We start from the raw sequence: 57,671 nt of genomic DNA on the forward strand, positions 1-57,671 counted from the left end.
GGGGGGGGCGGTGTGGCGGGTTTGACCTGGGTGAGCTTGATGGAGATGTCTTCGAGGAGTCCAAACTTGGCGGTCTGATTCTCCATGAGCTTTTCCATGAGAGGGGCCAGGGACTCGCAGGCGGTGTTGCCTTCCACCTCCATGGACAGGCGGGCGAGAAGTTCATGGTTGAGGCTCTGGGATTCGAGAATGTGGGCCGTGAGCAGGGCCTGATCCGAGAGGCGCTGATCCACCCTCGTAAGATCTGCTTCACGCACCAGAAGAAGGTTGTGCGCGCAGCCGGAAAGAAGAAAGAGGGGCAGACACCATGCAAAGAGGTTTTGCCTGAGAGATAAGAAGAATTTGTGTAAGTACGCAAGGGATCGGGTCATGGGGGCTGTCTTGGCCAGGTAATGGGGGATCATGGGTGTGGGTTCGGACTTTCCTGAAAGAAAAGCAGGGTTGGGTTTTTGCGGATCAGGGCACATTTTCAGCACTTCAGGGGATTTCCAGGACCAGGCCCACAGGGCAGTGGTCGGAACCCATGAGTTCGTTTTCAATGAAGGCATCCCGGAGCCAGCCCCTTTCTACGATATTTCGGGAAACAAGGCAAAGGTCAATGCGCCAGCCTGCGTTGTTTTTACGGGCATTGGACCGGTAAGACCACCAGGAGTAGCGGATGGTATCCGGATAAAGATAGCGGAAGGTATCCACCCAGCCCTCGCTCATGAGGCGATCCAGCCAGTCCCTTTCAATGCGCAGGAAGCCTGAGGTGTTGGCATTGGCTTTGGGATGCTTCAGGTCCACCTCATTGTGGGCCGTATTAAAGTCTCCGCAGACAATGACAGGTCTTCCGTTTTGACGCATGGCGTCGGCATGGCGGAAAAAAGTCTCATAGAAGCGGAGTTTATAGTCAAGGCGCTCTTCGCCCATCTGGCCATTGGGAAAATAGACATTGAACAGGGTGAAGTGTTCAAAATCCAGCTGATTGACCCGGCCTTCGTCATCAAATTCCGCAATCCCCAGATCCGTTCCCATGGAAAGGGCCTGAACACGGCTGTAGGTCATGACACCGGAATATCCCTTCTTGTTTCGGCTGTAGCCCCAGACCTGATGGGGATAACCCGCAAGGGTGAGCATTTCCGGGCTGCGCTGAGCTTCCTGGAGCTTGGTTTCCTGAAGCATGAGAATATCTGCGTCCAGGGTTTTAACCGAAGATGCAAAATCCTTTTGCCATATGGCCCGGAGGCCATTGACATTCCAGGAAACAATACGGAGCGTTTTTCCCACCGTTTCTCCCTTGTGTCCTCAGGTCTTCAGAATGAAAGGGGGAGTGCCTGCGCACTCCCCTCAATCGGTTTTCAGTAAAGAATGGCTTCGTCCACGTCCGCGAGACTGGCGCATCCTGTCATGACCATGGCCTGCTTGAGCTCCATGCGGAGCTGCCGGATATAGGTGGTCACCCCTTCTTCCAGGCCACCGCAGGCGGCAATGGCAAAGGGTCGGCCGATGAGTACGGCGTCAGCGCCCAGAGCCAGCATCTTCAGGATATCCACGCCGCTGCGCACCCCCCCATCAACGAGGATTTTGAGGCGGCCTTTGACGGATTCGGCAATTTCCGGCAGCACATCGGCGGAGCCGGGCGTCATGTCCAGCACCCGGCCGCCATGATTGGAAACCACGATGGCATCAGCTCCGGCGTCCAGGGCCAGCTCCGCCTGATCCGGGGTCATGATGCCTTTGAGTATGAAGGGTCTTCCGATATATTTTTTGATTTCCCGGAGTTTTGTCACGGATTTTGCGGATACGGGGCGGCCCATGAGCCTCAGGGTGATGAGACCTGCGGCGTCAATGTCCATTCCGATGGCAAAGGCCTGGGTGCTGAGGGCTTTGTCCAGCTTTTCATAGAGTTCGGCATCTTCCCAGGGTTTGATAAAGGGAATGGCCTGACCAGCGGCATCCCGGATGGCTTCAAAGCCGCACTGGGAAATTTCCGGAGGAACGCCGTCTCCCGTACAGCCGATGATGCCTTCCTTGCGGCATCCATTGACAATGGCATGGATATAATCGGCCTCGGGAACCGCACCGCCCATATTATAGGAAATACCACCAATGGGAGCAGCCAGCAGGGGCATGTCCAGAGGAATACCGAAAAGCTCCGTGCGGGTGTCAGGCTCGGTCACCCCATGAATGAGGCGCATATTGAGGCGGAGATCCGAAAGGGCTTCGCTGTTGGCTCGAAAGGCTTCACCGGTTCCGATGCCCCCCATGCCGGGCACGCCGGATGCGCAGTTTTTGCCATTACAGATGGGGCAGACGCGGCAGTAGCCGGTCATCCTTTCCCTTGCGTTATCCTTTATGGTTTTCATGGAAGGCCTCCTGAATACGGATGGGGTTGGATCGGAAAACGCGGGCAGGCCGGATATCCCCCGACCTCCCATGGCTTTTTCAGGACTATCTGCTAGCACTCCCATGAATAAAAAGCAAATCCTCCCATCATGATCCTTTACTTGAGGCGGAAAGACTTTTGGGCTAAAGAAGGAATGCGCTTATTCTTTAAACCCGGATGTGCGGGAGCCTTAATTCTCATGAAGACGCCCGGGCAGGGGGCTGGTTCTGCTGCCGGGACGGATGGAACTTTTTTAGCATATGGGGCGGGAACGTGTTCATTTTTACGAAAAAACAGCTTTACAAAGGCATGGATAAGGCCTTTGACCAGATTAAGCATGGGGTATACCGCAGGCTTGAGGCGCGATACTCCAAGGAAATGCAGATGGAAAAGGAAAAGGCGGGTTTGCTGGCTGCGGCCGTGACCAACCGACTTTTTTCCCTGCCCCCGGCCAGTGAGGAAGGGCGTCGTTTTCTTTCCGAGCATGAGGGCCGGGTGCGCAAGGCCACGGAAGCGCTCAAGGGAGATGGGGAAATTCTCCATGCCGTGACCCTGTCCCTGCGGCATCGTCAGAAGCTGCTTTTTACTCTGGTGGATGAGGGCAGGGCTTCGGGTGCGGCCATCAACAGGCCCCTTGATAATCTGATGAAAATGGGGCTCATGGGGGATGTTCGTGAGCTTTCGGAGCCCAAGGCTTTTTTGAAGTTTGCGCGTAAGTTTCTTCAGAATAGCCCGGAATGACAACAAAGGGATTTTCCATGGCGGCTCCGGAAACGGTTTACCACTACACCACAGGCAAAGCCCTTGGTGCCATTTTACGCTCAGGATTCCTTGAACCTTCTCCTTCCTTTTCAAGGGCCACGGAAAAACCTGTGGTCTGGTGTTCCATACGCAAAGATTGGGAACCCAGTGCGGCCTGCATCCAGACCTTGCCGGATGGCCGCGTGATCCGCAGGACAAAGGAGGAGATCCGGAAGCAGGAGGGGGGGCTTGTGCGCATCGCTCTTCTTGCCGATGCACGGATGTTCCATTGGGAGCAGTACAAACGCATCAGCCGTATTTCTCCCAAGCATCTGCGCATCTTAACCCTGTTTGCCCAGGGATGTGGTGCAGATCCCCAGGATTGGCGGGTGTCATTTCATCCCCTGCCCGCAAGGTTCTGGGCCTGTGTGGAAATGGAGGATGCCCGGACCGGGGTCTGGCAGCCCCTCTCCCTGAGAACAGGAGCGGACCTGGCTTCCTTGCTGCGTGAGATCCGAAGCTGTCTGCCCGCCATGGGAGAAGGGCAAAGAGTACGCCTGCATACGCAACTGGAGAGGCTGGGGGCCTTCTGGGCCAGGGGCGCATGAAAAATGAAGGATTTCTCTTGGCTGGCGGCTTAAAAAAATGCTGACAGGATGAAAAGAAACGGGGCGGATCTCCTTGAAGGGGATCCGCCCCGTTCTCATTGGGGCTTGGGCCGAGAGGGCCGTCTATCGGCCATGGTGGGTTGCAAGATAGTCAATGAGCAGGATCTTTTCCGCTTCCGTCAGTGTGGCGCCTTTGCCCATCATGCGGTTGACGGTTCGTTCCCATTGGCGTTTGTCTTTTTGGGTGCGTGTCACTTTGTCGACCCCGTGGCAGACGGCGCATCGGTTTTCGAGAATCGCCAGTCCCTCTGCTGGGGTTGCATCCACGGTTGGTGATGCGCTGGCAGGTCCCATGGAAAGGAGCAAGAGGGCGGATCCCAATGCGGGAAGGGCAAAAGTCAGGACGTTTTTTCTGAGCATGATCCATCTCCTTATTCTGGAAGGATTTTTGGGGAAAACCAAAACAACTCAGACACGATTCAGGTGGCGCGCCAGCCGGGAAAGGCCTTCTTCCCTGGAAATGAGGGGAGTATAACCCGTATCCCGGATAAGGTTTTCAATATCAAACCAGTGGGCGGTGGTCATTTCCTTCACGGTGAAGGTGGTGAGTATGGGTTCTCCCGGAAGATGAAGAACACGATAGATCGTTTCGAGAAAAAGTGCCAGCCCAAGGGCCAGTTTCAGGGGAATCCGTCGGGTTACGGGAGGTTTGCCTCCGGCTTGTAAAATGGCATCCACCATGTCCCAGAGGGGAGTGGGGCTGTTGTCGGAAACAAAATAAATGCTGCCGGAAAGGTGTGCTTTTTCAGCGAGGGCCTGGTCCGCAAGAAGATGAGCCTGGGCTGCATTGTCGATATAAACGGTGTCAATGAGGGGGTTGCGGGGGCCGATGCGCGCAAGGCGCTTGGCCCTGGCAAGAATCCTTGGGACAAGATGGTTGTCGCCCGGCCCCCAGATGAGGTGGGGCCTTAAAATCATGCAAGCGAGGCCTTTTTCCGCAGCTTCCCTTACTTTTTTTTCCGCCTCTGCCTTGGTTCTGGGGTAGGCTGCGCTGTAGCTTGCCGGGTAGGGGCAGGCGGCATCGACACCTTCCATATCCTTGCCGTTGAAGACCACCGAAGGCGAGCTTGTGTGGATGAGGCGAGCGCCCGCAGATCGGCATGCGGCGATGACATTTTCCGTACCGTCCACATGGATGCTGCGATAGACCTCTTCAGGTCCCCATACCCCGGCAAGGGCTGCGGTGTGAAAAACCGTATCCACGCCTTCGGCGGCCCGCATTACTTTTTCTGGGTCGCGGATATCGGCCTGTATCCAGGCAAGATTTTCTTTTGTTTCAGGAATTGCTGTTTTTCCCCTGGCGAGTATGCGGACTTCCCAGCCCTTTTCCAGCAGTTTTTTCGTAATGGCGAAACCAAGAAAGCCATTGCCGCCTGTGACCAGCGCTTTTGGGATTTTCATCCTGCCTCCTGACGGCCCTTTGCCTGGCCCAAGTGTTTTTCCGCCCAGAGGGCGAGGGTTTCTCTGTGAATTTTGGCATTGTGACGGATATCCACGGGAAAGTCCGGGTGAAAGAGGAGATGGCGGATACCGGAGGTATGATCAAAGGCGCCTGCCAGTTGGAGAAGTTCGCTGCGGAGCTCCTCTTGTTTTTTGCGGCTCAGCTTTTGATTCTGAAGTTCAATGACGATGATGGGCGTTTGTTTTCCTCTGGGACCGATACCCACCAGAGCACTGCGGCGGACTTCCTTGTGGGTATTAAAAATGGCCTCACAGGGTAGGGTATAGGCTTCTCCCTGCGGAGTGCAGACTCTGTGGGATTTGCGTCCGCAGAACCAGAATCTGCCGGAATTGTCCTTCCAGGCCAGATCGCCCATGCGGTGCCAGAATCCCTTGACATCCCTGATTTTGGCAAGGCGGTCCGCCTGGGAATTTTCAAAATAGGCGGCGGTGACCATGGGGCCTCTGGCGATGATTTCTCCGATTTCGCCCTCGGGAAGTTCTGTGGCCTGGTCGAGGGTTTCAATGGCCTCGTCGGTGATGGCAATGATGCGGATTTCAACGCCTCTGAAGGGTCTTCCCACGCAGATGCCCATGCCCTGATCTGTGAAAGAACGTGTTTCCGAGAGAATTTCTGCGGCGGTGATGCCCATGAGGGGCACCGCTTCCGTTGCGCCATAGGGTGTATGGAGCAGGGCCGGATTTCCGATCACAGGCACAAAGGACTGAAGAATGTCCGATCGCACAGGCGCGCCTGCGCAGACCACCCGTTTGAGGCTGGGAAGGCGTATGCCTTCCCGGCTTCCATAACGCCCCAGGCGGTCGAGGAGGGCCGGAGAGCAGAACATGGTGGTAATGCCATGGTGACGGATGGCTTCAAGCAGCGGCCTTGGGTCGGCTTTTCCCGGTTTTGTGGGGTCCATTTCCGGTATAAAGGCCGTTATGCCCAATGCGGGATCGAAAAGGGCAAACAGGGGGAAGGTGGGGAGATCCCGATCTTCATCGGTAATTTCAAACTGCTGGCGCAGGGTCTGGATCTGGGCCCGGAAGTTGCCGTGGGTATAGCAGACCCCCTTGGCAGGCCCCGTACTGCCCGTGGTGAAAAGAATGGCAGCCAGGGTTTCCGGTTCACAAGGGGCCATTTCAAAGCCTGTGGCTTCGGAGGTGAGAAGGCCGTCGAGACTCTGGATACCGGAAAAAGGCAAGGAAAGGGTACTCACCCGATGGCGTACATGGGAAAAGGCTCTGGGAAAAAGCCTGCTGAAAAGGTGGGCCTTGGGAATACCCACCAGGGCCGTGGCCTGGGTGGAGGCCAGGCAATCCGCCATGCGGCGGAGACCCATGCCGGGATCCACCACCACAGGCACGAGTCCTGCCTTGAAAAGAGCGAAGGTAAGGATGAAAAAATCCCTGCCCGGCGGTACCATGAGCACGGTGCGGGTGCCGGGTGCCAGGCCCATGGCCTGAAAACCTGCGGCGGCTTTGGTGCTTAAGGTATCAAGCTGGGAAAAGGTGAGCTGGGTGGTGCGCAGATGGCCTCTGACACTTTTACCCGCAGGCATGACCAGGGCGCGTTTATGGGGCATGCGTGCGGCATTTTCCGTAAGCATGCGGGCGATGTTGGCGTTTGCCATTTGAAAAGACCTCTGGAAAAGGGGTTGGGGTGAAGCCGCGCACTCAGGAAGGGTTCCATGGCAGCCATTGGAAGAGACGATCCAGCCTGCCGGGCTGGGTTTCAAAGGGGTCTGCGCTGAGGCGCAGGGTTTTTTCCCGTGAAAGGGTGTGGGTGGTGCGGAGTTCCGAAGCCAGGGTAGCGGCTTCAAGTCGGATGGCTTCCTCGCCCTTGGCCGCATTGACAAGGTGGGTGACATACAGGGCCTGCAGGGCGCTCTGAATCCTTGTGATGGTGGTTTCCACCTCCCGCTTCAGGCTTTCCCACTCCCGAATTTCTGTCTGGGGAATGCGTCTTTGCTCGGGGAATCGGGTGGCGATGGCTTCAATGCGCAGAATTTCCTCCTTGATGAGGCGAAGTTCCGCGTTAAGTCCCCTCAGGGCCTGATAGCTTTCGGGAAGATACTGCCAGGTAAAGGCCAGAAGCGCATCATCCATGGTAAGATGTTCAAAGACTTCAGCGGGGTAGATGGCGGGTTTTTCTTCGTTGCTGGGGAGAAGAAATAAAATGGCAAAGGCGCCGACCACAGCCAAGAGAAAAAGAAGAAGGGAAACCAGGAAGATCTTTTTTTTCGATCTTCTGGGTGGCGGAGGCGGTGGGGGCGGGGGTTCCGGCGTGTTTTTCCTGCCCTTTACTTTCTGGGGTTCCTTGGTCTTGGCGCTGCTGTCTTTTTGCAAGGGTAAACCTTTCAGGATCCTTGGTGGCTCAGAAAATCTTTCAGTATGGTCATGCAGGCCTGGGTCTCATCCTCAAAAAGATAATGACCGGCCTGGGGAAAACTGTGACAGACCGCTTCCGGAAAATGTTGTTTCCAGAGATCCCGGTATTCTGTGTCAAAGACAAAATCCTTTTCTCCCCAGAGAAGGCATTTGGGGATGGGGGCGAGCAGAGGCAGGTTCTTTTCCGCCCAGGCCACAGCCGCATAGGCGGAATCTTCCGGTTTCAGGGGGATGTCCTGTACAAAGGCCAGGTGAGCCCTTCTGTGGGCGGGTCTGCCATAGGGGAAAAGGTAGGCTTTGCGAATGACTGGATCCAGGCCTTTTTTAGAGCAGAACCAAAGTGCTGCCCTTGCAAAGAGATTGAGACCAAGGATGGCTGGGGCGGCGATGGGAAGAACATCCCGGCCCAGCCGAATGCGCAGGGGCAGTTTTTTGTGCGCGGGTTTTAAAAAACCTGCGGTGTTGGTGATGGTGAGGCTTAAGATCCGATGCGGTTGCCGCAGGGCCAGAAGCGTGCCGATCATTCCCCCCCAATCGTGTACAAGGAGGTGAAGGGGTGTGCCCGGTGCAACGGCTTCAAGAAAGGCTTCCATATCTGAAACCCGCTGCATGAGGGTGTGGGGATGTTTTCCGGGATGGGGTTTGTCCGAAAGCCCCATGCCGATGTGGTCCGGAGCCAGCACACGGTATTGGGGACTCAGGGTCTTTACCACCTCCCTGAAGTAAAAGCTCCAGGTGGGATTGCCATGGAGACAGAGTACCAGGGGACCCGTACCCTCATCGACATAGTGCATGGCAAAGCCGTGGACCTGGGTGAAGTGGGAGGAAAAAGGGTACAGATTCTGGAGAAAGGGAGGAGCGACTTGCATGGGAAGATCCTTACCAGTCAAGGGCCAGGAGCAGGCAGTTGAGTCCGGAGCCAATGCCCAGAAACCCGGTTCTGTGGCCGGGCTGAAGAAAGCCCTGTTCTGCGGCGACGGCCGCTGTGATGGGCAGGGATACGGTGCCCATATTACCGAGAAAGGGGAAGGTGGGGTAGTCTTTTTCCAGAGGAATGCCAATGGCCTTTAGTACGGTTTCCCGGTGGGCTGCGCCCACCTGATGGCAGATGATGCGATGGAGGTCTTCCCGATCCAGGTTCAGGGTTTCAAGAAAGGCCCTGAAGGTCTGAACCCCGAGGTCCACACCCTGACGGAGTACGGCTGCGGCGTCCGTGCGCATGCGCATGGGCGCGGAGGCGGGAATGCCCGTGTCCGGTCCCCAGATGCATAAGTCATAGCAGGCGCTTCTGTTCCGGACTACGCCGCCGAGAAGGGCATGGCCCGAAGGTCCGCAGTCTTTTTTTCCGAGAACGATGGCCGCAGCCCCGGAACCGCCGGTGAGCGTGGCCAACCCCTGGGTGAAGGTTTCCATGGTGGGACGGGCCAGCATGGCTTCCATGGTAAGGTCCATGATCTGGCGGGAGGACTCGCAGGCCACCACCATGCCGCTACGGATGCGGCCTGCTTCAATGGCATCGGCCACAAGGAGTGTGGCATTGATCATGCCGAGGCAGGCATTGGAAAGGTCAAAAAGGTGGACATGGTCGGATAGGCCCAGGCCCTGAGCCACGGCGCAGGCTGTGGCGGGTTCCAGATTTTCCCGGCACACGGCGGCGTAAATGAGCATATCTATGTCTTTAGCCCGCATTCCGGCCTGTTCCAGGGCGGATCTGCCTGCGGCAATGGCCCCATGGGACAGGGGCATGCCCGGATCCCATTGCCTGCGTTCCTGAACGCCGGTGAGAGCTTCGAGCTGTCCCGGCCTCAGCCGGAGTTTTTCATATAAGGGGGCAAGGCGCACTTCAATCTCTTCGGAGGTGAGAACATGGGAGGGAAGTTCATAGCCGATGGCCTTGATGTCAACGCAGGTGTAATGCAAGGAAGCCTCATCAATCCTGGCCTGGATTCAGGCAGAAAGGTGCGCGGTCAGCAGGTCAGGAGGGAGCCTGCGCTGGGTTCGGAGCGCGGTTGGGTTTGGGCAGCACGCTGAATATGGGGAGTTTATAGCTTGAGTCTCGTTTTTTGGCAAGGCAGGGTGAAAGGGAAAAGGCAGGGTATATTTTTTTGGAGAAACAAAAAATATTTGACAAATAAACTATGGTTAGGCAAAAAGCTTCAGGTTGATAAATTTTAGCACCGGAGGAATAACATGCGAGCCCGCGCCGTACAGACTGCCATTGAAACCCTTGTCACCGCAGGACAGCCCCTTTACATCTGGGGCCCTCCGGGTATCGGAAAAAGTGATGTGGTCCGGGAGGCTGCCCGGGCCCTCGGCCGTGAACTGGTGGATATCCGCGCCCTGCTTCTCGATCCCGTGGACCTGAGGGGGCTTCCCCGCATCGACGGAGAAGGCCGGACTTCCTGGTCTCCGCCGGATTTTCTTCCGGAATCGGGCCGGGGCATTCTGTTTCTCGATGAGCTGAACGCAGCCCCTCCCCTGGTGCAGGCGGCCTGCTACCAGCTGGTACTGGATCGCCGCATCGGCGACTATCGCCTGCCGGAGGGCTGGTCTGTGGTGGCCGCAGGCAACCGGGAGACCGACCGTTCCGTGACCCACCGCATGCCCTCGGCCCTGGCCAACCGCTTCACCCATGTGGATTTTGAGGTGCGCCTTGAGGACTGGGTGGACTGGGCCCTGAAAGAGGGAATGGCACCGGAGGTCATTGCCTTTCTCCGGTTCAGGCCGAGGCTTCTCCATGATTTCGATCCTGGGCGCAATGAAAAGGCCTTTCCCACGCCAAGATCCTGGGCCTTTGTCTCCCGCATTCTCGATGCCACGGATGATGGAGAAATCCTGAAACCCCTTGTGGCGGGAACGGTGGGGGCAGGTGCGGCTGCGGAATTTTCGGGTTTTCTTGAGGTGTGCCGGGAGCTTCCCTCTGCGGAAAGCCTTCTTGCCGATCCCAGAGGCTGGCGTCTGCCCCAGGATAACCCCGCCCTTCTCTATGCCCTCTGCGAACTTCTGGCCAGCCATGCCAGCCCCGAAAGTTTTGTCGCCATCACGGAAATTGCCGCAGGCCTTCCCGTGGAATTTGCCGTACTCCTGATCCGGGATTCCCTGCGTAAGGATGCCTCCCTGGTGGATACGGGGGCCTTTGTGGACTGGGCCGAAGCCCATGCGGAGATCCTTGTCTGATGTCTTTTCAGGAAAGCCCGGAAGGGGCGGCCTTTCTTATCCGCAAGGCGAGAACCCGGCTCCTTCTCGATCATCCCTTTTTCGGAACCATTGCCATGGGCCTTAAGCCCATGCCCGATCCGGACTGCCCCACAGCCTGGACCGATGGCCGCATTCTCGGCTACAGGCCCGACTATATCCGCCTTCTTCCCTTTGAGACCCTGAAAGGGCTTGTGGCCCATCTTGTGCTGCATACGGCCCTTGGCCATCCTGGCCGGAGAAAGGGCAGGGACCCTGCCCTCTGGAACATGGCCTGTGACCACACCATGAACTGGATGCTGGTGGAAGCGGGGTTCAGGCTTCCCGAAGGCTATCTTGATGACCCGGAACTGCGTCACCTTTCTGCGGAGCGGGCCTATGATCTGCTTGTCAGCCGCATGGAAAAGGAGGCGGGGCAGGGCAGGGCGGAGCCCGGTTCCGGGAAAAACGGGGACGGGGAGGAAATGGAAGGCGAGGGGCCTCAGGGCGAAAGGCTTGGCGGCAGCAGTGATACGGAAGGAAGCAGCAGTGAGGGTGTTTCGGATTCCGAAGACGGCGACAGCACAGGCCACGCGGATGAAAAAAAGGAGGCTTTGGATACGGAAAAAAACGGAGGGGGTGATCCCGGTGGCAGCGGCGAGGTCCGGGACAGCGACAGCCCCGGTGAGGGCCGGGACGGAGACGCTGCGGAAAGCGCTGCCGACTCTCTGGTGGCCAAGGCCCTGATGACGGAGCGGGACTGCGGGGATCTTCCGGCCAGTCTTCTGCGCGAGGTGCGTCAGGCCCTGGAGCCGGGTATGGACTGGCGTATGCTCCTCAGCCGTTTTATCGATCAGAGTGCACGCAGCGATTATGCCTGGTCTCCGCCCAACCGCAGGTATCTGCATCAGGGCATCTATCTGCCTTCGGTGCGGAGCGAGGAAGCGGATCGCATTGTTCTTGTGGTGGATACTTCCGGCAGCATATCCGATGGGGAACTGGATCTGTTCTGTGCGGAAGTATCCGCCATCCTGACCTCCTTTGCCGGAGAGATTCTGGTGATGGGCTGCGATCAGGCCGTGGCCGGGGTTTTTTCCCTCTCCCGTTCGGATCTGCCCTTAGAACCCCTTTTTACGGGCGGGGGCGGTACGGATTTCCGGGCCCCTTTTCGCTGGCTGGAAAAGGAGGGGATTGCTCCCCGCTGCTTTGTCTATCTGACGGATCTTGCCTGTTCCCATTATCCTGAAGAGCCGGATTTTCCCGTGCTCTGGGCGGTGTGCGGGGAAGGGAGGCGTGAGGCCCCCCCGTTCGGAGAGCTTGTGTATCTGGGAGGCGTTTCATAGCGGAAAAACCCTGGGACATGTGAAAGAACGACCCTGGAACATAAGGGGCATATCATAGGGAGGAGAAGGGATGGACATTAGCTGGAAGATTCAGAAAAAACGCGGCAACTATCGCCCGGTTCTGAACTGGGTCATCACACTGGAACCTGCGGAAATGGGGCTTGGCATGGCACCTCTGGCCGTGGATACGGGCATTCCCATGCCGCCTGCGTACTGGGAAGCCCACTGCTATCCCGGCCAGAACGAGAGGGCAGGGGCGGGGCGGCAGGGAAGCTGGGAGGTGATCACCCCTTCCCACAGGTCGGGAAAGGCCGAAGGCCGCATGATTCTCCCCTGGCGGGAGGACAATCTTTATCCTGAGGTGAGTGCGGGGTTTGAGCGGGTGCGCAGCGCCATGGAAAAGGCCCTGAGTCTTGCCGTAAAAAGCCTTCCCATGGATGAAGAGGGAAAAATGACCCTGGCCGAGATGGCCCGGAAACGCCTGGCTCCGGGTCTTGTGGCCGATCGCATGCTGGCCTCTGCTATGAAAAAGGTGGCATGACGGTTCTCTAAGATGGAAGGGAGACGGTGGTAACCGGATTATTGCCTGGCAGACGATGGATGAAAGACCGGGTGACAGGATAAAAAAGCCTCTTTCAGGGAGGCTTTTTTGCGATCCAGTAGCAAAAAAGGGGTGTCCTTTTCATGCTATGCTTTCAGGCCAAGTGAAGGTGAAACAGGGGCTGGCCCCAGAATACGGTCTGTGAACCGGACATACCAGGCAGCAGACTGCACCTGGACGATATAGGCCATGGCCACGACCAAGGCAGCCTGGGCACCCTGAGGGCCAAAGGCGTTGATGGCAATGGCAAGGGCAATGGATAAGTTGCGCATAACAGAGCCGTAAATCAGGGCAATGGCGTCATTACGGGGTAGAAAATACCTGCCGACCAGGGTGCTGATGCCAAAATTGATGCCATAAATCAGTACCAGGGGCATCAGGATCAGTCCCAGCATTTCCGGGGCTTCGGCAAGGGTTCGGGCTTTCAGAGCAATGGCAACAAAAACGATACCCAGCACACCGATGGTGGAAAGCCCAGGAAATTTCGGTGCGATATCTTTTTGAAATCGTGGCTGACCACAGGCCCGGATGAGGGCGGTCTGGGTGAGAAAGCCTGCGACCATGGGCAGGAAAACGATGAAGGCGATTTGCCGGACGACCAGCGCGAAATCCACGGAAATGGACGCGCCCATGAGGGCCTGAACATAAAAAGGGGTGGCAAAGGAGCCTAAGGTCAGGCCGATGACGGTCATCTTGACAGCGGCTTCCACATTGCCCCTGGCAAAACCTGTCCAGGAAATAGTCATGCCGCTGGTGGGCACCAGTCCCGCAAGCAGCAATCCCAGGGCCATGTAGGGATGATCCGCAAAGAAAATGCGGCCCATCCCCCAGGCGAGAAAGGGGACGATGCCAAAATTCAAAAGCTGCGTGAGAATCTGGGCTTTGCTGTCGCCTCCTTCGAGAACTTTGCGGATTTTGAGGGTTACCATCATGGGATAGACCATGAGAAAGGTGAGGGGCACAATGGCCATTTTCAGTCCGTCTGCGGGAAAAAAAATTCCATAGACAAAGCCTGCCCCCATCATGACCGGAATGGCCAGAGTGAGGTGTTTGTTGATGCCAAGAACGATCCGCCACATGAGAAACTCCTGAAAAAAAGTGTATGAAGAGAGCCCGTTGGGGTAGAAGAGTGAGCGGGGGAAAAATCGTTACACAAAAAAGAGAGACAGGTTCCTTTTGGCAAAGAACCAATGAAGGGGGGAATGTGATGAAAAATCGGGTGGTGGCATTTCTGGTCACAGGTTTTTTGGTATGTGCGGCCCTTGTTTCGTACACATACGGAACAGGCAGGAGTACGGTACAGCCTGCAAGTTTTGAGTTTGTAGTGGATTGGGATGCGTCCGAAGTTTCCTTTGAGCGGCACCATGGCACAGACTGGCTGACCCTGAAATGGAGGGAGTCTGGCGACGGGGGGTGCAGTTTCTGGATCGATGAATCGGGTGTGGCTGCCAGGGCGTCAGATTTGAAAGGTCACAGATTTCGCATTCATGTGAAGGTGACATCGGAGAAAATGGAGCTTGAATCCCTAGGAGGCACAGGCTGGAAAAAGCTGAGTTGCACCCCGCTTGCAGGGGGGGAACGACGGGCGGTCGTCAATGAGTACGGAATTCGGAGCGAGGTCGTCGTGCGCTAGATTAAGACGCGCTTTTGGAAAAATGCATTTGCAGCAGTATGGGGCGGATTCATTCGAGAAAGCATAACTTTTTCAAACTTTTTTCTTTTTTTGATCCTGATAAACTGTAAAATCACGGTCAATGGTTGCAATGGTATTGATGTTCAGTTGTTCAGCCATATATACAAGGGATGAATCGGAAAAATTCATTGGTGAGTCACAATATTTTTCTGTCAGCTCTTTTAGCCTGAGAAAAACTTTATTCTGGATATCATGAATCTCAACGGCTCCTCTGCCAATCCACTCTAAAAAATCTATCTGAGCATTTCGGTTGAAACCCAATAAATAAAGTGTCTCTGTGATGGAGGCGAAGGTTCTGATAAGAGGGTCTTTATTTTGCTTGATAAAATTAACCGATTCTTGATGGTATCTGTCAGATGAAGGGAGCACCCCCCACTTGGCTGATGGCTGGTCTCTTGTTTTCGATCTTTGCTGATATTCTGCTCCCAAGGCCCCATATACTTAACAGCAGGAGCGTAGCGCCCAGCCACTGTAATGTTCCGAAGTGCTGATCAAGAAGGAAAGCCGAAAGCACCACAGCCGTGAGAGGCTCAAGCAAGGTGGCCACAGTGAGTGCCGTGGGCTTCAGTCGCGCAGCTCCCCAGCTGAAGGCAAGTAATGCGAGGGCTGCGGTGACAATGCCAAGATAGAGCAGCCATGCTTGCGGTGGAATTTCTGTCGGCCAGGTGAATGGTCGGCAAAGGGCGTATAAACTCATTACGGCGGCTGCAACCACGGTCAGACACGCTGTGGCCGGTCCAGCTCCGAGGGCGATGGAAATACGGCCACTGATCATGGAGAAGCCAGCATACAGGAGCGCCGAACCAATGGAGAAGGCAACCCCGAGCAAAGTGTTGTGCGGCCCGACACCTGCCGTAATGGTACCGTGCTGGGTGATGACCAAAACGGTACCGAGGATCGCGGCTGAAAGCACAAAAACGAGTTGCAGATCTGCTGTTTCCTGACCCCGCGCGACTGCAATGATGGCGACGATGACAGGTGGCAGGCAGAGCGCAATCAGTGTGGGAACAGCGGCACCCAATTGTTCGATTCCAAGAAACCAGAGCAATACATAGCCAGCCATTGTCACGCCCGCAAGAAGGACCGTTGTCAGCAACGGCCGCAGTCGGCTCCACGAAATGGCACGGCCAAAGACCCCAACGAGAACAACCGCGCCAATGACGAAACGCCAGAAGGAAACGTTTTCAGGGGTGAAGCCATGCCGGGCGACAAGTATATTGACAACCAGCGCGCCGGTTCCCCACATGATTCCTGCTCCACAGGCAGCCGTCAGTGCCAGTTTCGGAGACGAAGAATGGAGATGCGATGAGAGCGTTGAAGTGTCCATGGATGATATCAAGTCCTATCCTTGTATAATGCATGAAAAGGAGAACCTGCCCCGTATGGGCATGGATCCCGTGAAAAGCGAGAAAAGGGGGGGATCTCTTTTTTTGTTTATATAAGGCAGCATTTTTTATATTTTTTTCCGCTGCCGCAAGGGCATGGTTCGTTTCTGCCGGTCTTTTTGCTGGCGGATCTGCCTGCGGGTTCAGATGCCCTGCCGGGATTGTATTTCTCCTTGTCAAAAACAAAGTAGGGCTCCCGTTTTTTTGTTCTCTTCTCCTTCAGGCCAAAAGCGATTTCAATATCTTCAAAATCACCGACGATGGAATCGTCCACGCAGTTTTTTTCAAAGGCTTTTTTAATAATCCTGATGGATTCAAGGGCTTTCAGGCGAATGAGAGCATCAATGATATATCCGTTCAGTTCGGCATCATCCTCACAATGGTCCGCAAGCTGCTCCGTCAGTTTTCTGATACACACTTCTTTTTTTTCAGGATGCATTTCAGCAATACGGTGCAGACTACTGGCCGCAATACTTCTTGCATAGATGCCGTTATGTCTGTCTTTCATATACTGGGTGAGACGGGATATGGCTTCAGGCCCTATCATCCCCATGATAAGGAGCATTTCTTCAGTCACCCAGTCATCTTCTGCATCGTCCGCCATCCAGAAGATGCTTATGAGAGGTGTAATGGCCTCTTCTGCCTTAAGCTGGCCCAAGGCCCGCCATGCATGCACGGGCGCCCATACTTCAGTGGATTCCGAAGAAGAAAGGTGAAGCGCTTGGTCCGTGACCATTGCGATCAGTTCCTGAACATGATTTTTATTCAGACCCAGTTGAAGGTAATCAGGCCAATTCCTGAAATCTTGCCCCATGAGACAGGCACCGTAGGTCAGCAGCTGGCGCACAGGGTCTTTATAATCATGCAGGGCTGTTTGTTCTTTTTCCGGCGTGCCGGTGGTCATTGTATCTCCTCCATATTTTTCACCCTTCACAATTCAGAGGTCTTCCAGCAAACGGGCGATGTCCTTCGGTGTGTGAATTCAGATGTCAGAGCAAATTGATAATTTCCGCCGTACTCAAGACGGAGGCGTATTCACCGTCCAGGTTGGCCAGGGACATCGCGTGTACCTCATCCGCAGACCGCAGGACACCCCTGTAGTCCTTTTTTGCAAAAGTAAACGTAGCGTCTGATACCACAATCGTCTTAAAGCCGAGATTGCCTGCGGTGCGTGCCGTGGACTCGACCGAGTTGCTCGTACTGACACCCGCGATGACGACGTGCTTAACGCCGCGGACATGGAGCCATCGCTCCAGACCGCTTTGGATGAAGGCATCGGGTACGTTTTTTTCAATGATGTGTTCGCCTGTGATCGGGGAGAGCTCAGACTGAAATTCAACACCAGACTGACCGGGCCAGAATGGCGAGCCTGGGATCCGGGAAATATGACGAACATGGATAATCGGCCAGCCCGTCTTTCTCCATGCACTGAGCAGACAGTGGATGTTTCCCTCGGCATCTGGATTATTCCGCTCGCCTGCGTCCGGGCCACGCATGCTTCGCTGCATGTCGATCACGATCAAAGCTGTTTTGTTGTTTTTCATTCTCTGCGCTCCAAAAATGCAACAAGAGGAAATTTTCCATGTTTTCTATCAGATATTCAAGGGGAAAAAATTGAAAAGGGATCCAGATGCTTCTTCACGGGCCGCAGCAGTTCCATGCTTTCTCCCCCGAGCTGTTTTTCCATGAAAGGCCCCATCTGTTCAGAAACGTAGCTTTTTGCATGGTGTGTAGCCGCTTATCTGCCAGTTTGTGCATTGGCCTTTGCGCTCTCTTGGTAGGTCACCCCAAAGATGGTGTCGCCCAGCCATTTCTTGAACGACGGATTGTCGCTGAACTGCTTGAACAGTTCTGTGTGGTCGGACAGGAGGTCGATCATGATCCGCTGGAGCGCGGCATCGTGCTCGATTCGGGCGGTTTTCTTGTCATTGTTCTTCATGGCATTCTGGTAGGCTGCGTCCGCTGCCACCTTGACCGGGATCTCCTCGGCGATGATCTTGCGGATCTTGTCGCCGTCCTTCCAGTCGATATTGCCGAACTGGTCATTGAATGCCCTGATGATGTTGCTCAGTTGATCCAGCTCCGGTTCCGGCTTGCGGCCACCGCCGCTGGTCGGTGTCAATGGCCAAAATTTTTGACCCACTTTTGGCCAATAAAATTGACCCATTTTGATAAATTAAATTTTCATTTTCTCCTTAATTCGATAACTTTCACCTCCCATCATAAAAATATGTGAATGGTGTATGATGCGATCGACAATGGGTATAGCGACATTGTCATTATGAAAAAAATCACCCCAGCTGGTAAAATCTTTGTTGGTTGTCAGAACGATAGACCTGAACTCGTATAAGGCATTGATAAGTTGAAATAAATTATATCTTGCCTGCTGAAGCATAGGAAGATATCCAAGCTCATCAATAATAATCAGATCATATTTTGAAATTTGGCTGATTCTTTTTTTTAATTCCCCTTTCATTTCAAACATTTCAAGGTCTTCGACAAGATCAAGGGCATTACGGAATAAAATCTTGTATCCGGCTTCTATAGCCTTTATTCCTATTCCAATAGCAAGATGTGTTTTGCCTACTCCAGGCGGGCCAATAAAAATAAGATTGTTTCTATCGTCAATAAAATTAAAGTCTAAAAGACTGTTTATCTGGCGTTTTGTAATGGTTGTCTGATGCCTATAGTCAAAATCTTCCAAAAACTTTCTTGCCGGGAATCCTGCTTGCCTGAAGTTACGCTGCACTCTTGTATGCAAACGATGATTCAACTCATTTGAGACCAGTTGATCAGCGAAACTCAAATAGGATATTTCATTTGCTTCTGCCTGTGCAATAAGGTCCGCAAGCTGAGAGGCAGTGGTAGTAAGTTTCAGGCTACGGTAACGGGAAGCTGTTTGTTCAAGCATGCTCATGGGTCACCTCCTGGCCACCGACAGGTTGGCCAATGATGGCTGCATAAGCTCTAAGATCAAGTTTTTCTGAAGAAATATCAAATTGCATGGAGGAAGATCGGCCCTTCATTTTTGCCTTCTGGTCAGCTTCAAGATAGTTTTTCAGACGGGATGCTGTCATTAAAGGTTTTTGGCATAGATGCTGCAGCAAATCATCGTCTATAGGATTGAAATCAAATAAAATCTTTTCAACAGCCACAAGCTGATCTTTATAAATTCGAGGTTCTGTATCCTTCAAATGCCTGCAAAGGGCCGCACCGTTTTCTTCTCCTGCAATGGATACAATCTTTTGCTCAAGATCCTTAATCCTTTGTTCATGATCTCTGTAATGATTGTTGTTTTTGATTATCTTGCCTTTTTCCCTGCAAAGGGAATGTTGAGCAATAATATTATTTGTTTCAATATCTTTGATGTAAATGTTTTCTGTATCTTCCTGAACTCTTACCCGCCTTCTCTGATATGCCATGGGTACAGAATATTTATTAGCTTTCCAGGAGATCAGGCCTGTTTTATCTGCCTTTCTTGATTCACAGGCAGGATTTTGCTCAGAACAGCAGGCTGGTGTAAGATATTTAGACAAGTGTTGTTTTTCATCAGTTTCAAAATGATTATGAGGTATTTTACCGGTTGTTCCATGAATACGGCTATTGGCAACATCCTCAAGCCATTCAAGAACATGTCTGCGTACGCTGCTTTTTGTTTCAAAGCTATCACCATACAGGCAGTCATTTTTGACATACTTGACTCCAGCTTCAACCTTACCTTTACTTTCAGGATCTCCGGCTGCACAGGCATGAATTCGAAAACCTGCCTCTGTGGCATACTCATAGAATTTCTCAGTGGTGTCCGGTTAGGTTTTTGCTTGTATTAAATTATCAATAATCCTCATTGGCCAGAAATAATATTTTTTCAGATTGATCCAAAATAATCTTTTTTTGATCTGAATATTTTTAATTGTCGAGTTTTAACTTCAACACCAAATGGACCTTGCCGAGATATAAAAACAGATCCGAAAGATTACAGTTGTAATCATTTATATTAACCCCTTCGCAGTTGGCCCAGTGGAAGCGAAGCTGTTACCAGGTGCAAAGTAAATTATAAATAGCTGAAATGTCAATATATTTATTCCGGCTACATTTTGGCATCATAACTATAATTTTGTGATTTTGCCCTTTGTAATATTAACAGGTTACAGCTACTTCGCCGCTCAGAGCACGCTCGCGTCCACTACTCCTACTTCGACTTTTCTTGCACGGACTATGGATAAATTCCTATAATTGTTAACTGAAAAAGAGTGGCGATTTACTTATCAATATCACATGAGTTCAGGCCTTACTGAGAGCCCCGAGAGTGAAGTCAATTCTGAAATATTAACTGAGGAAATAAAACACAATGAATTAAAAGATAATAAAACCGGTATACTTAATGATATGGGAGACATCATTAAAGAGTGGGTACAAACACCGGATCAGGAAAAAATTGATGTACCCGCTACAGAACTTAGATCCATTTCAGGGGTGATGGACTCGCAAAAAGCTAAAAACAACTATAAAGCGGCCCTGCGGTACAAGTGGGCGGGCTTTTCATATGTCGGGTTTAGAACAAAAATACCTGTTTTATAGGATTAAAAGTTTATTGAAAAATAATCATTCATAATGTCTTCCATGCATTGATTTAGATATTCTTCATCATTGATGGCATGAAATTTTGTATAGAGTTTTTCTGCTATATTTTCAAATTTATTGAATAGTTCAGGATCAAAGTGCTTACCCACATCCTCCCTCATTATATCCATTGATTTTTTAAATGAAAATGGCTTTTTATATGGACGCTCAGAAGTTAGAGCATCAAAGACATCTGAAATGGCAAATATTTTTGCATTTACCGGAATGTCTTTCCCCTTTAGTCCTGCCAGATATCCACTGCCGTCGTATTTTTCATGGTGGTACCGAATAACATCTGTTGCACGCTTTAACCATTCATTATTTTGAACAATTTTTGCTCCGATAGAGACATGCTGTTTCATGATTTCAAATTCTTCATCGGTCAGTTTTCCCGGTTTAAGAAGTATCGAGTCGCTTATTCCGATTTTTCCAACGTCATGTAAAAAGGCCCCTGTAATTAAATCCCTGATTTGAACTGGACTGCGTCCAATTGCTTCAGCAAGTTTAACAGAATATATAGTGACCCGATAATTGTGTGAATTGGTATCACTGTCCCGTTCTGCAATAGCGCTACCCAGAGACTTCAATATATTGGTGTTAGAAATCAGAAGATCTGATGAAAGGTTCAAAAGACGCTTATTCAAACGAAATATAATCGGATAAATTAGAATGGTAGTTATGAGAACCACAACCATAGTCATAATAATTGAAATCAGGCTTTTAAGTTTTATATCTTTCAATTGCTTATTAGAAAGGTGATAGATTCCCTGAAAATGCCCAATAACGGAATTATCTGTCTTACTTATAACTGGAACCATAAATTTTATATATAGCTGACCGTTATAGTACCCTGTTTTGCACTCATATTTACCTTTCATTTTAAAAGTACCAAATTTTTTGTTCAGTTTTCCATTAATCGTTTCATAATCTTTTATCGAAGCTTGAATAACTGGTTTCAGGCTATCATCTAAAAACTCAATAAAAATGAAAAGATCATGATCAAGACTTTTTTGAATACTGTCATTCAACTCCTTATATGCTTCTACTGTTTTCAACTTATAATATTTTTCATAAGAAGAAGAAGTTTTTTCTGCTTCAGTATATGAGATCTCTGCCAATTGATTATCAATGCTTCGTATTTCAATAACTGTAGCGATAATGCCTACCAGTATTGAAATAACAAGGCCACCAAGTAAAAGATTTCTGAAAAGGCTTTTATGGGTGTCTTCAAGTTTCATATTGATTCTTATCTAATTAAAGTTTGAAATGCTATTTGTATTGCCTGAGAAAAAATGTTTTTAATTATAATGGGGGTCTATTAAACACTTGGTACAAATCCGTCACGAACAAATAAACCCACTCGGTCCAGATTGATGCGTTTCTGAACCAGGCTCATTGTTTTTTAAAAGGCTTGCACCTCCAAGGCACTGTAAATTCGGGCTATATTTTGAACTGGACAACCATATCTCTTAACTTTTCGGATAAATGGTTTAATTCAGTTGCTTTAACATTCATCAGTGAACTTCCTTGTGCGGTATTCTGTGCAGAATCGTTTATACGAGAAATGGAAACTCCTACCCCCTGAGAAAGAGAAGATATCTGCGTGACATTTTCATTCATTTCCAAAATACCCTGAGAAGCAAGTGAAGAATTGACGGCGATTTCTTTGGTAGCCTCGGATTGTTCATTAAGCGCTTGTGCAATTCCTGACACGTTTGAATCTATATTCTCTATAATCTTGTTGACGACTTCGATTTCTTCAACCGAGCCTTTAGTCGTTTTTTGAATTCCTTCGACTTTTTCTTTAATAAAAAGGGTTGCTTCTGCAGTTTTTTTAGCTAACTCTTTAATTTCATTTGCAACCACAGCAAAACCTTTTCCTGCTTCGCCAGCTCTTGCCGCTTCGATGGTGGCATTAAGTGCAAGTAGGTTAGTCTGTTCAGATATTTCATTAATGGTTTCAATCACTTGATTAATTGATTTTGCGGCTGAACCAAGGTCACCAATTTTTTCAGAAACATCTTTGACTCGACTAACCGCTCCCCCTGTAACAGACTTGGCTTCGGTCGTATTTTCCATTATTCTTTCAATCATCTGATTCAATTGTTCAGCCGCAGACGCAATAGAACTGACATTTCCAGAAGCGGCCGCAGATGCAGATGTTACAGAATTCATTTTATCATTCATTGATTCTGTGACTTTCTTTACATCTTTGGCAATGTCTTGAGTCTCTAAGGCATTGTCTTGCATATCACTTGACAACCCAAGAAATTCTGTGGATGAATTGTTTAAGGTTTTTGTGTTGCCAGCGGTCTCCAAGATCATTCCCCGCAATTTATCCAAAAACAGATTAAACCAGCTGGCCAATTCATAAATTTCTCCCCCTCCACTCACTTTGATCCGAAGAGTTAAATCTCCTTCACCATTTGCAATATCCTTCAAGCTCGAGACAACCTGTTTTACAGGCCCTGTGATTTCTCTCGTCAAGAGGAGCCCAAGTACAAGCCCGAGAATCATAGCAAAAAGAGTTAGCATTATCATATTTTTCCCACTGGTATCGCCACTTTCTTTAGCTTCTTTAGCAAAATCATCTGACATTTTAGTAATAAAAGTACGCACATCTTCCGTTTTTCCAAGTAACTCTACTTTTTTAAGTTCCACCTCTTTTATATGGGAAGGGATCTCATCATGCTTATTATTTAGCAATAGCATCCTTGAATGTTTAACGTGTTTCTCATATCCTAAATGCTTACTATTGATTTCCTTAAGGAGGATAAATAATTTATCATATTGCTCTGGGCAGTCAGTGTTATTTAAGGCTTTTTTTACGAGGTTTACAGCATTGTCCATATTTATATAAAATTGTTTCGAATAGAATTCAAATTTTCGCCAGTCCTCCTTAAATTGTTCCTCATTCTTTGATTCTTTCGATAAAAACAATATTTTTTCAAAAAGGACGGCCTGGTTCAGTTGTGTAATTGAAATTTTAGTTGCGAAATCTGACAAGGGGTTATTATATTCTGTGATTTCATTAAGTTCTTGATTAATATGATTGACCTTTAAAATACCGTATCCAGAAGTTATTATCATGAGCAAAAGAAGAACAGCCACCATTCCTATAAGTTTAACACCAATATTTAATTTTTTCATGAAACCCCATTCCCAATATTATTTGTTTGTTTAAGAAGATAGAAGACGGCATTATATTAACACGTTATCTCAATTATAGCAATGAAATATTGTTATTTGTTGAATGCTTGCTTTGTTGTTTAAATTTTATGAAAGCATTGTAAGCAATTAAAACCGTTAAGATTCCAGCTGAAGTAAGCTTTAAGCTGTATGGAATTATTTCAGAGCCCATGCCCATTGTCGGCACCGGTTCGATTTCGGCATCCTGATCCGGAAGGTTGATCTTGAGGCTGGTTTTTACCTCGACACGGTAGCTGTCCATATCGATGGCCTCCAGGATGCCCCGGGACAGATCCTCTTCCTTGGGTGCAGGGAGTTTCGGGATCAGGAAATTCAGAAAGATCGACAGCTTTTCCCAGTCAGCATTCGAGTAGGGAAGAATTGAGGCCAGAAAACCGTAGGTGCGCACGAAGGCTTTGCCCTTACCCTTGAAGTTCACCTGTCCGTCTTCGTCGAGATCAGCCTTGTAGGTGGCGACGCAGGCATCCAGGATGGGGTCGAGTTTGTCACGGTCTGCACCGTTCAGATAAAGCCCCACCAGATCGTCGATTTGTGCCTTGGAACAGACCTGGTAGCCGTCCAGATCTGATTTCAGGTCGTGCAGCTTGTTGGGGTCGGTCTCGTCACTGAGGATGGTGGTACGATAGTAATCCTTGAAGGACTTCTGAATGGTCTCCGAGTCGTTGTAAAAATCGAGCACAAAGGTGTCGTGTTTCTGGGGATGGGCGCGATTGAGGCGTGACAGAGTCTGCACCGCCTTGATGTCGGAGAGTGCTTTATCCACATACATGGTGTGCAGCAGCGGTTCGTCGTAGCCGGTCTGGAACTTGTCGGCGACGATCAAGAAGCGGTACGGATCCTCTCGCACCTTGTCCGGGATCTGGCTGCTGGGAAAGCCGTTCAGCGTCGCTTCGGTGACCTTCTTGCCGCCATACTCGTGTTCCCCGGAAAAGGCGACAATGGATGTATAAGGACTTTTGCGCTCCTTGAGGTAGTCCCTGAAGGCGTGAAAATACTGAATGGCCCGTTCGATACCGCCTGTGATGACCATGGCCCGGGCCTGCCCGCCGATCTTGCGGTGGTCGATCACCTGGGCGTGAAAGTGATCCACCATGATCTCGGCCTTCTCGCGGATGGCGTGTTCGTGGGACTCCACGTAGCGGCGCAGTTTTTTCAGGGCCTTGTTGGCGTCAAAGCGCGGATCATCCTCCACGATCTTGGCCAGACGGTAGTAGCTTTCTACCGGGGTATAGTTCTTCAGCACATCGAGGATGAAGCCTTCCTGAATGGCCTGTTTCATGGTGTAGCTGTGGAAGGGACGGTGCTTCACGGTGCCGTCGGGCTGTGGATCCGGCTCGCCGAAAATTTCCAGGGTCTTGTTCTTGGGGGTTGCGGTGAAGGCGAAGTAGCTGGCGTTGGTTACCATCTTCCGGCCTTCCATGATCCTGTTGATCTTGTCTTCAACCGTCTCTTCCTCCGCCGCATCAGAGCCACCGTAGGGCGCGGCCTCCTCCAGCACACGGTTCATGGCGGCGGTGGTCTTGCCACCCTGGCTGGAATGGGCCTCGTCGATGATGATGGCGAACTTGCTCCTGCGGTGTTCGTTGCCGATCTCATCGAGGATGAAAGGGAACTTCTGCACCGTTGTGATGATGACTTTCTTCCCGGCCTTGAGGAATTTGCGCAGGTCGCCGGAGTCTTCGGCATGGCCGACGGTGGCGGAGACCTGGGCGAACTGTTTGATGGTGTCGCGGATCTGCTTGTCGAGTACCCGTCGGTCTGTGACCACGATGACCGAATCGAACAACGTCTTGCTTTCATGCTCCAGCCCCACGAGCTGGTGTGCCAGCCAGGCGATGGAGTTGCTCTTCCCGCTGCCCGCCGAGTGCTGAATCAGGTAACGCCTGCCGACACCGTTTTCAGCGGCATGGGCCAGCAGCATGTGCACCACCTTCAACTGATGGTAGCGGGGGAAGATCTGCTTGGATCTTTTTTTGCCGGTCTTCTCGTCCTTTTCCGCCACCACCTGGGCGTAGTTTTCCAGAATGTCGGTGAGGCCCGCCCTGGAGAGGGTCTCCTTCCACAGGTAATCGGTGGCCATACCGAATGGGTTCGGCGGATTGCCCGCGCCGTCATTGTTCCCCCTGTTGAAGGGCAGAAACCACGACCCCTTGCCCTTGAGGTGGGTACAGAAACGCACCTCGTGGTCGTCCACGGCAAAATGGACAACACAGCGGCCAAACTGGAACAGAAGCTCCTTCGGATCGCGGTCGCGCTGGTACTGCTGCACGGCATCGAGCACCGTCTGCTTGGTGAGTTTGTTTTTGAGTTCGAAGGTGGCGATGGGCAGGCCGTTGATGAACACGGCCATGTCGAGGGAGAGCGCGGTTTCAACGCGGCTGTAGCGGAGCTGGCGGGTGACACTGAAGATGTTGGCCGCGAACCGTTCGGCTGCCTTCACATTGCCCGGTGTCGGCGTTCCGTAGAAAAGGTTCACATGGGCCGGGCCGTGCTTGATACCGGAACGCAAACAGTCCACCACGCCACGCTTGGCAATCTCGCCCTGCAGGCGGTGCAGGAAGTTTGACGTGTGAGGGGTGAGGTGTGAAGGGTGAAAGGATGCCGGGTCGAGGCGTAGCACTTCGAGTTGTTCCGGTTGCGTGGCGTGCAGAAATGCAATGAGCTTGGCCAGATCCACGGCGTGTTCCCGGTCGTAGTCCTGCGGGTTGCCCTGAACGTATCCGGCTTCGCCAATCAACGATTGGACAATGAGGTTTTCCAGACCCTTTTCCGTTGTGTCCGTGGTCATTGCATCTCCTCCATATTTTTCACCCTTCACAATTCAGAGGTCTTCCAGCAAACGGGCGATGTCCTTAGGCGACGGCAGTTGGCCTTTCAGTGCCTTGGGCAGGGTCTTGGTGATTTCATACGTGGCCACGCCGATGGGCTTTCTGGCATCGTGCAGGGCATATTCCACAATGGTGCGGTTCTTCTCCTTGCACAGGATGATGCCGATGGATGGGTTCTCGTCCTCCTGGCGAACCTGCCGCTCGCTGTGTTCCTCGCCCAGTTCCAGAAAATCGAAGGTGTATTCGTCCTTCACTGCCAGCTTGGCCTGGGCGCGAAGTTCCGGTGTGAGCGCCTGGTCGAAATTGGTCTGGCCCAGCAAGGATTTTTCATAGCTCTGGTTGTCGATCTGGTGGATGAGTACATTTTTAGACCAGCCGAATTTGCGGGTCATACGGATATAAAATTCCCGCTCCAGCGAATCCTTGCACTTGCTCATGATGACAAGATTATGCGCCCACGCAATTTCTCCAACCAGTGGTTGGAGTTTTTGGCTGCCCTGATACTCCGAATAGAACTGTCTCATGTACCATAGATTTTGAACCGAAAAACCTTTCACACCTGGGAATTCCTGCCGCAGGTCGGCAGACAACCGTTCCACCACTGCCTTGCCCCAGCCTTCAACATCCTGCCGTTCCATTATCATTCGGCCGATGTCCCAGTAAAGGCCGACCAGCTCCTTGTTGACCGCCTTGAGGGCTTCATACTGGGCGGAGCGGATGCGCTCCTTGATCTCAGTCAGCAGACGCGGATAGTCCTGGGGTTTGCCGAGGCTGTTCTTGGGGGTTTTGTCAGTCGGTTTCATCCATCTCCCCCTCGTCACTGTTCAGGTCATCGGCATCGGTGGTGTCTTCATCCAGCGTCAGCAGTTCGTCCTCGGCAATCTCCGGCACCTCGATGTTGCGCACGTCCACCTGACCGGTGACCACATCGGAAATCAGTCGAGTGCGGTATTCGCGCATCAGCTCGATCTCACGCTCGGCCCTTGAAATCGCCTGGCTGATTTCTGCGCACTTCTCATTGATGTGAGCAATAATCGCCCGTTGTTCCTCCAACGGCGGTAGCGGGAAGAACGCCCCCTTGATTGCACCTTGCGCCAAGCCAAAGCGGGTCACGCCGGTAGCGGCAATCCGGAACTGGTCCGCCACTGGGTCGGAAGAGAAGGCCCTGAACAGAAACTCGCCTTCGATTTCACCTGAGAACGGTCTGATCAAGGCCAAGTGATAGGCACAAACGACGCCCGGAATTGCCTCGGGCACGAAAGTGGGAATGGCGATGTCATCCCAGCTTTCGGAGTCCTTGGTGATGATCACGTCGCCCGCTTTCAGCTCAAAAACGCGAATTTCTTCCGGCGTGGCCGTGGCCTTCATGAAATCGATGGCAGCGGTGATGCGGTCGTTCTTGTAAACGTCCACGTAGTTGCAGAGCATGACCGGGACTTCGTCCTCGTCCGTGTTCTTGTCGACGCCACTTGCCCTGACCGCCGCCAGCGTGCGGAGCCGTCTGGCGTCCCAGTGCTCCGGAATATCTCCGATCCATTCCACGCCGCTGGGCTTGAACTTGACCTTGGGATCAAGCCCTCGGGTCACGGCCTGGTTGATGACGTTCTGCTTCTGTTCCTTGAGCAGTTCGATGAGCCGCTGCTTGTTGCGGATGAACCGCTGGGCCTTGCTGCCGACCGCATCAAGAAATTTGGTAATGTTCCGCTGCTCCTCAATCGGAGGAACGGGTGACGGCATGCGCTTGAAATCCTGCCAGTAAAGCCGGTTGCGATCCTTCACGATGCCTCGTGAATAGGCATCCACCTCGTTCATGTAGGATGCGGTGCGGAACAGATAGCTGAAATAGCGGCAGTCCACCTCCGGAAAGGGTCGCACGACAACATAGGCCGGGCTGACCAGCCCATCGACAGGCGCAACCCCAACGGCTCCCTGCCACATGCGCATCATGTTGTAGGCAATATCCCCCTGAGCCGCTCGCTTGTATTTTTCCCGGTCGGACATCACCTGCTTGCGCTTCAGGTTCTCCATGTCACGCACGCGGATACCGGTTTTCAGTGAGACTTCAAGAATAGGCAATTCTCCGAACCCGGTTTCATTGCGCTGGGAGAAAAGGCGACCGTTCCTGAACAGATCCCAATGCGCCGGAATCTTCCCCAGCCACGGTACGGCAGAGTCCTTGTATTCTGGATAAGGGGCCAGCTTCATCATTCCGCCTCCTTGTTTTCGAGCCGGTTGCGCGACAGCTCAATGGCGGCATGAAGTTTTTGCTGCAAAATCTTTTTGGGTGGCAGTTCGGTGAGGTATTCGGCCACATGGATGCCGGACTGGCTGAGTTCCAGCAGTTCGATCCGTTCGTCATCCTTGCCGGAGCAGAGGATGATGCCCAGCGGCGCTTCTTCGCCCGGTTTGCGTTCGTATCTGTCGAGCCAGCGCAGGTACAAGGACATTTGCCCAAAATGATCGGGCCGGAATTTGTCCAGCTTCAGTTCAATGGCGATAAGCCGTCTGAGGCCACGGTGGAAGAACAGCAGATCCAGATAAAAATCATCGCCATCCACGGTCATGCGTTTTTGTCGGGCAACAAAGGAGAAACCCGCGCCCAGTTCGAGCAGAAAGGACTCCATTTCCCGGAGGATGGCGGCCTCAAGATCTTTTTCCAGGTAGGCATCTTTCAGACCGAGAAAATCCAGAACGTAGGGATCACGAAAGACCAGATCCGGGGTCAGCAGATCTTCTTTTTGCAAGGCATCCAGTTCCATGCGGGCCAGATCCTCGGGCTTGCGGGACAAGGCGGTTTGCTCATAAAGCATGGAGCCGATTTTTGTTTGCAGGGTGCGGGTACTCCAACCTTCAACCCTGCACATTTCAGTGTAGAAATCTCGTTTGAGGGGGGCATCAAGATAGATGAGCGCCTTGAAATGGGTCCAGCTCAATTGTCTCCGCATTGCGGAGACAATTGCCTCTTCGGGAAACGCCTCGGAAAACCGGATCATATGGCGAAGAGACTTCTCAGAAAATCCCCGCCCGAACTCCAGTTCCAATTCTTTCCCCGTTGCGGAGACAATCTGCCCACCATATTCGGCCCGCTCTCCCTTGAGAATTTCCGCGTTAATCCGCTTGCCGATACGCCAATAAAGCAGGGTCAGGCCAGCGTTGACGGCAGTTGCCACCTGGGCACGGGTTTCTTTTATCAAGGCCCGGATATCGTCCAGCAGCACACCACCGGAACCCACCATCAAAACCTCCCGGCTCCTGGACTTTGCAGTCTTTTTCATCAATCCGCCTCTCCGATAATCTGTTCCAGAAGCCCTTCGGTTTCCTGTTCCAGGGCATAGATATCGGCCTTGATCTCATCCAGGGTGCGCATGGGTGCAGGCCGGTAGAAGTGGCGGGTGAAGGAGATCTCGTACCCCACCTGTGTCTTGTCCGGGTCGATCCAGGCATCCGGGGTGTAGGGCAGCACCTCGCGCCGGAAGAACGCTTCAATGCCGCCCTCCTCCAGCAGAGGCACCTGTTCGCTGTCACGCAGTGCGGTATCCGGCTCGTATTCTACCACGCAGCCCTTACCGTTCACCTGGGCTTCGAGCAGGCCGTGGATGGGATCGGGCATGGTCTTGCCTGGTTTGTGAACCTTTTTCAGCACCGGCGCGGCATCCTCGCGGGTGTCGCAGAGTTCGCTTTGCAGCATTTTTTTGCGCTTGGCAGTGAGCTTGACACCATGCCTGTCGGCATCGGTGTCGCAGGTGTCCATGAAGGCATTGAAATCGAGGTGTGGACCGACTCCGAGGATCTCGGCCATACGGCGGGCCAAATTGGCCAGAGGCTCTTCCTTCACATTGGTGCAGGTCCGTTCGAACCGGGACAGCCGTGCCGGACTCAGATCAACGGCAAGGCGCAGCGGACGATCCACCGTCACTTTCCAGTAGCCGAAGGCCTCGTTGGGGAAGATCCTGGATTTCTCGGTTTCGACCGGATTCACCAGCAGGTCGCAGATGGCACGGATATGTTCCTCGGAGAACTCGCAGTTCTTCTTGCCGAGGTTGCGGCGCAGAGGCACGTACCATTCGGTGGCATCAATGAGCTGAACCTTGCCTTTACGCTCTTCGCCCTTGCGGTTGGTGAGCACCCAGATGTAGGTGGCAATGCCGGTATTGTAGAACATGTTTTCCGGCAGGGCGATGATGGCTTCCAGCCAGTCGTTCTCGATGATCCAGCGGCGGATGTTGCTCTCGCCCTGACCCGCATCGCCGGTGAAGAGGGATGAACCGTTGTGAACCTCGGCGATGCGGCTGCCGAGGCGGGTGGTATGCTTCATCTTGGAGAGCTTGTTGACCAGGAACATGAGCTGCCCGTCCGAGGAACGGGTGATCATTTTGTATTCGGAGTCGCCAGCGTGCTGGGTGACAAAGCGCGGATCTTTGATGTCCCCCTTGCCGCCCAGGCGTTCCAGATCGGTCTTCCAGCTCTTGCCGTAGGGCGGATTGGAGAGCATGAAATGGAACTCCTGCGAGGGGAAGGCATCGCTTGCGAGCGTGGAGCCGTACTTCATGTTCTCGGCCTCGGCACCTTCGCCTTTGAGCAGCAGATCGGCCTTGGAGATGGCATAGGTTTCCGGCTGCACCTCCTGGCCGTAAAGATGGATGGAGACGTCCTTGCCGTGGTTTTTGGCGAGCTCAGCCAGACGTTTCTCTGCCACAGTCAGCATGCCTCCGGTGCCGCAGGCTCCGTCATAGACGAGGTAAGTGCCCGATTCGATGTCGTCGGCCACCGGCAGGAAGATCAGGTCGGCCATGAGTTTGACCACGTCGCGGGGCGTGAAGTGCTCTCCGGCCTCTTCGTTGTTTTCTTCGTTGAAGCGGCGGATCAGCTCCTCGAAAATAGTGCCCATGGAATGGTTGTCGAGCGCCGGAAGGATCTCGTTGCCGTCCACATCCTGAATGGACTTGGGGCTGAGATTGACGCGGCCATCGAGGAATTTTTCGATGAGGTGGCCGAGGATATCGGCCTCGATCAGGGTGGGAATCTGGTTGCGGAACTTGAACTTGTCGAGGATCTCCTGGACGTTGGGTGAAAAGCCGTCCAGGTAGGCTTCGAAATCGGCCTTGAGCTGCTGTTGTCTGGCGCGGTTCTTCAGGTCACGCAGGGTGAAGGGGGATACATTGTAAAAGGCCTCGCCTGCGGCCTGGCAGAGGGCTGCGTGCTGGTTGGCGATCCCGGCTCCGTCGAGGTACTTTTTCATGCCGAGGACTTTTTCCTTGCTCGGCTCCAGAAGTGCGTCAAGGCGGCGTATGACCGTCATCGGCAGGATCACGTCACGGTATTTGCCGCGCACGTAGATGTCACGCAGCACGTCGTCGGCAATAGCCCAGATAAAGTTCACGATGCTGTTGTGGATTACATGGTTCACTATTTACGCCTTCCCTATTCTTTTTTTTGCTCGCGGATGTACATGAGCAATTTTTCTTGGCTGACGTCATGGCTGATGCGCCGGAGGAGCATCGGTAACCTCCAGCCGAGGTTTTCACAATTTACACTCCGCATGGTCTCTTTTGATACACGGACCAGTCTGGAAGCGATACTGAAAAGCTCTTGGACAGAAGGTTTGAGATTTTCAAATATTTGGTCTCCATTTTGGCAAAAAAAGCCATCCGGAAGCCTTTCCCCATGCCCTGTGAAAAAAGCCTTATCCAGTCTTGCGTTCCAGAACAAGGCTTTTCTGATCAGGGCAGTGAAAACCGTTTTCCACCTTATAGGCCCATCACCCCCGGCCCCAGAATCCCATGGGGATCCAGATGCTTCTTCACGGCCCGCAGCAGTTCCATGCTTTCTCCCCCGAGCTGTTTTTCCATGAAAGGCCCCATCATCCTTCCTACGCCATGGTGGTGGGAGAGGGTGCCCCCTGCATGGAGGATGCGTTCAATGATCTCCCTGTGAAAGGCCCTGTAACTGTCCAGATCTTCCATGCGGGCGATGAAGATAAAATAGAGATTGGTGCCCTGGGGATAGAAATGGGAGGCGTGGGTCATGCAGATGGTCTGGGGCCGCGCCTTGATGAAGGCCCGTACGCTGTCATGGACCCGGTGCAGGGCCGACCAGGTGACACCCGTCTCAAGGGTGTCAATGATGATGCCGAAATCCAGCAGATCTTCCCGCATGTAGGGATCAAGGTAGCGGCCATGCTCCCACTTGTGCACCGGGTAGGAGGTGAGGCCCATGGCCCCGAATTTTTTGGCGATGCGCCGGACGTTTTTCGCCACATTCCGACTGAAGCCCGCTGCCCCCTCCGCCGTGCCCAGGGCGAGGCAGCGTTCCATGGGCCGGTATCCGGCAAAACGCATGAGGCTGTCCAGCGGCCCGCCTTCCACGCCATAGAGCTTCAGGGCCACGTCCGTTTCTTCGGCATCCGAGATGCGGAACACCGCAGGCATGCCGCACTGGGCCTGGGTGATCTCTCTGGATGCGGCCACGGCCCTTTTCCAGTCCGGAAAGATGAAGGAAAAGCGTCTGGTGTTTTCCGGCATTTTGCGGAAAATTTTTAAGGTCACACTGACGAGAACCCCGAAGGCCCCTTCGCTTCCCTTGAAAATATCCTGAATCTTAGGCCCCGTAGCCGTTGCGGGAACGCTTTGTGTCACAATCTCTCCCCTGGGGGTGATGACTTCCACGGCAAGGAGGAGGTCTGCCGCATCGCCGTAATAGGAGGAGGCCTGCCCCGATCCCAGGGTGAGAATCCATCCGCCCACGGTGCTGAACTCAAAGGACTGGGGGAAGTGACCGCAGGTGTAGGGCCGCAGGGCACCGAAGCGTTTGGGAGCTTCGTTGAGGGCAGCCTCGTAGTCCGGGCCGCTGATGCCCGCCTCCACGGTGACGGCGTGGTCTTCCTCATTCAGGGAAAGCACCCGGTTCATGTGGGTGGCCATGACCAGCGTGACGCCGCCCTTTTCCATGCGGTGGCCAAGGGTGACGGAAGAGCCGCCGCCGTACACGGAAAGGGGGATGCGGTGTTCATGGCAGAGGGATACCACTGCCTGCACGTCCCGTTTGTGACGGGGATGCACCACAAGATCCGAGATGCCTTCTATCTGGTGATGGCGCAGGGCCAGAGCCTCTTCCGTGGTTTTTCCCGTGCTGTAGCGGATGCGGCTGAAGGCATCCCTTTGCACCTGCTCCGGCCCCACCGCCTTTTCCATGGCCTCAATGAAGGGCTCGGGCAGGGGGATGGGAAGGGTTTCTGAAACCCTTTCCTCGCCCGTGAAGCGGGGGGTGAGAAAATCCCTGTCCCCAAGGCCGAAGGTCTCTTTCAGCATGGCGTGGAGTCTGGGGTTGGGATGCTTGAAGGTGTGGGGATCACCCCAGCGGAAGATGCTGCGAAAGCTTTTTTCAGGGGGCGGGGTATGAATCCATGGGCTGTGGGAGGGCATGGCTTTCCTTTCAGATCCGTAAATGATCAGTACGTTTTAATCGGGTAGCTGCTAAATCATTAAACAGGCGTACAGGCACACAGGCCATTTGTTTGTGACGCAATCTTATTCGGGAGCTTCTTGCCCTGTGCTGAATCGCCAAAACTTGTCGGCACAGGCAGCTTGAACTTTTTTATTGCCATCGCAACTTGGGTATGCGGACTTTTGTGCCGACTTCGGACAGTTGGCGATTCTTTACGCACAGGTCGGCGAAGCTCTGATCCGAAACGATTGCAATGTCACTCACAAAGGGCCTGCGTACCTTAGCTGTTTTTCACCGGCTTTCCGGATACCCCGTGATGTCCCGGATTTTCCGGTACAGGGGGGCAAGAGCCTTGTACATGCGCTGATAGACTTCACTGTAAAGACGGTGATAAAGCCTCACATTGTCGGCATCCGGGACAAAGCGCTGCTGTACCCGCACCATGCGGGAAAGGGCCGTCGTCACATCCGGATGCAGACCAAGGCCCACGGCCGTGACGAGGGCTGCCCCAAGGCCCGAGGTCTCGCAGGTTTCCCCCCGCACCAGGGGGCGGTTGAAAATATCCGCGGAAATCTGACACACCGCATCGCTCTGGGACGCGCCGCCGGAGACGGCCAGGGTGTGGATGGGGATTCTTCCTTTTTTTTCAATGCAGTGCAGGCCGTCCAGAAGCCCATAAGCAAGCCCTTCGATGACGGCCCTGTACACATGGGCGCGGGTGTGGACATCCCCGAACCCGATGAGGCTGCCCTTGGCATCCGGATGGTGGAGACCGGGGCTCCAGAAGGGCTGGAGCACAAGGCCCATGGCTCCGGGCGGGGTTTCGGCCAGAAGACGATCCAGCAGCATTTCCACGGGAAGCTGGCATTCCAGGGCCTCCTGGGTTTCCGGGTGGCCGAACTCGTTCTTGAACCAGGTGATCATCCAGTATCCCCGGAAGATTTCCACCTCAGGATTGTAGTATCCGGAAACGGGGGCGGGGTAGGCGGGCATGAAACGAAGGGGTTCAAAGTAGTCCTTTGTGGTGGTCTGCACCGTGGCCGTGGTGCCGAAGCTGAGACTCGCCATGCCCGGCTGAAAAACGCCGGCCCCTAAGGTTTCGCAGCCCTTATCCGATCCGCAGGCAATCACGGGAAGGCCCTGGACAAGGCCCGTGGCTGCGGCGGCCTTCCGGGTCACATGGCCGATAAGCTCCCCTGGGAGGAGGAGTTTTGGCAGCTTGTCATGGGGAATGGGAAAAAGGCGGCGGTTGATGGCAAAGGGGCCGCTCCAGGCCTGTTTTTTATAGTCAAAGGGCAGATGCCCGATCTGGGAGGCTGTGCTGTCGGAAAATTCACCCGTGAGCCTGTGATGGAGAAAGCCCGATACCTGCATGTAGGAGGCGGTTTTTTTCCAGAGGCCCGGCTGGTTCTGGGCGATCCAGTTGCTTTTGGCGTCGGTCTGGGCCTTGTGGATGAGGTCGGCCGCCCCGGCAAGCCTTAGAAAGGGTGTCAGCAGACCGGGCTTCCAGACCGGAGCCGCCTTGCGCTGATCCAGCCAGGTGATGGCGGGCCGCAGGGGCGTGCCCTGCCTGTCGAGACAGATCATGGTGGCCCGCTGGGTGGCAAGGCCTAAGCCTGCGATGCGGGAAAAGGGCTCCGGTGCTTTTTCTTTCAGGCTGAGGGTGGCCTTGCAGAGATGGTTCCAGAAGAGCTCCGGGTTCTGTTCCGCCCATCCGGGCTTAGGGCTTTCATAGGGCGCGTAACAGCGCTTTTCCGAGGCAATGAGGCGGCCCTGGGTGTCAAAGAGATGGGCGCGCAGGCTCTGGGTGCCGCAGTCGATGGCAAGGAGGATTTCTTTCATCCGGGCACTCCGTGGTCTTTCTGCCAGAGAAGCTGGTAGCGCACCACCTCCGTCTCCCATTTTTCTTCGCGCCAGCCGAGAACGGGCAGGGCCAGCTCCCGGATACCTTCCATGATGTCCATGCCGCCCTCCCGGAGCAGAAGGCCGAGACGCAGGCGGCGCAGCAGAAGATCATCCAGGTGATAGACTCCCCTTTCTCCTGCGGCGAGGGGGATTTCCGCCCAGAGGTGTGCGGTTCCGGGAATTTTTGTCAGAAGCTTGGGGGGAAGGGAGGCCATGCGCTCAAGGAGGTTTCCGTAACGGCAGGAAAGACGCTGCCAGACCAAAGGGGACACGGCATCCGGGCAGGGGATGGGATTTTCCGGAACGAGGGGGGCCTTTTCGTCGGGAAGGGCCATGGGAAGCTGACGGGAGGCGTGTTTCAGGGTGTCCCAGGCCAGTTTACGGAAGGTGGTGAGCTTGCCGCCCGTGACACTGATAAGGCCGGGAGACTGCCAGATTTCGTGTTCCCGTGATTCTTCGGACGGGGCCTTGTCCCCGCCTTCGCTGATAACGGGCCGGAGGCCTGCGAAGGTGGCAAGGATGGCCTTTTCGTGGAAGCCTGCATGGGGAAAGAGATGGGTGGCGGCGGCAAGAAGGTAGCGGGTTTCTTCCTTTGTGATGCGGGGCCGGGCCGCTTCCTGAAGGCCTGCATCGGCATCCGTGGTGCCAAGAAGAAGGGCGCCTTCCCAGGGAAGAAAGAAGACGGGTCGCCGGTCTTGGGGATGGAGAAAGCTCACGGCACTTTCCAGGGGAAGGAGGTCTCTGGAAAAGACCAGATGGCTTCCCCGGAGGGGCCGGATCTGCTGCTTTCTGTCGGGAAGATGGTGGAGTTTTTCCGCCAGCACCCCCGTGGCGTTGATGACAAGGCGGCCTGAGAAGGGTTTTTCTTCCCCGCTTTCTCTGTCCAGCGCCCGGACACCCGTGACCCGGCTCTTTTCGTTTCTGGAAAGGCCCTTCACTTCCGTATAATTGAGGGCCATGGCTTTTTTATATGTGATCCCTTCCTGGATGAGACGCAGCACAAGGCGGGCATCATCCACCTGGGCATCTTCAAAAGAAAAGGCCCCGTTCAGATGCCTTGTTCGGATGCCGGGCAGGATGGTGGTGAGCCTTTTTTCTGGCAGGAACCTGTGGCTCTGTCTGCCAGCCATGAGATCATAGAGAAAAAGCCCTGCCTTCATCTGAAGGGCCGAAGGCCCGGTATCGCCGTAGAGGGGCATGAGAAAGGGGAGCGATGTGACCAGTCCGGGCAGCTCCTTTAAAAGCCTTTCCCTGTGCCGTACGGAATCCAGGGTAAGGTGGAGGGCTCCTTGTTTGAGGTAACGCAGTCCGCCGTGGACGAGCTTCGAGGAGCGGCTGGAAGTGCCGGAGCCAAAATCACGGGCCTCCAGAAGGAGGACGGAAAGGCCGCAGGCGGCCGCTTCCCGGAAAATGCCTGCTCCGGTGATGCCGCCGCCGATGACGATGAGATCAAAGGTCTGCATGGGGTTCCTGTTCTGCATGGTTGGGGGATGGAGCCTGCTCAGGCCGGAATGTCCGGAATGTAGGCGATGGGGGCTTCCGGTGCAGGATCAAGAAGGTTGGGGAAGAGGCGTTGCCAGTACTGAAGGCTCTCCTCCATGGCGGCGGCCACACTTTCTTCAACGGCCTTTGGATTCTGGGGCAGGATTTTTCTCAGCCGCGCATAGTAAAGACGGGATTCCCTGCGGGTCTGGGGATTGTCAAAATAGAAGGTGCCGCCTGCGATAAAAAGCTCCCTGAAATCGTTATACATGAGAAGGGTGATCTGTCTTCCGGAAGCCAGCACCAGGTTTTCCTGGAGCTTCCAGTCAAATTCGGAAAAAGTTCTGGGATCGTCTCCTGGGAGGTTTTCAGGAGCAAGGAAGGTGAGAAGGCTTTCCGGGTCTTTTTGTGCAGCCAGGCGGGCACAGGGCGGAAGAATCTGCATGCGCATTTCTAAGAGTTCGGTGATGAGGGAAAGCGGGATGAATTCTGTGTACCGCGCCAGGGTGCCGAGGATGCCCAGGCCCCCTTTTTTCCAGAAGTCGTTCACCACAGAGCTTTTACCGTGGCGGATGGTGATCCAGCCCTGGCGTTCGAGAAATTTGAGAGTTTCTCTCAGGGTGGGTCGGGTGACCTCCAGGCTCTGGGCCAGCTCCCGTTCCGGTGGAAGGGTCGTGCCTGCGGGCCAGGCTCCGGAAAGGATGCGATGGAGAATGTGGTGTTCCGTGTGGATGGAAGGACGTATGGGCATGGATTTCTCCTGACAGGGTGAGTTTTGGTAAGAGGTCATACCAGTTGAGGCCCATGGTGTCAAGTCAGGCTGGGAGCTTTCCAGGAAGGCAGCTTGGGCTTGACACCCGCATCCCCTGCCTTTAAAAGACAGCAGCCCATGAACGGGAGTTTTTCCCGTATGCATGCCCATACTCCCGCCTTTGCGGGTTTTTTTGCGCCTTGCCAAGGAGAAGTCCATGTCCCTTTCCCAGCCCTCCGTATCGGACTGCGTCCTGCACCCCATGGGAGACGGCAGAAGCTCCGGTTTCCATCGTTTCATCGCATCCACGCCGGAAACCCGTGCCATCTGCAATGATGCCTCTGTCATGGGGGTGGACTATACCGGCAGACTGGAAACCGCCTGTGTCCGAATTCTGCAGAACCTCCGGACTGCGGGAGACCTTTGCCTTGAGGAAAAAGAGAGCCTTGTGTTCAATATTCTCCGGGGCGGTCTGAATTTCGGCCTCCGCGAGGCCCTTTCCCGGGCCTTTGGGTGGAATCGCCACAGCGCGGCCTTTATCAGCGCTCAGCGGGCAAGGATATGCGACGATCCTGAGCATTGGCATATTGTGGAAAGCGAATACAGCAAGGTCTACATGCCGAAGGTGGCAAGCATTGTGGTCGGTGATGTGGTGGCCACGGGCACCAGCCTGGAGCATGCCATGCGAGCCCTGGTCCATGAGGCGGAGAAACAGGGCGCATCCCTGCGCTCCATCCTGTTTTTTACCTTTGGCGGCGTGCGGGCCGAAGAGATCCTGGAAAAGACCCATGGGATGTGCAGGGACCGTTTTGAAGCCTATGAAAACACCACGCTTATTTACCTGGAAGGGCGATTTACCGTACCCACACCGGAAACGCCGCTCACCATTAAACTCACGGGAACGGATCTTCTGCGTTGGAAGGCGGATATGGCGCCTGAGTTTGTGGCTTCCCAGTATGAGGATCCCGCCTTTCCCTTGCAGCGCTGTGCCATCTATGATGCAGGTTCCAGAGCCTTCTGGACGCCGGAACATGTGGCGGATGTGGAAGAGTACTGGATGCAGTGTCAGGCCCTGGCTGAAAAGGGGCTGGGGTTTGCGGATCTTCTGGCGGAGCGCTTTCCGGGGCTTCACCCTGAAGCCTTCGGAAGGGTGGATCTTGGAAAACTCTGCGGTCGGGAAGTTCGCCGCATGCAGGCCCTGAAAAGGTGAAAAAGAGTGCCTGAAATCCGAAGGAAGATCAGGATTTCGGGTTTTACCCTGTACGCATCAGCAAAAGGCGGAAAAACCATGGAAAGAGAGAGAACGGAAGACGGAGATTTTGCCCTGGGCCATGTGGCCGACTCCCATAAGAAGGGATTCTGGCCCATGCTGGTGGTGATGATGGGATTCACCTTCTTTTCCGCCAGTATGTGGGCGGGCGGGAAACTGGGAACCGGGCTTACAGCGGGAGAGTTTTTTCTGGCTGTGATGACAGGGAACCTGCTCCTTGGCTGTTACACGGCCCTTCTGGCCGCCATTGCCGCGAGAACCGGGCTTTCCACCCATCTTCTGGCTCGTTTTTCCTTTGGGGAAAAAGGTTCCTTTCTGCCGTCCTTCCTTCTGGCCATCACCCAGGTGGGCTGGTTTGGCGTAGGAGTTGCCATGTTTGCCCTGCCCGTTCAGAAAGTGACGGGCTGGAATCTTCACCTCATCATCCTTGTTTCCGGCAGCATCATGACGATGACGGCCTGGTTCGGCATGCGGGCTTTAACCCTTTTAAGCTTTATCGCCGTACCGGCCATCGGCATTCTGGGCTTTTTTTCCGTTGGCAAGGCTTTGAATGATTTCGGAGGTATGGATGCCTGGCTGGGTATCCTGCCCGCAGAACCCATGGGCATGTTCGCCGCCATCGGGATCTGTGTGGCTTCCTTTATCAGCGGCGGTACCCTGACGCCGGACTTCACCCGGTTTTCAAAGTCCACGAAAACCGCTGTGTCCACCACCCTCATCGCCTTTTTTTTAGGTAACAGCCTCATGTTTCTCTTTGGGGCTGTGGGTGCCGCCTTTTATCAGCAGGCGGACATTTCCGACGTGCTCATGCAGCAGGGTATGATTGTCTGGGCCATGATCATTCTCGGGCTCAACATCTGGACCACCAATGACAACGCCCTTTATGCCTCGGGTCTGGGTTTTTCCAATATCACCCGGCTGCCCAAAAAGATTCTTGTTCTGGTGAACGGCATCCTCGGCACCCTCATGGCCCTTTATCTTTACAATAATTTTGTGGGCTGGCTGGCCTTTCTCAATACCATGCTGCCTGCCATTGGCGGGGTTCTCATTGCGGATTACTATATGGTAAGGAAGGGACGGTACACCCGTCTGGAGGAAAGCCACTTTGACAGTGTACGTCCCGCAGCCCTCGTCGCCTGGGCCGCAGGTGTGCTGGCAGCCCGCCACCTTCCGGGCATTGCGCCCCTGAACAGTGTGCTCTGCGCCATGGCTGTCTACGTGGCTGCGGAATGGGTTCTGGCCACGTTTTTTTCCAGGACTGAAACCAAAATCGCATAGGAGGATCCTCCCAATGTCGCTTGCAAAGCATCCGGATTCAGAAGCCGGGCGCGAGGAAAGGGAAAAAGCCTCCCAGGACGCCTGGGAAGCGGCATTTTACATTGAAAACCACCTGGACCATGCCACCTATCCCGAGGAGGTCGCCTCGCCGGAGCAGGTGGGATTCATGGTGCATCTTCAGGAAGGGGAGCGCTATTATCCCTGTTCCGAGCAGATGTATGCGGCCATTATGGGACGAAATCAGTCGGAATTTCTCCAGAACCGGTATCAGGAGGTTCTCGTCCGCATTCTGGATGTCATTGATACTTTTATTGAGGATTCCAGAGCCAGGGTTTTTCTCGAATCCCTTATCCGCATTAAGTTTCAGCATGAAACCCGTGATGAATTGATGATTCCCTCCCGTCTGGAAAAACGACTTTTCCGTATTTTTCTCAATCAGACGGACATCATGGATCCCTATCTTCCGGAAAAAAGCCGGAGAAACCAGAAGGCAAGGGAGACGCTCAAGTCCCAGGCCTTCCGGGACGCCTTTGATTTTGTGGATCTTTCCGCCATGAAAACGCCGCCCGTGTCCCTGGGGCGTATTCGGGACAACCTTAACGCCCTGGAGCTGAAGCGGCTTTTCCTTCTTACCGGTGCACGGGAAATCTGGCAGGCAGAGGAGGCGTGGTCGCCGGATCGGGATGCTCTGCTGGAAGTTTTCTCCCGCCCCTTGGTCGGTGACGTGCAGACGCTTTTTTGTTTTCTTGGAGTGCGGGGCGAAACCTTTCAGTGCGGGGAAGACGAGGGACGCAAGAAAATTCTCTGGCTGGCGGACGAGGCCGGAGAGATTCTCATGGATCTCAAAATCATCCGTTACCTTGCCCGCCTTGGACACAAGGTGGTGGTGAGCTTCAAGGGCGAGCCCATCTTCACCAAGGTGGATTTTGCGGATGTGATGGAAGACAGGGTCTTGCAGGAAGCCCTGGATGGGGCGCGCATTGTCAGTGATCCTGAGATCAGCAAAAACGCCCTGGTGGAGATTCTGCGGAAAGAAGAAAACATCGTGGTGATTTCCGATGGCACGCGGGAGAATGTGAACCTGCTTTTGGCCTGCACCACCTTTGCCAGGGCCTTCAAGGAAACGGACGCTGTGATTTCCAGGGGAGAGGAACAGCGCAGACGTTTTTTTGATACCCATTTCCGATTCACCCGGCCGGTTTTCAATATCTGCACAAAGGAAAACGGCGCTGTGGAAATTCTGCATAAGCCTGCGCATCCGGATGTGATCCGCTTTTCCCATTTTGACCTGGAAAGAAGGGCTAAAAACATCATTGAAGAGATGAAAAAGGCCAGGGAAAACGGCATGACCGTGATGTTCTACAGCGGCATCATCGGTTCCATTCCCGGAAAAATTGATGAGGCCAAGCGCATCATGACCACCTTCATTGAGTATCTGCGCAGCGTGTTCGCAGAAACCTTCATCATCAATCCCTCCCAGTATTACGAACCGGGCATGGATGCCGATGACCTCATGTACATGTGGGAGATTGTGCAGCGCAGCGGGTACATCGATATCTGGCGTTTTCAGACCTACGAGGATATCGCCGAGGCTTTCGCCCTTTCAGGGGAAAGGGTGCCTCCGGAGTGGGTGGGGAAAGATGCCACCTATTCCACGGGATGCACCAAAGAGATGCACATTGCCATGGACGTGCTGGCAAAGAATCCGGAAATGCAGCTCATCGGGCCGCCTGCGGAAAAATTCATGCGCAGGAAGGACTATGGGGTGGGGAAGATGCACGACAAGAAATTGTAAACAGGAGCTGCCCCATAGCATCAGGGGCCATCCGGGTAGGCACAGGGCCTGCCCCCTGCCAAGGGGGTGGGCTGGTTATTCCTTCCAGAGATCCACATCAATGAGTCCCAGTCGGGCGGCGTAGCGCACCAGCTCCATGGTGGAGTGCACATTGAGTTTTTTCATGATGTTGGCTCTGTGGTTTTCCACGGTCTTGGGGCTGATGTACAGACGGTCGGCGATATCCTTGGGCGCATGGCCCTCGGCGAGAAGCCGCATGATCTCCTGCTCTCTGGGTGTGAGGGAGCCGTACTCCGTATCCGCTATCTTGGCTTCCTTGACGGGAAACTGCATGAGCTTTTCCACCACCTGGTGCGAGATGGCGCTGTCCAGGTAATAATCCCCCCGCATGGCGGTTTCAATGCCCTGAAGCAGACGGTCTGAGGCCGAATCTTTGGCGATATAGCCAATGGCTCCGGCCTGGAAAGCCTCTGCGATATAATCAATTTTGGCGTGCATAGACACAATGAGAATGCGCAGAGGCAGGGAGGCTGCGGTCAGCTCCCGGGTGATCTGGATGCCGTTGATGTCCGGTAGGGAAATATCCACGATGGCAAGATCGGGCTTGAGGGCCTGGGCCATGCGGATGCCTTCCCGGCCAGTGCCCGCTTCGCCCACAAGTTCAAAGCGCTTGTCCCGCTCAATGATGGATTTGAGACCTTCACGAAAAAGGGGATGATCATCAATAATCAGGATACGGATATGTTCTTTCAAGGGCTCTCCCCGTTTGATTGACGATCCCGCGTACATGCCCTTTGATTTTTTTTGCGTCGGATACAAGCCATATCGCCGGTAAAACTCAGGTCTGAACGTTGGGCGGATGGGGACCGGTAGGCTGTGCCGGATATGCACAATGTGTATCCCCATGTAACACAATCAGCCGTCTTTTCAATCTTTAATCTTGATCATTTTATTTTTTTCTGTTTTGGTGTGCCCGCCTTCAAGAGGACGGCTCCTTTCCATGATGCATGGCTTTATCGAAGTTCTCCCGGTTTTTCGGGTAAAAAACGGGAGACTCTCCCGGGAAAATAGAGGCTTTTCCCTATGGACATCCTTGCATTCTTCTGGAATATGGAAAACAGCGTTTGGTTTATGTTTTTTTAAAAAAACAGTGTTCCATGAAAAGGGTGTCAGATTTCCATTCAATCCGGTTTTCACGCATCACCCGGAACCCCTGGGGTGAAAACAAGAAGGGAAAAGCCCCAGACCACCCGGATGCAAACAGGTTTCCAAAGGGAGGTTGCCTATGATTTCTCCTGCTGTTGCCAATTCTGCTGACATTTGCGCCACACTCCTGATGCGTCTTACGGACCAGGGACTTGCACCTGGGGACGTACACCGCCTGGTGAAAGACGTATACAGCCTGATCCGGGATGGGGGTGCGTTCACTCTGGCCGGGATTAATGCGGCGCTGACCCGCATGGGCTGGGATTCCGGTATCATGGATTCCATTTCTCTGGATCTCCTCATGGTTCTCCTGCAGCATGAATTTTCCATGCACATCGAAATCCACACCGTACATTGATCCTCCAGATTTCCTGAGGTTTTCACCTCCTCTTTCCCATCCGGACAAGATCTTGACCTTACCTTTCGGCGGTTTTACGCCTTTACGCCCCCATGGAGTAGGGATATAAGCATTTTTCGTGGCAGGAATGCTGTATTCACCCTTCAGGCTCCGTGGAGAAGACCATGCATCCTATGGATTTGCGTACGGGAATCGGCAACGATACCCACAGGCTGGTTACAGGACGTCCCCTGATCCTTGGGGGCGTGACGTTCGATCATCCTTTCGGACTTCTGGGACACTCCGATGCGGATGTCCTGACCCATGCCATCTGTGACGCCCTTCTGGGCGCTGCTGGTCTTGGGGATATCGGTCTGCTTTTTCCGGATACGGATCCCGCCTTTGCCGGTGCATGCAGCCTCAGCCTGCTTCGGGAGGTGGGCCTGCGTCTTCGGGAAAAGGGTTTTGTTGTGGTCAACATCGACGCCACGATTTTTGCCCAGGCCCCGAAAATGAGTCCCCACAGAAAGGCCATGGAAGCCAATATCGCCGCAAGCCTCGGCCTGGAGGCGGACCGGGTGAACATCAAGGCCACCACCACCGAAGGTCTGGACGCTGTGGGACGGAAGGAAGGTATTTCAGCCACTTCCATTGCCCTTCTCTGGCGAAGTGGTGTAAAGGAAGCTTTGCAAGGCGAAGCCAAATGATTATAATGCGGCTTCCATCAAGGCAGATTCAGGCCTTTGTTGAAATAAGTGTCTGAATTCCATGCAAATCCGCCGGAGAAAGATTTTTTTATGAGCTTACGCATATACAATACCTTAAGCCGCGAGAAGGAAGTGTTTGAACCCCTGGAGACAGGAAAGGTGCGTCTCTACGTCTGCGGCCCCACGGTGTATGACTACAGCCACATCGGCCATGCCCGGTCCGTGGTTTTTTTTGATGTTCTGGTGCGCTATTTCCGGGCCATGGGCCAGGAAGTGACCTATGTCCGCAATTTTACGGACGTGGATGACAAGATCATCCACAAGGCCAATGAAACGGGATCGGATTCCGCAACGGTGTCCGAGACCTTCATCCGGGCCTTTCACGAGGACATGGACAGGCTGTTTGTGCTCCGGCCCGACATGGAGCCCAGGGCCACGGCCCACATCGGCGACATCATTGATGTGGTGAACCGCCTCATCGAAAAGGGCCACGCCTATCCCGTGGACGGGGATGTGTATTTTGCCGTGGAAACCTTTGCAGGCTACGGCAGGCTTTCCGGAAGAAAACTTGAGGACATGGAGGCGGGTGCCCGCATCGCCGTGGATGAGCGCAAGAAAAACCCCCATGACTTTGCCCTGTGGAAGGCGGCCAAGCCCGGCGAGCCTTTCTGGGAAAGTCCCTGGGGGCCGGGCCGTCCGGGCTGGCACATTGAGTGTACGGCCATGAGCTGCGTGCTGCTGGGAGCCACCTTCGACATCCACGGTGGTGGCAAGGACCTCATCTTTCCCCACCATGAAAACGAGATCGCCCAGAGTGAGGCGGCCACGGGGCAGCCCTTTGCCCGTTACTGGGTACACAACGGTTTTGTGAACATCAATCAGGAGAAGATGTCCAAGTCCCTGGGCAATTTCCTGCGGGTGCGCGACGTGCTGGAAACCTGGCACGCGGAAGCCATCCGTCTTTTCCTTCTTTCCAGCCACTACCGCAGCCCCATTGACTTCACGGATCAGTATCTGAACGAGGCGGGTCAGAATCTCGACAAGATGTACGGGCTTTTCCTGAGGCTGGAGGAGGCGGGGCTTGCCCCTGGTGAGAGGCGGGGCAGTTTCTGGCAGGGATTCCTTGAGGCCATGGATGATGATTTCAATACCGCCAAGGCCCTTGGCCTTGTGTTTGAGGCCATCCGCACGGCCAACCGCCATCTGGATGGGGGGGATGCCCAGGGCCGGGAAGAAGCGGTTCTGCTGGCGGGAGATCTCAAAGCCATCACAGGGATTCTGGGACTCTGCCATGAAACGCCTGCGGCCTATTTTGCCGCCAAAAAGGAAAAGGGGCTTTCTTCTTCAGGCCTGGATGCCAGCGCCATTGATGCTCTGGTGGAAGAACGCACCCAGGCCCGGAAGGATAAGAATTTCAAGCGGGCCGATGAAATCCGTCAGCACCTTGCCGCCATGGGCGTGGTGCTGGAAGACAAGCCCGAAGGCACCCTGTGGCGGATGGAATGAAAAGGGAAAAAAAGGGGACAAAGGAGAAGGGGGAGGCAGCGCCCGTCAGAAAAAAAGCTTCCGGAACCTCCCTCCTCCCGGCCTCCCTTCCCATGGAAGAAGGCAGATCCTCAGATCTTGAATCCTCAGATATGGAAGAAGGCGCATTCCACATTGTTTCGGCCTTTGAGCCCAAAGGCGACCAGCCCCGGGCCATCGAGGCGCTGACCCAAGGGCTGAAGGCCAGGGCCGCGCATCAGGTGCTGCTCGGTGTCACGGGTTCCGGGAAAACCTTCACCATGGCCCATGTCATTGCAAGAATCGGGCGGCCCACCCTCGTCATTGCGCCCAACAAGACCCTGGCCGCCCAGCTTTTCAATGAGTTCAAGCTGCTCTTTCCCCACAACGCCGTGGAATACTTTGTCAGCTACTACGACTACTACCAGCCCGAAGCCTACATCCCCTCCAGCGACACCTACATTGCCAAGGACTCGGCCATCAATGAGATGATCGACAAGATGCGCCATTCCGCCACCCGCTCCGTGCTCACCCGTAAGGATGTGATTGTGGTGGCCAGCGTTTCCTGTATCTATGGCCTGGGCGCTCCGGAGGATTATCTGGCCCTTCGGGTGGAGCTTGCCGTGGGGCAGGAGCTGAGCCGGGACAAACTGCTCCGGGATCTCACGGCCATGCAATATACCCGCAGTGATCTGGATTTCCACAGGGGCACCTTCCGCGTCCGGGGGGACAGGGTGGAGATTTTCCCGGCCTATGAGGAGAATCAGGCCGTGCGGGTGGAGTTTTTCGGGGATGAGATTGAGGCCCTTTCCGAAGTGGATCCCCTGCGTGGGGAGGTGCTGCGGAAGATGCGGAAAACCGCCATCTTTCCCGGCAGCCATTATGTGACGGAAAAGACCACCCGCAAGCGGGCCATCAGCGCCATTGAAGCGGAACTGAAGGAGCGCATCGCTTTTCTGCGCGGGGAAAACAAGCTGGTGGAAGCCCAGCGCATTGAAGAGCGCACCCGCTATGATCTGGAAATGCTCCGGGAGATCGGCTACTGCACCGGCATCGAGAACTATTCCCGTCATCTTACGGGCCGCAATGCAGGCGAGCCGCCGCCCACCCTCTTTGATTACTTTCCCGAGGATCTCCTTGTGGTTTTTGATGAATCCCACATCGCCGTGCCCCAGGTGGGCGGCATGTACAAGGGAGACCGCTCCCGCAAGGAGACCCTGGTGAATTTCGGTTTCCGCCTGCCTTCGGCCCTGGACAACCGGCCTCTGAAGTTTCCGGAATTCGAGAAAAAGGCGCGTCAGGTGATTTACGTGTCCGCCACACCGGCAAACTATGAGATGGAAAAGGCCGAAGGCCGGGTGGTGGAGCAGATTGTAAGGCCCACGGGGCTTGTGGATCCTCTCATTGAGGTGCGGGGGGCGGAGCATCAGGTGGATGACCTCTATGATGCCATCCGGGATTGCCTTGGCCGGGGTTTCAAGGTGCTGGTGACCACCCTGACCAAGCGTATGGCCGAAGACCTGACGGAATACTACACGGGCCTCGGTATCCGGGTGCGCTACCTGCATTCGGACATTTCTACCCTGGAGCGCATTGAGATCATCCAGGATCTGCGCATGGACCGTTTTGACGTGCTGGTGGGCATCAACCTTCTGCGGGAGGGGCTGGACATTCCCGAGGTGGCCCTTGTGGCCATACTGGACGCGGACAAGGAAGGCTTTCTGCGTTCGGCCCGTTCCCTCATCCAGACCTGCGGCCGTGCGGCCCGAAACGCCATGGGCAAGGTCATCATGTATGCGGACCGCATTACGCCCTCCATGGCCCAGTGTCTTGAAGAAACGGATCGCCGACGTAAGATCCAGCTGGCCTTTAACGAAGCCCACGGCATCACGCCGGAAACCATCTCCAAGGCCATCGGTTCCCTGATAATCTTTGGTGTTGCGGATGCAGAAACCCCGGTTCTGGATCAGGTGGCGGAAAAGGCCCCTGTTTTTGGTACGGATAAAAAGGGGGGGGATCTTGCCGCCATTATCGCGGGCCTGGAGGCGGAGATGCTGGCGGCTGCGGAAGAACTGGCCTTTGAGCGTGCGGCGAGGCTGCGGGACAGAATCCGGGAGCTTCGGGGCATTCAGGATCTGTGAACATGCTGTAAAGGTTTGGCCGAGGTGGTTTGTGATGCAGGGTACACAGGGTTTTTGTGAGTGACATTGCAATCGTTTCGGATAAGAGCTTTGAAGGCCTGTGCGAAAAGAAGCGGCAACTGTCCGAAGTCGGCACAAAAGGCAGCGTACGTGAAGCCGCTATGGTAACCTGAGGGGGCAATCTGCCTGTGCCGACGAGTTTTGCCGCTTCCGCACAGGTCAAGAAGTTCCCGAATAAGATTGCGTCACGAACAAAAGCCCTTTGTACCGGAATGTTTGACCAGAAACCGAAATAGAATCGGTCATTTTTTTTGTGCAGAGTAAAGATCCGTGGACATGCGGGAGCTGTGAGCATGGAAGAAGCGTCCCACCACCGTGAAGAAGGGGGTTGCGAACCCCCGGAGCCGCCTCCCCTCATCCGGGAAAAGCTTGCCCAGGTGGCCACAGGGCCGGGTGTCTATCTGATGAAGGACAGCGAAGGTCGCATCCTGTATGTGGGCAAGGCCAAGAACCTGCGGCGCAGACTGGCCTCCTATTTCCAGCGCATGGACCGCCATCCCGTAAAGACCGGGGTGCTGGTGGCAAAGATCGCGGACTTTGACACCATCCTCACGGAAAGCGAGAACGAGGCCCTTCTTCTCGAGTCCACCCTCATCAAGCGTCACCGTCCCCGCTACAATGTCATCCTCAAGGATGACAAGCAGTATCCCTTTCTTCGCCTCGACCTCTCCCATCCCTTTCCAAGCCTTACGGTGGTGCGGAAGATCAGCCGGGATCAGGCCCGGTATTTCGGCCCCTTTTCCTCCGGTGGTGCTGTCCGGGAAACCCTGAAGCTGGTGAACAGGACCTTCCGTCTGCGTACCTGCAAGGACACGGTGATGCGTACCCGCACCCGACCCTGTCTCAACTATCAGATGGGGGTTTGCATCGGTGCCTGCTGCCTGGAGGTGGATGCGGCGGCCTATGCCAGAAACGTGCGGGAAGCCGTGCTGGTGCTTAAAGGCAAAACCCCGGTGCTGCTGACCAAGCTCCGCAGGGAGATGAAACGGGCGGCGGAGATGCAGGATTTTGAAAAGGCTGCGGAAATCCGGGACAAGCTCTTTGCCCTGGAGCGTACCCGGGAATCCCAGGTGGTGGTGGCCACGGATCTGGTGGACCGGGACATCCTTGGACGGGCCGAGGCTCCCGGCATGGGCATTTTTACCCTCATGCGGGTGCGGGCCGGGCTTCTTGTGGATACCCGCCATTTTGCCTTCCGGGAGACCCTGGCCGATCCCAGGGAACAGGTGGCCTCCTTTATCCGTCAGTATTATCCGGAGCAGCCCCAGCCTCCCCGTGAAATCCTTGTTCCCGAAGAGCCGGAAGATCTGGAAATCCTTTCCGAAGCCCTGCGTCAGTGGACGGGAAAGACTGTGCGCATCACAAAACCCTTGCGCGGGGAAAAGGTGAAGCTCCTTGAATGGGCGAAGAGCAATGCGGAAAAGGAGCTGGAAGAACGGCTTACCCTGTGGAAGGGGGATGAGGATCTTCTGGTGCGTCTCGGGGCCCGTCTCGGCATGGACAGACCGCCTCTGCGCATCGAGTGCTTTGACAACGCCAACATCTCCGGACAGAATCCCGTCACCGGCATGGTGGTTTTCATGGAAGGCAGGCCGGAGCGTTCCCTCTACCGCCGTTACAAGATCCGTCATGTGCCGGAGCAGGACGATTACGCCTACATGGAAGAAACCCTGCGCCGCCGGTTTGCACCGGAAAAGCTGGACGGCCCCCTGCCGGATCTGCTGCTGGTGGACGGGGGCAAGGGCCAGCTCAATGTGGCGGTGGATGTGCTGAAATCCATGGGGCTTTTCGGGGCCTTCGGCGTTGCGGCCATCGCCAAGATGGACACGGAAAAGGGTGAGACCGAAGATAAGATTTTTATTCCCGGCCGCATGAATCCCGTGAACTTTGGTAAAGATCCAGAACCCCTTTTTCTGCTCATGCGGGTGCGGGACGAGACCCATAAAACCGCTGTCACCTTCCACAGGAAACAGAGAATTCAGACGGGGCTGAAATCCCGCCTGGACGGCGCGCCTGGTGTGGGTCCGAAAAAAAAGGCGGCCCTTCTTGGGCATTTTGGCTCCTTTCGCAGGCTGATGGAGGCTTCCCCAGACGAGATCGCCGGGGTGGCGGGGTTCAGCATGGAGAGTGCAGGGCGGCTCCATGCCTTTCTGCACAGCCATGAATTTTTAGGTAGTTCCTGACAGACCTGGAACGAAAATCTGCTGCGTCTGGTCCGCCTGGCACAACGGTATCCCAAGGCGTCTTACTCTGGCAGGGACAAGGTTTTTTGAATGGTTGGGTTCTGGCTTTCGGCTAGAGGGGGGACGATGAATTTCTCAAGATTTCAAATGCTGTTCCTGGTGGGTCTCTTCTTCTGGGGGGTGGGGCATCCCTTCCTTGCCCTTTGCGGGGAAAACCGGCCTCTCGAAATCCTGACCTTCAGCTATCCTCCCTATATGGAGGAGGATGGCACAGGGCTCTTGCCCCGCATGATCCGGGAAGGGGCGGGGGACAGCCTGCCCGAAGTGGTGTTTCAGGTGTATCCGAGAAAACGGGTTCTTCAGATGTTCCACAGTGAGGGAAAGGGCGATCTGCTTTTTCTTGGAGAGAGCCGGTATTTTCCCGAGCTTGAGGGCAGTATTCTTGCGGAAGCCATTTTAAAGGCAAAAATGGTGATGGTGTACCGCAGGGCAGCTTTTCCGGATTTCAGGGCCTCAGGCCTGGAGGATTTTAAGGGCTACCGTATTGCCACTTCCCTGGGCAGCAATTTTTCGGAGCTTTTCCGCGCTGTGGGCATGGTGGTGGAAGAATCCAGGATGGAAAATAACCTGCGTAAATTAAAGGCGGGTCGGGTGGACTTCTGGCACACCGTGGACATCACAGCCCTTGAAATGATGGAAAAGGAATTTCAGGGTGTGGACAAGGGGTTTGCGGTCTGGGAGCATAAACCCCTTCTTGTGATTGAGCTGGTGTCCCGAAAGGAAGGCCCTGCGGCAGTGTTTCTGGAAACCTTTGGCAGGGCTTTCCGGGAATTCAGGGCAAAGGACGGAGACCTGCGGATTCTTGAGGATTTTTATGGCAAAGGTCGGGTGCCCGCAGAGGTGAGAATTCCGTAGGATGTGAAAGCTCCGCCTGCCTGGCAGGGCAGAGCTTCGTTCGGGAAAAAGGAATCAGGGGAGGGCGTCCAGACGGGCTTCGGCCTCTTTCAGGCTATGTACGGGAATGATGTCGTAGCTTGGCCATACTGCTGAGCCCTGCTCAAAGCGGAAGTGCCCCTTGCACTGGTGCATGGGGCTGATGCGAGCCACTGCCCGGACGCCGCTGTCCCAGAGAATCTCCTGAATTTCCTGCATGAAATTGTCGTTGAGATCGGTTTCCATGCAAAAATCACGCAGGTCACTGATGCAGGTAAAACCCTGACGCAGACGCTTGACCTCCTGCAGGACGCGGACCTCAATCTGCTGGGTTTCTTCCTTGCTGAGAATCCGACCCAGGGTGAGGTAAAGCCGATTCTTCTGAATATCCGTACGGACCTGATACACGCTTTTTCCTTTTTGCTGAAAGGGTGGAACAAGGGCGTATGCATGAATTAAGGATAGGCATGCTTGTGACGGATTTTTTCTTTTTTGTCAAAGAAGATCCGTCTCCAATATCCGGAAAGTTCGGGTTTTTCAGAATGAAAGAAGGGCGGCTCCCGCCTGTTCCTGGCGGATACGGGCCACATTGGCGGCAATGACGCCGGATTTTTCCATGTCCTTAAAAAGGATTTCCGTATCCTCTGCAAGGGAGGCTCCGGCCATGACTGCGCGCAGATCCTTCAGGATGTCTGCGGCCAGGTGACGTATGGCAAGGTTGAGGTTGCCCGCCACAAAGGAAGGAGGTGCGCTCTGCGCTGCCCGGCAGGCCAGGGAGGAAAGGGCTGCAATGCGGGCCTGACTGAGACCCATGGCTTGTTTCAGGGGGAGAGGATCCAAACCCTTGAGATCCCGGCAGCAGCGTAAGAGAAGGGCTGCCAGCCCGCCCGCCACAGCTCCGGCCATGAGGGCATCTTCCACACCCCGGAAGGGTTTGGCCAGCATGTCAAAGGCTTTTCCCTCAGGACCCAGGAGAGCGGCATGGGCGACATCCACCCCATGGAGATCCACTTCCCCGTGGGGAGCGGGTCGGAAAAAGGGCAAAGGCCCCAGGTCCCTCACTTCAAGGCCCGCACTCTCCCCAGGCACAAGAAAGGCGGAAAAGGCCTTTTTCCCCTTTTCTTCTCCGGTTACGGCCATCACAATGAAAAGCCCTGCAAGGGGGGCATTGGTGATGAAGGTTTTCTTTCCGGAAATCCGCCAGCCCTCGGCGGTTTTTTCAGCCCTTGTGGCAAGCCCTTTGGGATGGGCCCCGATACCTGGCTCGGAGATGGCAAGGGATGCGGTGAGACTGCCTGCGGCAAGGCGGGGCAGGAGGGCGGCTTTCTGTTCTGTCGTTCCCAGTCCTTTGATGGCAAAAACCGCTGTGAGGTGATGAAGGAGAACGGAAAGAGCAAGGCCCGGACAGGCGGAGGCAAAGGCGATTTCAGCGGATACGGCGGCAATGTCCCCATATCCGCCCCCAAGTCCGCCGGAGGCTTCCGGAATACCGATGCCAAGGATGCCGCTTTTTCCGGCCCTTGTCCAGACTTCCCCGGGCATGGGATGGCTGTTGGCGATGTCGGGAAAATCGTTGAGAATGTGGGAGGCAAAATTTCCAGCCAGGATGCGCAGATCCTGTCGGGTGTGGGGAAAATCCAGAAGGCTGTGAAAGGGATTGGGGCTCACAGTACCAGTTCCTCAATAAAGGTCACAAGCTGGTTTAAATTGCGGCAGGGCCGGACTTCGTGACAGTGGGCCTTGTAGGTGAACATTTCCGAATCCCCCGTACTCCAGGTGGTGAGAGGTTCGGGGTTGAGCCAGATGATCCTGCGGCAGCGATCCCGCATTTCTTCCAGAATCTCCTGATGAGGGTTCTGGTAATTGCTCCGGGCATCTCCGATGATGAGCAGGGTGGTCTTGGTGGAAAGCTCGTGCATGTGCCTTTCCCGAAACCGCACAAAGCTTGCGCCGTAGTCCGTGAGCATGCGGGTGTCGATGCCGGATTCGGAAAAGACCTTTTCAATGGCTTCGTTGACGGGGTTGGCCTTGAAAAGGGGGGTGATGTCCGCCACATCGGAGACAAAGGCAAAGCTTTTCACCCCATTGAAGCATTCCTGAAGGGAATAAAGAATGGCCAGCATGAAGCGGGCCGCAGACCAGACCGAGCCGGACACATCGCAAAGGGCCACGATCTTGCCTTTACGCAGGGGCTTGTCCCTGAAATGCAGTTCCAGGGGAACGCCCTGGAAACGGCCCGCCCGTCTCAGGGTTTTGCGCACATCGAGCATCCCCTTGTTGCGGGAGGCGTACCGCCTTGTGGCCATGTCTTTGAGTTTACGCACCAGACGGTCCGTGACCTCCTTTGTGCGTTCCATTTCAGTGGGGGTCAGGGTGGCAAAGGGTCTTTCCCCGATTTCCTCAAAGCGCGGGTCCGTACGGTTCACCTGTCGCAGGGCCACGTTGTCCGGCCTCTTGTCCCGGGTCAGAAGATCAAAGGAACGGTCCAGCATCTTGGAAAAATAGGCATCGATTTCCCTTTTGGTGAAGGGATCTCCGGGTGCGTCCAGCTCTCCTGCCAGTTGCAGGGCTTTCTGGCGGATCTGGTTGATTTTCAGCATCACGGAAAGGCGGTTGGAGAGCTGGCCCATGTTGGACTTCACCTTGATGGCCAGGGAGCGTTGCTCCACGAGGTTGTGGATTTCCTGCACCTCGTTGAGAAAGGCTTCCGGGTCGCCGCCCAGATAGTCGAGGAGGTTCTGAAGGGCTTCGGCCTCATCCCCCAGATCCTCCCGGATCTTTTCAAGGATTTCCTTCACCCGCTTCTGCTTGGGTGTTTCCGGATTCTCGCTGTCTTCTTCCTGAACATCGTGAAAGGAGGTACGCAGCTCATGGAAAAAGAGGTGGTAGATTTCCAGGAAACGGGGCTGGTCCCTGCGGCTTTTCACAAAATTGGCCATGAGCAGGCTGCGGAAGGCTTCCTCGTCCGTTGCGTCAATGAAGCGGAGCTGGGACATGCAGTCAATGACTTCAAGGGGGGAGACCTTGAGCCCCGCCGCCCGGCAGCAGGCGGAAAATTTGGTGATCATGTCGAGCATGGAAGGCCCTTTCCGCTCAGGCGATGACCGTTTGCAGGCGTTCTTTCACCAGTTCCGCGTCACTTTTGAACTTCACCAGCATGTTCAGGGTGGAGGCCAGCACTTCCGGGGTGATGGTGTCCGCCTGAAGCACCATGAGGGAGCGGGCCCAGTCCAGGGTTTCGGAAATGCAGGGACGTTTTTTAAGATCCAGCCCCCTCAGATTGGCAACGGTGCGCACCAGCTTGTCGAGGAGAATCTCTTCGATGCCGGAGATTTTCATGCGCACGATTTCCTTTTCCGTCTCAATGGCGGGGTAATCAATGAAAAGATGGATGCAGCGCCGCTTGAGGGCATCACTCATGTCCCGGTAGTTGTTGGAAGTGAGGATGACAAAGGGAATGGTCTTGGCCCGGATCGTGCCGATTTCCGGGATGGAGACCTGAAAATCGCTGAGAAGTTCCAGAAGAAAGGCCTCAAACTCCGGGTCGGACTTGTCCACCTCGTCGATGAGCAGGACCACGGGCTTTTCGGACTGGATGGCTTTGAGCAGGGGCCTTGGCTGGAGAAAACGCTCGGAGAAAAAGGCGTCTTCCTGCTCGGAGATCTTTTCCACGGCCTCGGCCAGGGTGTCGGCCTCTTCCACCACGGAATGGATTTTGTCCCGCACCATCTGGGTGTAGAGAAGCTGCTTGGCGTATTCCCATTCATACAGGGCCTTGGCCTCGTCCAGCCCTTCATAGCACTGCATGCGGATGAGGGGGCGGTCCATGCACAGGGAGATGGATTTGGCAAGCTCGGTTTTGCCCACACCTGCGGGGCCTTCCACGAGGATGGGTTTTCTGGTGGCGGCCGCAAGAAAGACCACGGTGGCGATTTCCGTGGAGGGGATGTAGCGGGCTGCGGAAAGGGCTTCTGTTACGTGGGCGACGCTCCGGAATTCCATGAAGCTTCCTTATGCTATGAGGGGTCACAGGAAAAATGCACCTGTAAAGGTTTCCAGGTCTGGGGATCTTGAAGTCCTAAGGACTGGAAGCCCTCATATCAGGGAGGGGGAAAAAGGGCAAGGATTGGATGCCTGGGGTCAGGTCAGGGGCAGATAAATAAGAAGGGAAGCCCCGGGTCTGGTTTCGTCCGGAGGCTGGGCCAGAATATGTCCGCCATGCTGTTTGATGACCGCATAGGCAAGGGAAAGCCCAAGGCCTGTGCCCTTTCGGGTTCCTCGCTGTTTGGTGGAAAAATAGGGATCAAAAATTCTGGAGAGGTTTTTTTCCTCAATGCCGCTGCCCGTATCCATGAAATGGATGCAAAGATAATCTCCCGGAGTGAGCAGGCAGAGGTTTTCGCCCGGATCCGAATCTCTGGCGCTGACACCATGGACCTGAATGGTCAGGATGCCGCCTTTGGGCATGGCGTCCAGGCTGTTTTCCAGGATAGCGGCAAAGGCTTCGGTCAGCGCCTTGCGATCCATGGGCAGGGAGGGAAGGATCACGGGAATATCCATGAGAAGGCGGATGGCGGGGGGCAGGGGGCCTACCATGTCCAAAGCCTGCTGGAGGCAGGCGCGGATCTGGCCCGGAACCCGGACGCCGGTGTCTGCATCCGCCAGAACCAGCATTTTGCGGGTGATGTTTTTCAGTTGGGAGGTGGCGGTTTCAATGCGATTCAGGATGGTGACAATGCCTGGGGGCAGGTTGTTTTCAAAGGCCGCCAGGGAAAGATTGCCCGTGATGGCAGAAAGAAGGTTGTTCACATCATGCACCAGTCCGCCAGCAAGGGTTTTGAGCATGTCAAATTTTTCGCGTTTGCTGCGTTCGGCTTCCAGGCGTTTTTTGATGGAAATATCCCGGATCACCGCCTGAATGAGGGCATTGTCCGTGGTGATCACCTGGCGGGCGTTGATATCCACTTCCAGGGTGCCTTCGTCCTTGTTGAGGAAGGTTTCAATGCGGGCTTCCCTGCCTGAGGCGATCTGAGTCCTGGCGTCCTGTATGCGCCGGTGTTCCGCTTCCGGAAAAAGATCGCAGGCCTGCCTGCCGGTGAGATCTTCCTGGTCAAGGCCGGTCAGTTCTTCGGCTTTGCGGTTGGCCTTGAGGATACGGCCCCTGGCATCCAGGAGAAGAATGGCGTCATTGCTCTGGGCGAAAAGATCCCTGAACTGTTTTTCACTGTGGCTTAGGGCCTTTTCCGCCCGACGCAGGGCTTCCTCCATGACCATTTCATTGGAAACCGGCGTGAGAACGCCCGTGGAAAGGGTGATTCCATCCTGGGGAAAGGTTTCAAGCCTTGCCTGATCCTTGAGCCAGATGCAGGAACCCTCGGGAAGACGTACTTTGTAGATGGCCTCGGATGCGCCCTCTGCGATGTTCCGGTTCCGGAGAACCCTGCGATCCTGGGCCAGGTCTTCGGCTTCCAGTTTCTGCACCCTTGCCCCGTCATCCTGATCCTTTTCCGGATAAACCTTTTGCTCCAGAACAGCGGTGCGGAAGGCTTTGGCCAGGGTGTCCGGTCGTGCGGAAAAGAGCTTGCAGAAACGTGGATCTGCAAATTCATACCAGATATCTGTTTTGTCATCCTTCCAGGCGGCCACATAATGAAAAACCGGAAGATCCATGGAAACCAGCATCGGAGAGGCGGTGAGCAGGGCCAGGAGACGTTTTTCTAGCTCAGGGGAACAGGTATGGCCGAGAATCCTGCCTGCATAGGAGGTGTCGGGCAAGGGTTTGGCGCTGGAAGACATGGAAAACTTCCTTTGGGTAAGCGGTTGGTTGAAAAGGGCTTTTTTCAGAACGCAGGCAGCCCGGCATGGAAGTCTGCCAATCCGGAGAGCAGGGGAGGGAGGATTGCCTGCTGTGCTTTCCGCATGGAAGAACAAAATTGTGACTGGCCTTGTATCATAGTGCAAGGTTGGCAGGAGGGCAAGGAATCCTTTTTTGGGTCTGACCTCTGCATTTTTTGGTTGTAAAGCTTGGGTTGTGGAAAGTTGGGGGGATTTTTTACCGGCCACTGTGTTCAGGGGATCCTGAGTGGGGGCAGGGAGGTTTTGTTCTGGCTCTCCTGGCCAAGGCCAGCGAGAAGAGGCATTTTGAAGGGGGGTTGCATCCGCATCCAGGATGGTGGGGATGCAACCCATGGGTATGTCTTTATTCGGGTTTTTCA

The 57,671-nt window shown here is 54.4% G+C and carries 51 protein-coding genes (1 of these 51 running past the window's edge); 16 read left to right on the forward strand and 35 right to left on the reverse strand.

Annotated elements, in window-relative coordinates; translation table 11 throughout:
* From RBR60_RS06455 to RBR60_RS06465, 3 genes are all read right to left on the reverse strand, one after another.
* A partial coding sequence (locus RBR60_RS06455) for a hypothetical protein (RefSeq protein ID WP_320355069.1) occupies window positions 1-404 on the reverse strand: 404 nt, incomplete at its 3' end.
* Window positions 405-477: 73 nt separating this feature from the next.
* On the reverse strand, window positions 478-1,269 hold the full coding sequence (locus tag RBR60_RS06460; RefSeq protein ID WP_320355070.1) for an exodeoxyribonuclease III: 792 nt from the start codon (window positions 1,267-1,269) through the stop codon (window positions 478-480).
* 71 nt (window positions 1,270-1,340) lie between these two features.
* Window positions 1,341-2,348 (reverse strand): alpha-hydroxy-acid oxidizing protein, encoded by a 1,008-nt coding sequence (locus RBR60_RS06465; RefSeq protein ID WP_320355071.1) that lies wholly within the window; start codon window positions 2,346-2,348, stop codon window positions 1,341-1,343.
* Between the two features lie 293 nt (window positions 2,349-2,641).
* On the opposite strand from RBR60_RS06465, the gene RBR60_RS06470 reads away from it, so the two are divergent.
* Both RBR60_RS06470 and RBR60_RS06475 read left to right on the forward strand, forming a co-directional pair.
* A complete protein-coding gene (locus RBR60_RS06470) occupies window positions 2,642-3,109 on the forward strand; it encodes a hypothetical protein (RefSeq protein ID WP_320355072.1) in 468 nt (155 codons plus the stop codon).
* Window positions 3,106-3,717: a hypothetical protein gene (locus RBR60_RS06475; RefSeq protein WP_320355073.1), complete on the forward strand. Its 612-nt coding sequence runs from the start codon at window positions 3,106-3,108 to the stop codon at window positions 3,715-3,717. The genes RBR60_RS06470 and RBR60_RS06475 overlap by 4 nt, the downstream gene beginning before the upstream one ends.
* A gap of 123 nt (window positions 3,718-3,840) precedes the next feature.
* On the opposite strand, the gene RBR60_RS06480 is transcribed toward RBR60_RS06475, so the two are convergent.
* Genes RBR60_RS06480 through RBR60_RS06505 form a run of 6 tightly spaced genes read right to left on the reverse strand, consistent with a single transcriptional unit; the run spans window position 3,841 to window position 9,528 of the window.
* On the reverse strand, window positions 3,841-4,137 hold the full coding sequence (locus RBR60_RS06480) for a hypothetical protein (RefSeq protein WP_320355074.1): 297 nt from the start codon (window positions 4,135-4,137) through the stop codon (window positions 3,841-3,843).
* Between the two features lie 48 nt (window positions 4,138-4,185).
* Window positions 4,186-5,178 (reverse strand): NAD-dependent epimerase/dehydratase family protein, encoded by a 993-nt coding sequence (locus RBR60_RS06485; protein WP_320355075.1) that lies wholly within the window; start codon window positions 5,176-5,178, stop codon window positions 4,186-4,188.
* Window positions 5,175-6,851 carry a fatty acid CoA ligase family protein gene (locus RBR60_RS06490; protein ID WP_320355076.1) on the reverse strand — a complete coding sequence of 559 codons (1,677 nt, stop codon included), beginning with the start codon at window positions 6,849-6,851 and terminating at the stop codon, window positions 5,175-5,177. The genes RBR60_RS06485 and RBR60_RS06490 overlap by 4 nt, the downstream gene beginning before the upstream one ends.
* A gap of 43 nt (window positions 6,852-6,894) precedes the next feature.
* Entirely contained in the window at window positions 6,895-7,566 is a 672-nt protein-coding gene (locus RBR60_RS06495) for a hypothetical protein (RefSeq protein ID WP_320355077.1), read from the reverse strand.
* A gap of 11 nt (window positions 7,567-7,577) precedes the next feature.
* On the reverse strand, window positions 7,578-8,477 hold the full coding sequence (locus tag RBR60_RS06500; protein ID WP_320355078.1) for an alpha/beta fold hydrolase: 900 nt from the start codon (window positions 8,475-8,477) through the stop codon (window positions 7,578-7,580).
* Window positions 8,478-8,487: 10 nt separating this feature from the next.
* Window positions 8,488-9,528 carry a 3-oxoacyl-ACP synthase III gene (locus RBR60_RS06505; protein ID WP_320355079.1) on the reverse strand — a complete coding sequence of 347 codons (1,041 nt, stop codon included), beginning with the start codon at window positions 9,526-9,528 and terminating at the stop codon, window positions 8,488-8,490.
* A gap of 270 nt (window positions 9,529-9,798) precedes the next feature.
* On the opposite strand from RBR60_RS06505, the gene RBR60_RS06510 reads away from it, so the two are divergent.
* From RBR60_RS06510 to RBR60_RS06520, 3 genes are all read left to right on the forward strand, one after another.
* Window positions 9,799-10,785 (forward strand): MoxR family ATPase, encoded by a 987-nt coding sequence (locus RBR60_RS06510; RefSeq protein WP_320355080.1) that lies wholly within the window; start codon window positions 9,799-9,801, stop codon window positions 10,783-10,785.
* On the forward strand, window positions 10,785-12,125 hold the full coding sequence (locus RBR60_RS06515; protein ID WP_320355081.1) for a DUF2201 family putative metallopeptidase: 1,341 nt from the start codon (window positions 10,785-10,787) through the stop codon (window positions 12,123-12,125). The genes RBR60_RS06510 and RBR60_RS06515 overlap by 1 nt, the downstream gene beginning before the upstream one ends.
* 70 nt (window positions 12,126-12,195) lie before the next feature.
* Window positions 12,196-12,666: a hypothetical protein gene (locus RBR60_RS06520; protein WP_320355082.1), complete on the forward strand. Its 471-nt coding sequence runs from the start codon at window positions 12,196-12,198 to the stop codon at window positions 12,664-12,666.
* A gap of 146 nt (window positions 12,667-12,812) precedes the next feature.
* Here the strand turns inward: RBR60_RS06520 and RBR60_RS06525 are convergent, their stop codons facing one another.
* Window positions 12,813-13,805 (reverse strand): arsenic resistance protein, encoded by a 993-nt coding sequence (locus RBR60_RS06525; protein ID WP_320355083.1) that lies wholly within the window; start codon window positions 13,803-13,805, stop codon window positions 12,813-12,815.
* A gap of 128 nt (window positions 13,806-13,933) precedes the next feature.
* On the opposite strand from RBR60_RS06525, the gene RBR60_RS06530 reads away from it, so the two are divergent.
* Window positions 13,934-14,359 carry a hypothetical protein gene (locus RBR60_RS06530; RefSeq protein WP_320355084.1) on the forward strand — a complete coding sequence of 142 codons (426 nt, stop codon included), beginning with the start codon at window positions 13,934-13,936 and terminating at the stop codon, window positions 14,357-14,359.
* 72 nt (window positions 14,360-14,431) lie between these two features.
* On the opposite strand, the gene RBR60_RS06535 is transcribed toward RBR60_RS06530, so the two are convergent.
* The 7 genes from RBR60_RS06535 to RBR60_RS06565 form a co-directional block, all read right to left on the reverse strand.
* On the reverse strand, window positions 14,432-14,788 hold the full coding sequence (locus tag RBR60_RS06535; protein WP_320355085.1) for a PIN domain-containing protein: 357 nt from the start codon (window positions 14,786-14,788) through the stop codon (window positions 14,432-14,434).
* Window positions 14,772-15,746 (reverse strand): DMT family transporter, encoded by a 975-nt coding sequence (locus tag RBR60_RS06540; protein WP_320355138.1) that lies wholly within the window; start codon window positions 15,744-15,746, stop codon window positions 14,772-14,774. Before RBR60_RS06540 ends, RBR60_RS06535 begins: the two co-directional genes overlap by 17 nt.
* Before the next feature lie 107 nt (window positions 15,747-15,853).
* Window positions 15,854-16,708 (reverse strand): DUF1186 domain-containing protein, encoded by an 855-nt coding sequence (locus tag RBR60_RS06545; protein WP_320355086.1) that lies wholly within the window; start codon window positions 16,706-16,708, stop codon window positions 15,854-15,856.
* Window positions 16,709-16,793: 85 nt separating this feature from the next.
* Window positions 16,794-17,348, reverse strand: coding sequence for a cysteine hydrolase family protein (locus RBR60_RS06550; RefSeq protein WP_320355087.1), 555 nt, complete (start codon window positions 17,346-17,348; stop codon window positions 16,794-16,796).
* Between the two features lie 194 nt (window positions 17,349-17,542).
* On the reverse strand, window positions 17,543-17,926 hold the full coding sequence (locus RBR60_RS06555) for a hypothetical protein (protein WP_320355088.1): 384 nt from the start codon (window positions 17,924-17,926) through the stop codon (window positions 17,543-17,545).
* Between the two features lie 54 nt (window positions 17,927-17,980).
* Window positions 17,981-18,721, reverse strand: coding sequence for an IS21-like element helper ATPase IstB (gene istB, locus RBR60_RS06560; protein ID WP_320355089.1), 741 nt, complete (start codon window positions 18,719-18,721; stop codon window positions 17,981-17,983).
* Window positions 18,708-19,340: a Mu transposase domain-containing protein gene (locus RBR60_RS06565; protein ID WP_320355090.1), complete on the reverse strand. Its 633-nt coding sequence runs from the start codon at window positions 19,338-19,340 to the stop codon at window positions 18,708-18,710. The genes istB and RBR60_RS06565 overlap by 14 nt, the downstream gene beginning before the upstream one ends.
* 697 nt (window positions 19,341-20,037) lie before the next feature.
* Here RBR60_RS06565 and RBR60_RS06570 point away from each other — a divergent pair.
* Entirely contained in the window at window positions 20,038-20,382 is a 345-nt protein-coding gene (locus RBR60_RS06570; RefSeq protein WP_320355091.1) for a hypothetical protein, read from the forward strand.
* Window positions 20,383-20,384: 2 nt separating this feature from the next.
* On the opposite strand, the gene RBR60_RS06575 is transcribed toward RBR60_RS06570, so the two are convergent.
* From RBR60_RS06575 to RBR60_RS06625, 11 genes are all read right to left on the reverse strand, one after another.
* Entirely contained in the window at window positions 20,385-21,662 is a 1,278-nt protein-coding gene (locus RBR60_RS06575) for an HD-GYP domain-containing protein (RefSeq protein ID WP_320355092.1), read from the reverse strand.
* Between the two features lie 202 nt (window positions 21,663-21,864).
* Window positions 21,865-23,574: a methyl-accepting chemotaxis protein gene (locus tag RBR60_RS06580; RefSeq protein WP_320355093.1), complete on the reverse strand. Its 1,710-nt coding sequence runs from the start codon at window positions 23,572-23,574 to the stop codon at window positions 21,865-21,867.
* Window positions 23,575-23,647: 73 nt separating this feature from the next.
* Window positions 23,648-26,422: a type I restriction endonuclease subunit R gene (locus tag RBR60_RS06585; protein WP_320355094.1), complete on the reverse strand. Its 2,775-nt coding sequence runs from the start codon at window positions 26,420-26,422 to the stop codon at window positions 23,648-23,650.
* Between the two features lie 33 nt (window positions 26,423-26,455).
* A complete protein-coding gene (locus RBR60_RS06590; protein WP_320355095.1) occupies window positions 26,456-27,265 on the reverse strand; it encodes a PDDEXK nuclease domain-containing protein in 810 nt (269 codons plus the stop codon).
* Window positions 27,252-28,670 carry a restriction endonuclease subunit S gene (locus RBR60_RS06595; RefSeq protein ID WP_320355096.1) on the reverse strand — a complete coding sequence of 473 codons (1,419 nt, stop codon included), beginning with the start codon at window positions 28,668-28,670 and terminating at the stop codon, window positions 27,252-27,254. Before RBR60_RS06595 ends, RBR60_RS06590 begins: the two co-directional genes overlap by 14 nt.
* The gene (locus tag RBR60_RS06600; protein ID WP_320355097.1) at window positions 28,667-29,737 is read right to left on the reverse strand and encodes a PDDEXK nuclease domain-containing protein; all 1,071 of its coding nucleotides are present in this window, start codon (window positions 29,735-29,737) and stop codon (window positions 28,667-28,669) included. Before RBR60_RS06600 ends, RBR60_RS06595 begins: the two co-directional genes overlap by 4 nt.
* On the reverse strand, window positions 29,737-31,869 hold the full coding sequence (locus RBR60_RS06605; RefSeq protein ID WP_320355098.1) for a class I SAM-dependent DNA methyltransferase: 2,133 nt from the start codon (window positions 31,867-31,869) through the stop codon (window positions 29,737-29,739). Before RBR60_RS06605 ends, RBR60_RS06600 begins: the two co-directional genes overlap by 1 nt.
* A gap of 340 nt (window positions 31,870-32,209) precedes the next feature.
* Window positions 32,210-33,883 (reverse strand): FAD-binding oxidoreductase, encoded by a 1,674-nt coding sequence (locus tag RBR60_RS06610; RefSeq protein WP_320355099.1) that lies wholly within the window; start codon window positions 33,881-33,883, stop codon window positions 32,210-32,212.
* A gap of 313 nt (window positions 33,884-34,196) precedes the next feature.
* Window positions 34,197-35,747, reverse strand: coding sequence for an FGGY-family carbohydrate kinase (locus tag RBR60_RS06615; RefSeq protein ID WP_320355100.1), 1,551 nt, complete (start codon window positions 35,745-35,747; stop codon window positions 34,197-34,199).
* Window positions 35,744-37,273, reverse strand: coding sequence for a glycerol-3-phosphate dehydrogenase/oxidase (locus RBR60_RS06620; RefSeq protein ID WP_320355101.1), 1,530 nt, complete (start codon window positions 37,271-37,273; stop codon window positions 35,744-35,746). Before RBR60_RS06620 ends, RBR60_RS06615 begins: the two co-directional genes overlap by 4 nt.
* A gap of 38 nt (window positions 37,274-37,311) precedes the next feature.
* The gene (locus RBR60_RS06625; protein ID WP_320355102.1) at window positions 37,312-38,043 is read right to left on the reverse strand and encodes a GntR family transcriptional regulator; all 732 of its coding nucleotides are present in this window, start codon (window positions 38,041-38,043) and stop codon (window positions 37,312-37,314) included.
* A gap of 217 nt (window positions 38,044-38,260) precedes the next feature.
* Here RBR60_RS06625 and RBR60_RS06630 point away from each other — a divergent pair, with 217 nt between their 5' ends.
* The 3 genes from RBR60_RS06630 to RBR60_RS06640 all read left to right on the forward strand — a co-directional run bounded on the left by RBR60_RS06630 (window position 38,261) and on the right by RBR60_RS06640 (window position 42,386).
* Window positions 38,261-39,253, forward strand: a complete 993-nt coding sequence (locus RBR60_RS06630; RefSeq protein WP_320355103.1) for a phosphoribosyltransferase — start codon at window positions 38,261-38,263, stop codon at window positions 39,251-39,253.
* 78 nt (window positions 39,254-39,331) lie between these two features.
* On the forward strand, window positions 39,332-40,591 hold the full coding sequence (gene codB / locus RBR60_RS06635; RefSeq protein ID WP_320355104.1) for a cytosine permease: 1,260 nt from the start codon (window positions 39,332-39,334) through the stop codon (window positions 40,589-40,591).
* A 13-nt stretch (window positions 40,592-40,604) separates the two neighbouring features.
* Window positions 40,605-42,386 carry an ARMT1-like domain-containing protein gene (locus RBR60_RS06640; protein ID WP_320355105.1) on the forward strand — a complete coding sequence of 594 codons (1,782 nt, stop codon included), beginning with the start codon at window positions 40,605-40,607 and terminating at the stop codon, window positions 42,384-42,386.
* Window positions 42,387-42,461: 75 nt separating this feature from the next.
* On the opposite strand, the gene RBR60_RS06645 is transcribed toward RBR60_RS06640, so the two are convergent.
* Window positions 42,462-43,139 (reverse strand): response regulator transcription factor, encoded by a 678-nt coding sequence (locus RBR60_RS06645; protein ID WP_320355106.1) that lies wholly within the window; start codon window positions 43,137-43,139, stop codon window positions 42,462-42,464.
* Window positions 43,140-43,671: 532 nt separating this feature from the next.
* On the opposite strand from RBR60_RS06645, the gene RBR60_RS06650 reads away from it, so the two are divergent.
* From RBR60_RS06650 to RBR60_RS06675, 6 genes are all read left to right on the forward strand, one after another.
* The gene (locus tag RBR60_RS06650; protein WP_320355107.1) at window positions 43,672-43,950 is read left to right on the forward strand and encodes a hypothetical protein; all 279 of its coding nucleotides are present in this window, start codon (window positions 43,672-43,674) and stop codon (window positions 43,948-43,950) included.
* Between the two features lie 173 nt (window positions 43,951-44,123).
* A complete protein-coding gene (ispF, locus tag RBR60_RS06655; RefSeq protein WP_413815451.1) occupies window positions 44,124-44,636 on the forward strand; it encodes a 2-C-methyl-D-erythritol 2,4-cyclodiphosphate synthase in 513 nt (170 codons plus the stop codon).
* A gap of 90 nt (window positions 44,637-44,726) precedes the next feature.
* The gene (gene cysS, locus RBR60_RS06660) at window positions 44,727-46,142 is read left to right on the forward strand and encodes a cysteine--tRNA ligase (RefSeq protein ID WP_320355109.1); all 1,416 of its coding nucleotides are present in this window, start codon (window positions 44,727-44,729) and stop codon (window positions 46,140-46,142) included.
* A 131-nt stretch (window positions 46,143-46,273) separates the two neighbouring features.
* Window positions 46,274-48,280, forward strand: a complete 2,007-nt coding sequence (gene uvrB, locus RBR60_RS06665; RefSeq protein ID WP_320355139.1) for an excinuclease ABC subunit UvrB — start codon at window positions 46,274-46,276, stop codon at window positions 48,278-48,280.
* A 353-nt stretch (window positions 48,281-48,633) separates the two neighbouring features.
* Complete coding sequence (uvrC, locus tag RBR60_RS06670) at window positions 48,634-50,523, forward strand: excinuclease ABC subunit UvrC (RefSeq protein ID WP_320355110.1); 1,890 nt, start codon at window positions 48,634-48,636, stop codon at window positions 50,521-50,523.
* Between the two features lie 147 nt (window positions 50,524-50,670).
* Window positions 50,671-51,438, forward strand: coding sequence for a hypothetical protein (locus tag RBR60_RS06675; protein ID WP_320355111.1), 768 nt, complete (start codon window positions 50,671-50,673; stop codon window positions 51,436-51,438).
* A gap of 54 nt (window positions 51,439-51,492) precedes the next feature.
* Here the strand turns inward: RBR60_RS06675 and RBR60_RS06680 are convergent, their stop codons facing one another.
* The 6 genes from RBR60_RS06680 to RBR60_RS06705 all read right to left on the reverse strand — a co-directional run.
* Window positions 51,493-51,864, reverse strand: coding sequence for a hypothetical protein (locus RBR60_RS06680; RefSeq protein ID WP_320355112.1), 372 nt, complete (start codon window positions 51,862-51,864; stop codon window positions 51,493-51,495).
* A 129-nt stretch (window positions 51,865-51,993) separates the two neighbouring features.
* Window positions 51,994-53,124: an acyl-CoA dehydrogenase family protein gene (locus RBR60_RS06685; protein WP_320355113.1), complete on the reverse strand. Its 1,131-nt coding sequence runs from the start codon at window positions 53,122-53,124 to the stop codon at window positions 51,994-51,996.
* Window positions 53,121-54,533 (reverse strand): vWA domain-containing protein, encoded by a 1,413-nt coding sequence (locus RBR60_RS06690; RefSeq protein ID WP_320355114.1) that lies wholly within the window; start codon window positions 54,531-54,533, stop codon window positions 53,121-53,123. The genes RBR60_RS06685 and RBR60_RS06690 overlap by 4 nt, the downstream gene beginning before the upstream one ends.
* Window positions 54,534-54,549: 16 nt before the next feature.
* Window positions 54,550-55,458 (reverse strand): MoxR family ATPase, encoded by a 909-nt coding sequence (locus RBR60_RS06695; RefSeq protein ID WP_320355115.1) that lies wholly within the window; start codon window positions 55,456-55,458, stop codon window positions 54,550-54,552.
* 138 nt (window positions 55,459-55,596) lie between these two features.
* On the reverse strand, window positions 55,597-57,252 hold the full coding sequence (locus tag RBR60_RS06700) for a PAS domain S-box protein (RefSeq protein ID WP_320355116.1): 1,656 nt from the start codon (window positions 57,250-57,252) through the stop codon (window positions 55,597-55,599).
* A gap of 403 nt (window positions 57,253-57,655) precedes the next feature.
* Window positions 57,656-57,671, reverse strand: partial view of an efflux transporter outer membrane subunit gene (locus tag RBR60_RS06705; RefSeq protein ID WP_320355117.1) — the final stretch only. The gene runs 1,409 nt beyond the window's last position; the window shows 16 of its 1,425 coding nt (coding positions 1,410-1,425); the start codon falls outside the window, past its right edge — the gene reads right to left on this strand; its stop codon occupies window positions 57,656-57,658.

It is taken from the genome of Desulfobotulus sp. (assembly GCF_034006065.1).
GTDB lineage: Bacteria > Desulfobacterota > Desulfobacteria > Desulfobacterales > ASO4-4 > Desulfobotulus.

Coding starts and splice junctions, on each gene's coding strand:
- uvrB (WP_320355139.1), top strand. CDS start 46,274: ATGGAAGAAGGCGCATTCCACATTGTTTCGGCCTTTGAGCCCAAAGGC.
- RBR60_RS06510 (WP_320355080.1), top strand. CDS start 9,799: ATGCGAGCCCGCGCCGTACAGACTGCCATTGAAACCCTTGTCACCGCA.
- RBR60_RS06620 (WP_320355101.1), bottom strand. CDS start 37,273: ATGCAGACCTTTGATCTCATCGTCATCGGCGGCGGCATCACCGGAGCA.
- RBR60_RS06630 (WP_320355103.1), top strand. CDS start 38,261: ATGTCCCTTTCCCAGCCCTCCGTATCGGACTGCGTCCTGCACCCCATG.
- RBR60_RS06485 (WP_320355075.1), bottom strand. CDS start 5,178: ATGAAAATCCCAAAAGCGCTGGTCACAGGCGGCAATGGCTTTCTTGGT.
- RBR60_RS06480 (WP_320355074.1), bottom strand. CDS start 4,137: ATGCTCAGAAAAAACGTCCTGACTTTTGCCCTTCCCGCATTGGGATCC.
- RBR60_RS06590 (WP_320355095.1), bottom strand. CDS start 27,265: ATGAAACCGACTGACAAAACCCCCAAGAACAGCCTCGGCAAACCCCAG.
- RBR60_RS06600 (WP_320355097.1), bottom strand. CDS start 29,737: ATGAAAAAGACTGCAAAGTCCAGGAGCCGGGAGGTTTTGATGGTGGGT.
- RBR60_RS06675 (WP_320355111.1), top strand. CDS start 50,671: ATGCTGTTCCTGGTGGGTCTCTTCTTCTGGGGGGTGGGGCATCCCTTC.
- RBR60_RS06575 (WP_320355092.1), bottom strand. CDS start 21,662: ATGAAACTTGAAGACACCCATAAAAGCCTTTTCAGAAATCTTTTACTT.
- uvrC (WP_320355110.1), top strand. CDS start 48,634: ATGGAAGAAGCGTCCCACCACCGTGAAGAAGGGGGTTGCGAACCCCCG.
- RBR60_RS06640 (WP_320355105.1), top strand. CDS start 40,605: ATGTCGCTTGCAAAGCATCCGGATTCAGAAGCCGGGCGCGAGGAAAGG.
- RBR60_RS06580 (WP_320355093.1), bottom strand. CDS start 23,574: ATGAAAAAATTAAATATTGGTGTTAAACTTATAGGAATGGTGGCTGTT.
- RBR60_RS06515 (WP_320355081.1), top strand. CDS start 10,785: ATGTCTTTTCAGGAAAGCCCGGAAGGGGCGGCCTTTCTTATCCGCAAG.
- istB (WP_320355089.1), bottom strand. CDS start 18,721: ATGAGCATGCTTGAACAAACAGCTTCCCGTTACCGTAGCCTGAAACTT.
- RBR60_RS06650 (WP_320355107.1), top strand. CDS start 43,672: ATGATTTCTCCTGCTGTTGCCAATTCTGCTGACATTTGCGCCACACTC.
- RBR60_RS06500 (WP_320355078.1), bottom strand. CDS start 8,477: ATGCAAGTCGCTCCTCCCTTTCTCCAGAATCTGTACCCTTTTTCCTCC.
- RBR60_RS06540 (WP_320355138.1), bottom strand. CDS start 15,746: ATGGACACTTCAACGCTCTCATCGCATCTCCATTCTTCGTCTCCGAAA.
- RBR60_RS06610 (WP_320355099.1), bottom strand. CDS start 33,883: ATGCCCTCCCACAGCCCATGGATTCATACCCCGCCCCCTGAAAAAAGC.
- RBR60_RS06695 (WP_320355115.1), bottom strand. CDS start 55,458: ATGGAATTCCGGAGCGTCGCCCACGTAACAGAAGCCCTTTCCGCAGCC.
- codB (WP_320355104.1), top strand. CDS start 39,332: ATGGAAAGAGAGAGAACGGAAGACGGAGATTTTGCCCTGGGCCATGTG.
- RBR60_RS06615 (WP_320355100.1), bottom strand. CDS start 35,747: ATGAAAGAAATCCTCCTTGCCATCGACTGCGGCACCCAGAGCCTGCGC.
- RBR60_RS06520 (WP_320355082.1), top strand. CDS start 12,196: ATGGACATTAGCTGGAAGATTCAGAAAAAACGCGGCAACTATCGCCCG.
- RBR60_RS06690 (WP_320355114.1), bottom strand. CDS start 54,533: ATGCTCGACATGATCACCAAATTTTCCGCCTGCTGCCGGGCGGCGGGG.
- RBR60_RS06525 (WP_320355083.1), bottom strand. CDS start 13,805: ATGTGGCGGATCGTTCTTGGCATCAACAAACACCTCACTCTGGCCATT.
- RBR60_RS06625 (WP_320355102.1), bottom strand. CDS start 38,043: ATGCCCATACGTCCTTCCATCCACACGGAACACCACATTCTCCATCGC.
- RBR60_RS06530 (WP_320355084.1), top strand. CDS start 13,934: ATGAAAAATCGGGTGGTGGCATTTCTGGTCACAGGTTTTTTGGTATGT.
- RBR60_RS06545 (WP_320355086.1), bottom strand. CDS start 16,708: ATGACCACCGGCACGCCGGAAAAAGAACAAACAGCCCTGCATGATTAT.
- ispF (WP_413815451.1), top strand. CDS start 44,124: ATGGATTTGCGTACGGGAATCGGCAACGATACCCACAGGCTGGTTACA.
- RBR60_RS06585 (WP_320355094.1), bottom strand. CDS start 26,422: ATGACCACGGACACAACGGAAAAGGGTCTGGAAAACCTCATTGTCCAA.
- RBR60_RS06490 (WP_320355076.1), bottom strand. CDS start 6,851: ATGGCAAACGCCAACATCGCCCGCATGCTTACGGAAAATGCCGCACGC.
- RBR60_RS06700 (WP_320355116.1), bottom strand. CDS start 57,252: ATGTCTTCCAGCGCCAAACCCTTGCCCGACACCTCCTATGCAGGCAGG.
- cysS (WP_320355109.1), top strand. CDS start 44,727: ATGAGCTTACGCATATACAATACCTTAAGCCGCGAGAAGGAAGTGTTT.
- RBR60_RS06475 (WP_320355073.1), top strand. CDS start 3,106: ATGACAACAAAGGGATTTTCCATGGCGGCTCCGGAAACGGTTTACCAC.
- RBR60_RS06595 (WP_320355096.1), bottom strand. CDS start 28,670: ATGATGAAGCTGGCCCCTTATCCAGAATACAAGGACTCTGCCGTACCG.
- RBR60_RS06465 (WP_320355071.1), bottom strand. CDS start 2,348: ATGAAAACCATAAAGGATAACGCAAGGGAAAGGATGACCGGCTACTGC.
- RBR60_RS06550 (WP_320355087.1), bottom strand. CDS start 17,348: ATGAAAAACAACAAAACAGCTTTGATCGTGATCGACATGCAGCGAAGC.